53 protein-coding genes and 2 tRNA genes are annotated in these 57671 nt (G+C 58.6%); 13 read left to right on the forward strand and 42 right to left on the reverse strand.

Features of this window, described 5'->3' with window-relative positions; translation table 11 throughout:
• The 4 genes from BUB54_RS08685 to yczE all read right to left on the reverse strand — a co-directional run.
• Positions 1 to 241 (reverse strand): IS630 transposase-related protein (locus tag BUB54_RS08685; RefSeq protein ID WP_139284844.1); only part of this gene is annotated, 241 nt, incomplete at its 3' end.
• 137 nt (positions 242 to 378) lie between these two features.
• Positions 379 to 579: a hypothetical protein gene (locus BUB54_RS08690; RefSeq protein WP_073211484.1), complete on the reverse strand. Its 201-nt coding sequence runs from the start codon at positions 577 to 579 to the stop codon at positions 379 to 381.
• 204 nt (positions 580 to 783) lie between these two features.
• On the reverse strand, positions 784 to 6819 hold the full coding sequence (locus BUB54_RS08695; protein ID WP_048877377.1) for an autotransporter outer membrane beta-barrel domain-containing protein: 6036 nt from the start codon (positions 6817 to 6819) through the stop codon (positions 784 to 786).
• 870 nt (positions 6820 to 7689) lie between these two features.
• Positions 7690 to 8313, reverse strand: coding sequence for a membrane protein YczE (yczE, locus tag BUB54_RS08700; RefSeq protein ID WP_199444644.1), 624 nt, complete (start codon positions 8311 to 8313; stop codon positions 7690 to 7692).
• A gap of 92 nt (positions 8314 to 8405) precedes the next feature.
• On the opposite strand from yczE, the gene yczR reads away from it, so the two are divergent.
• Complete coding sequence (yczR, locus tag BUB54_RS08705; protein ID WP_199444645.1) at positions 8406 to 9833, forward strand: MocR-like transcription factor YczR; 1428 nt, start codon at positions 8406 to 8408, stop codon at positions 9831 to 9833.
• A gap of 215 nt (positions 9834 to 10048) precedes the next feature.
• Here yczR and BUB54_RS08710 read toward each other — a convergent pair whose 3' ends face one another.
• Entirely contained in the window at positions 10049 to 10282 is a 234-nt protein-coding gene (locus BUB54_RS08710) for a hypothetical protein (protein WP_048877379.1), read from the reverse strand.
• Positions 10283 to 10697: 415 nt separating this feature from the next.
• On the opposite strand from BUB54_RS08710, the gene BUB54_RS08715 reads away from it, so the two are divergent.
• Entirely contained in the window at positions 10698 to 11411 is a 714-nt protein-coding gene (locus BUB54_RS08715) for a FadR/GntR family transcriptional regulator (protein ID WP_048877380.1), read from the forward strand.
• On the opposite strand, the gene BUB54_RS08720 is transcribed toward BUB54_RS08715, so the two are convergent.
• The gene (locus BUB54_RS08720) at positions 11383 to 12801 is read right to left on the reverse strand and encodes an aspartate ammonia-lyase (RefSeq protein ID WP_048877440.1); all 1419 of its coding nucleotides are present in this window, start codon (positions 12799 to 12801) and stop codon (positions 11383 to 11385) included. The genes BUB54_RS08715 and BUB54_RS08720 overlap by 29 nt on opposite strands.
• Positions 12802 to 13029: 228 nt before the next feature.
• Between BUB54_RS08720 and BUB54_RS08725 the strand changes: the two genes are divergently transcribed.
• From BUB54_RS08725 to BUB54_RS08735, 3 genes are all read left to right on the forward strand, one after another.
• Positions 13030 to 14499: an amino acid permease gene (locus BUB54_RS08725; RefSeq protein WP_048877381.1), complete on the forward strand. Its 1470-nt coding sequence runs from the start codon at positions 13030 to 13032 to the stop codon at positions 14497 to 14499.
• A complete protein-coding gene (locus BUB54_RS08730) occupies positions 14496 to 15434 on the forward strand; it encodes an asparaginase (protein ID WP_048877382.1) in 939 nt (312 codons plus the stop codon). The genes BUB54_RS08725 and BUB54_RS08730 overlap by 4 nt, the downstream gene beginning before the upstream one ends.
• A 261-nt stretch (positions 15435 to 15695) precedes the next feature.
• Positions 15696 to 17189 carry a hypothetical protein gene (locus BUB54_RS08735; RefSeq protein ID WP_048877383.1) on the forward strand — a complete coding sequence of 498 codons (1494 nt, stop codon included), beginning with the start codon at positions 15696 to 15698 and terminating at the stop codon, positions 17187 to 17189.
• On the opposite strand, the gene BUB54_RS08740 is transcribed toward BUB54_RS08735, so the two are convergent.
• The 18 genes from BUB54_RS08740 to BUB54_RS08825 form a co-directional block, all read right to left on the reverse strand.
• The gene (locus tag BUB54_RS08740; RefSeq protein ID WP_048877384.1) at positions 17180 to 18625 is read right to left on the reverse strand and encodes an efflux transporter outer membrane subunit; all 1446 of its coding nucleotides are present in this window, start codon (positions 18623 to 18625) and stop codon (positions 17180 to 17182) included. The genes BUB54_RS08735 and BUB54_RS08740 overlap by 10 nt on opposite strands.
• Entirely contained in the window at positions 18622 to 21909 is a 3288-nt protein-coding gene (locus BUB54_RS08745; protein ID WP_048877385.1) for an efflux RND transporter permease subunit, read from the reverse strand. Before BUB54_RS08745 ends, BUB54_RS08740 begins: the two co-directional genes overlap by 4 nt.
• Positions 21906 to 24989: a multidrug efflux RND transporter permease subunit gene (locus BUB54_RS08750; protein WP_048877386.1), complete on the reverse strand. Its 3084-nt coding sequence runs from the start codon at positions 24987 to 24989 to the stop codon at positions 21906 to 21908. Before BUB54_RS08750 ends, BUB54_RS08745 begins: the two co-directional genes overlap by 4 nt.
• Complete coding sequence (locus BUB54_RS08755; protein ID WP_241869292.1) at positions 24986 to 26077, reverse strand: efflux RND transporter periplasmic adaptor subunit; 1092 nt, start codon at positions 26075 to 26077, stop codon at positions 24986 to 24988. The genes BUB54_RS08750 and BUB54_RS08755 overlap by 4 nt, the downstream gene beginning before the upstream one ends.
• Before the next feature lie 231 nt (positions 26078 to 26308).
• On the reverse strand, positions 26309 to 26875 hold the full coding sequence (locus tag BUB54_RS08760; RefSeq protein ID WP_048877388.1) for a hypothetical protein: 567 nt from the start codon (positions 26873 to 26875) through the stop codon (positions 26309 to 26311).
• Complete coding sequence (dapE, locus tag BUB54_RS08765; protein ID WP_408735454.1) at positions 26872 to 27921, reverse strand: succinyl-diaminopimelate desuccinylase; 1050 nt, start codon at positions 27919 to 27921, stop codon at positions 26872 to 26874. The genes BUB54_RS08760 and dapE overlap by 4 nt, the downstream gene beginning before the upstream one ends.
• A gap of 44 nt (positions 27922 to 27965) precedes the next feature.
• On the reverse strand, positions 27966 to 28790 hold the full coding sequence (gene dapD / locus BUB54_RS08770; RefSeq protein WP_048877441.1) for a 2,3,4,5-tetrahydropyridine-2,6-dicarboxylate N-succinyltransferase: 825 nt from the start codon (positions 28788 to 28790) through the stop codon (positions 27966 to 27968).
• Between the two features lie 75 nt (positions 28791 to 28865).
• Positions 28866 to 30137: a serine--tRNA ligase gene (serS, locus tag BUB54_RS08775; RefSeq protein WP_048877390.1), complete on the reverse strand. Its 1272-nt coding sequence runs from the start codon at positions 30135 to 30137 to the stop codon at positions 28866 to 28868.
• Entirely contained in the window at positions 30130 to 30954 is an 825-nt protein-coding gene (gene tatC / locus BUB54_RS08780; RefSeq protein ID WP_048877391.1) for a twin-arginine translocase subunit TatC, read from the reverse strand. Before tatC ends, serS begins: the two co-directional genes overlap by 8 nt.
• A 3-nt stretch (positions 30955 to 30957) precedes the next feature.
• Complete coding sequence (tatB, locus tag BUB54_RS08785; protein ID WP_048877392.1) at positions 30958 to 31398, reverse strand: Sec-independent protein translocase protein TatB; 441 nt, start codon at positions 31396 to 31398, stop codon at positions 30958 to 30960.
• A gap of 23 nt (positions 31399 to 31421) precedes the next feature.
• Positions 31422 to 32093: a gamma-glutamylcyclotransferase gene (locus BUB54_RS08790; protein ID WP_048877393.1), complete on the reverse strand. Its 672-nt coding sequence runs from the start codon at positions 32091 to 32093 to the stop codon at positions 31422 to 31424.
• Entirely contained in the window at positions 32090 to 32686 is a 597-nt protein-coding gene (scpB, locus tag BUB54_RS08795) for an SMC-Scp complex subunit ScpB (protein WP_373318325.1), read from the reverse strand. Before scpB ends, BUB54_RS08790 begins: the two co-directional genes overlap by 4 nt.
• Complete coding sequence (locus BUB54_RS08800; protein WP_048877395.1) at positions 32667 to 33425, reverse strand: segregation and condensation protein A; 759 nt, start codon at positions 33423 to 33425, stop codon at positions 32667 to 32669. The genes scpB and BUB54_RS08800 overlap by 20 nt, the downstream gene beginning before the upstream one ends.
• A complete protein-coding gene (locus BUB54_RS08805; RefSeq protein ID WP_048877396.1) occupies positions 33406 to 34110 on the reverse strand; it encodes a site-2 protease family protein in 705 nt (234 codons plus the stop codon). Before BUB54_RS08805 ends, BUB54_RS08800 begins: the two co-directional genes overlap by 20 nt.
• A gap of 3 nt (positions 34111 to 34113) precedes the next feature.
• Positions 34114 to 34923: a glycoside hydrolase family 3 N-terminal domain-containing protein gene (locus tag BUB54_RS08810; protein ID WP_244890760.1), complete on the reverse strand. Its 810-nt coding sequence runs from the start codon at positions 34921 to 34923 to the stop codon at positions 34114 to 34116.
• Between the two features lie 32 nt (positions 34924 to 34955).
• Positions 34956 to 35696 (reverse strand): SPOR domain-containing protein, encoded by a 741-nt coding sequence (locus BUB54_RS08815; protein ID WP_048877398.1) that lies wholly within the window; start codon positions 35694 to 35696, stop codon positions 34956 to 34958.
• 3 nt (positions 35697 to 35699) lie between these two features.
• The gene (gene argS / locus BUB54_RS08820; protein WP_048877399.1) at positions 35700 to 37430 is read right to left on the reverse strand and encodes an arginine--tRNA ligase; all 1731 of its coding nucleotides are present in this window, start codon (positions 37428 to 37430) and stop codon (positions 35700 to 35702) included.
• An 8-nt stretch (positions 37431 to 37438) separates the two neighbouring features.
• Positions 37439 to 38581: a deoxyguanosinetriphosphate triphosphohydrolase gene (locus tag BUB54_RS08825; protein ID WP_048877400.1), complete on the reverse strand. Its 1143-nt coding sequence runs from the start codon at positions 38579 to 38581 to the stop codon at positions 37439 to 37441.
• Positions 38582 to 38642: 61 nt separating this feature from the next.
• Between BUB54_RS08825 and erpA the strand changes: the two genes are divergently transcribed.
• Both erpA and BUB54_RS08835 read left to right on the forward strand, forming a co-directional pair.
• On the forward strand, positions 38643 to 38984 hold the full coding sequence (gene erpA / locus BUB54_RS08830; protein WP_048877442.1) for an iron-sulfur cluster insertion protein ErpA: 342 nt from the start codon (positions 38643 to 38645) through the stop codon (positions 38982 to 38984).
• Positions 38980 to 39753: an exodeoxyribonuclease III gene (locus BUB54_RS08835; RefSeq protein ID WP_048877443.1), complete on the forward strand. Its 774-nt coding sequence runs from the start codon at positions 38980 to 38982 to the stop codon at positions 39751 to 39753. The genes erpA and BUB54_RS08835 overlap by 5 nt, the downstream gene beginning before the upstream one ends.
• 36 nt (positions 39754 to 39789) lie before the next feature.
• On the opposite strand, the gene BUB54_RS08840 is transcribed toward BUB54_RS08835, so the two are convergent.
• The 9 genes from BUB54_RS08840 to BUB54_RS08880 all read right to left on the reverse strand — a co-directional run bounded on the left by BUB54_RS08840 (position 39790) and on the right by BUB54_RS08880 (position 46676).
• Positions 39790 to 40158, reverse strand: a complete 369-nt coding sequence (locus BUB54_RS08840; RefSeq protein WP_048877401.1) for a HesB/IscA family protein — start codon at positions 40156 to 40158, stop codon at positions 39790 to 39792.
• A gap of 9 nt (positions 40159 to 40167) precedes the next feature.
• A complete protein-coding gene (locus BUB54_RS08845; RefSeq protein WP_052948276.1) occupies positions 40168 to 40545 on the reverse strand; it encodes an SUF system Fe-S cluster assembly protein in 378 nt (125 codons plus the stop codon).
• Positions 40538 to 40963, reverse strand: a complete 426-nt coding sequence (gene sufU, locus BUB54_RS08850; RefSeq protein WP_048877402.1) for a Fe-S cluster assembly sulfur transfer protein SufU — start codon at positions 40961 to 40963, stop codon at positions 40538 to 40540. The genes BUB54_RS08845 and sufU overlap by 8 nt, the downstream gene beginning before the upstream one ends.
• The gene (locus tag BUB54_RS08855) at positions 40960 to 42198 is read right to left on the reverse strand and encodes a cysteine desulfurase (RefSeq protein WP_048877403.1); all 1239 of its coding nucleotides are present in this window, start codon (positions 42196 to 42198) and stop codon (positions 40960 to 40962) included. The genes sufU and BUB54_RS08855 overlap by 4 nt, the downstream gene beginning before the upstream one ends.
• Positions 42195 to 43295, reverse strand: coding sequence for a Fe-S cluster assembly protein SufD (gene sufD / locus BUB54_RS08860; protein ID WP_048877404.1), 1101 nt, complete (start codon positions 43293 to 43295; stop codon positions 42195 to 42197). Before sufD ends, BUB54_RS08855 begins: the two co-directional genes overlap by 4 nt.
• Before the next feature lie 2 nt (positions 43296 to 43297).
• Positions 43298 to 44041 (reverse strand): Fe-S cluster assembly ATPase SufC, encoded by a 744-nt coding sequence (gene sufC, locus BUB54_RS08865; RefSeq protein WP_048877405.1) that lies wholly within the window; start codon positions 44039 to 44041, stop codon positions 43298 to 43300.
• A complete protein-coding gene (gene sufB / locus BUB54_RS08870) occupies positions 44041 to 45486 on the reverse strand; it encodes a Fe-S cluster assembly protein SufB (RefSeq protein WP_048877406.1) in 1446 nt (481 codons plus the stop codon). The genes sufC and sufB overlap by 1 nt, the downstream gene beginning before the upstream one ends.
• 3 nt (positions 45487 to 45489) lie before the next feature.
• Positions 45490 to 45942, reverse strand: coding sequence for an RrF2 family transcriptional regulator (locus BUB54_RS08875; RefSeq protein WP_048877407.1), 453 nt, complete (start codon positions 45940 to 45942; stop codon positions 45490 to 45492).
• A 107-nt stretch (positions 45943 to 46049) separates the two neighbouring features.
• Positions 46050 to 46676 (reverse strand): HAD-IA family hydrolase, encoded by a 627-nt coding sequence (locus BUB54_RS08880; protein WP_048877408.1) that lies wholly within the window; start codon positions 46674 to 46676, stop codon positions 46050 to 46052.
• A gap of 94 nt (positions 46677 to 46770) precedes the next feature.
• Here BUB54_RS08880 and glmS point away from each other — a divergent pair, with 94 nt between their 5' ends.
• Positions 46771 to 48588 carry a glutamine--fructose-6-phosphate transaminase (isomerizing) gene (gene glmS, locus BUB54_RS08885; RefSeq protein WP_048877409.1) on the forward strand — a complete coding sequence of 606 codons (1818 nt, stop codon included), beginning with the start codon at positions 46771 to 46773 and terminating at the stop codon, positions 48586 to 48588.
• Positions 48589 to 48787: 199 nt separating this feature from the next.
• Here the strand turns inward: glmS and BUB54_RS20220 are convergent, their stop codons facing one another.
• Both BUB54_RS20220 and BUB54_RS08890 read right to left on the reverse strand, forming a co-directional pair.
• Positions 48788 to 49021, reverse strand: coding sequence for a hypothetical protein (locus BUB54_RS20220; protein ID WP_148359167.1), 234 nt, complete (start codon positions 49019 to 49021; stop codon positions 48788 to 48790).
• 73 nt (positions 49022 to 49094) lie between these two features.
• On the reverse strand, positions 49095 to 49403 hold the full coding sequence (locus BUB54_RS08890) for a hypothetical protein (protein ID WP_048877410.1): 309 nt from the start codon (positions 49401 to 49403) through the stop codon (positions 49095 to 49097).
• A 154-nt stretch (positions 49404 to 49557) separates the two neighbouring features.
• Between BUB54_RS08890 and fdhD the strand changes: the two genes are divergently transcribed.
• The gene (gene fdhD / locus BUB54_RS08895) at positions 49558 to 50358 is read left to right on the forward strand and encodes a formate dehydrogenase accessory sulfurtransferase FdhD (protein WP_048877411.1); all 801 of its coding nucleotides are present in this window, start codon (positions 49558 to 49560) and stop codon (positions 50356 to 50358) included.
• 10 nt (positions 50359 to 50368) lie between these two features.
• On the opposite strand, the gene BUB54_RS08900 is transcribed toward fdhD, so the two are convergent.
• Both BUB54_RS08900 and BUB54_RS08905 read right to left on the reverse strand, forming a co-directional pair.
• Complete coding sequence (locus tag BUB54_RS08900; protein ID WP_048877412.1) at positions 50369 to 52630, reverse strand: FdhF/YdeP family oxidoreductase; 2262 nt, start codon at positions 52628 to 52630, stop codon at positions 50369 to 50371.
• A gap of 192 nt (positions 52631 to 52822) precedes the next feature.
• Positions 52823 to 53188, reverse strand: coding sequence for a hypothetical protein (locus BUB54_RS08905; protein ID WP_139284847.1), 366 nt, complete (start codon positions 53186 to 53188; stop codon positions 52823 to 52825).
• A gap of 252 nt (positions 53189 to 53440) precedes the next feature.
• Here BUB54_RS08905 and BUB54_RS08910 point away from each other — a divergent pair, with 252 nt between their 5' ends.
• A complete protein-coding gene (locus BUB54_RS08910; protein WP_217652469.1) occupies positions 53441 to 53803 on the forward strand; it encodes a DoxX family protein in 363 nt (120 codons plus the stop codon).
• Positions 53804 to 53809: 6 nt separating this feature from the next.
• On the opposite strand, the gene BUB54_RS08915 is transcribed toward BUB54_RS08910, so the two are convergent.
• Positions 53810 to 53896: transfer RNA gene (locus tag BUB54_RS08915), tRNA-Leu, on the reverse strand.
• A 173-nt stretch (positions 53897 to 54069) separates the two neighbouring features.
• Here BUB54_RS08915 and BUB54_RS08920 point away from each other — a divergent pair.
• Positions 54070 to 54145: transfer RNA gene (locus tag BUB54_RS08920), tRNA-Asn, on the forward strand.
• A gap of 38 nt (positions 54146 to 54183) precedes the next feature.
• Here the strand turns inward: BUB54_RS08920 and ureG are convergent.
• The 3 genes from ureG to BUB54_RS08935 form a co-directional block, all read right to left on the reverse strand.
• A complete protein-coding gene (gene ureG / locus BUB54_RS08925) occupies positions 54184 to 54798 on the reverse strand; it encodes an urease accessory protein UreG (RefSeq protein WP_175556489.1) in 615 nt (204 codons plus the stop codon).
• Between the two features lie 64 nt (positions 54799 to 54862).
• On the reverse strand, positions 54863 to 55420 hold the full coding sequence (locus BUB54_RS08930; RefSeq protein ID WP_158320060.1) for a glycosyltransferase: 558 nt from the start codon (positions 55418 to 55420) through the stop codon (positions 54863 to 54865).
• Positions 55365 to 55634 carry a hypothetical protein gene (locus tag BUB54_RS08935; protein ID WP_048877416.1) on the reverse strand — a complete coding sequence of 90 codons (270 nt, stop codon included), beginning with the start codon at positions 55632 to 55634 and terminating at the stop codon, positions 55365 to 55367. The genes BUB54_RS08930 and BUB54_RS08935 overlap by 56 nt, the downstream gene beginning before the upstream one ends.
• Positions 55635 to 56158: 524 nt before the next feature.
• On the opposite strand from BUB54_RS08935, the gene BUB54_RS08940 reads away from it, so the two are divergent.
• Both BUB54_RS08940 and BUB54_RS20735 read left to right on the forward strand, forming a co-directional pair.
• A complete protein-coding gene (locus BUB54_RS08940; protein WP_048877417.1) occupies positions 56159 to 56377 on the forward strand; it encodes a hypothetical protein in 219 nt (72 codons plus the stop codon).
• On the forward strand, positions 56374 to 56538 hold the full coding sequence (locus BUB54_RS20735; protein ID WP_158320061.1) for a hypothetical protein: 165 nt from the start codon (positions 56374 to 56376) through the stop codon (positions 56536 to 56538). Before BUB54_RS08940 ends, BUB54_RS20735 begins: the two co-directional genes overlap by 4 nt.
• Here the strand turns inward: BUB54_RS20735 and BUB54_RS08945 are convergent.
• On the reverse strand, positions 56498 to 57667 hold the full coding sequence (locus BUB54_RS08945; protein ID WP_244890761.1) for a sulfotransferase family protein: 1170 nt from the start codon (positions 57665 to 57667) through the stop codon (positions 56498 to 56500). The two genes, BUB54_RS20735 and BUB54_RS08945, sit on opposite strands and share 41 nt — an antisense overlap.
• Positions 57668 to 57671: the final 4 nt, after the last annotated feature.

A 57671-nucleotide genomic window follows, 5' to 3' on the forward strand; every position in this document is an offset into this window, starting at 1 on the left:
CAAACGCCTCGGCCCGCTCCCTCAGAAGGGCCTCGGGATGTTCGAGAACATGCGCCGCCAGAGCCGCTTTATCGAGCTTACGCCGGCGCTCCTTGGCAGGTCTCGGCGTCAAATCTTCTCTGCAAAGCCAGCGGTGGATGGTCATGCGGCTGACGTCAAAAATCCGCGCAGCCTCGGTGCACCCTCCACCCTGGCGCACGTAATCAACAACACGCTTACGCAAATCAACGCTGTAGCTCATCCGCCGACACCCATTAAAGATGACAGAGTTTAGCGCGTAACGTTGTTAATGGGAATCACTATAGGTTCCGGATTGAGTCCATTGTAGGTCAGCAACTCATCGACGTGCGGTTTGATATTGCTACCGATCCATACCCGTTAACCGCCCGGCAGCTCAATCTCTATGACATCGGCAATGGGAACCGGTGAAAGAGGAGACGGATGCGGCAACGCCGCAGGCGGCTCCCGCTTCACAACCACCGACAAAGCCTGTGGTACCGCCGCATCCGACGCCTCAGCATAGAAATTACGCCACGAAAAAACCTGGTTGGTGTCCACATCATACTGCCGTGCAGCCATCAACACTGAGACGCGGGACAACGCACATACCTCTACAATCTCGCGCTTCAGCGCCTTATGAACCCCAATTTACGTCTGCATCAAAACCACCTGCCCGGCATCAATCCACCTCTTTGGCATCCCAATGGCTCCTGTCTGAACCGGCCCGCTTCAATTCGGCTGGTTTAGAACCGCTTAGGCGAGCCGTCGCGTTTAAGACACTCCTCAAAACCGGTATGTGAGACGGGCGACGCCCTGCTGGGTCGTATAGTTGCTGCCGAACTCGGGATCGTAGGAGAGAACGAGGTCGAAATTAGGTCCGCGGGCTAGGTCGACGCCGATGCCAAACCTTCCATACGCGCCAGGCAACTTGGTCCTGACGGTAAAGAGCGAGGTGCCGTCACCCATGAAGCGGGCCGTACTTTTCCAATCAGCCCCACCCGAGAGTTCGGCTGCGGCGCTGATGAATGGCTTCACCTGCGTGTGCTTGTTAAGATCGATCGTGGTGCCGCACGACGCCCCAAAAGCGCCAGCCATCACCAAGTTGCCCTGGCTCTCCACGCTGAGCGCAAACGCTGAGCTGCTCTGCTCGTTAAAAGCGCTGGAATGGACCTCGCTACCGCGCAATTCGGCAAAGGGTTTCACAAAGCTTCTCGTCCCCAGCGACACACGATAGCTGGTGTACAGGTCGACGCCAACGTTCCACAGCCGAGGCTGAGCGTTCGCCACCGTCGTGTAAGCGCCCGCAACCACCTCGCGATTGGAAGTATACCAGCCATAGCCGCCATCGACCGACCCTACAATGTTGAGCCCGCCGTCGCTGTAGCGGAGACCGAGCGCCTCAAGCACGCTATCGCCGCGGATATGCCCATAACCGTAAGCGTCGCTCAGTTGAGAGTGCTCATAGGCGAGCGCGCCGGTGATGTAGAGCCGACCCGAGATGCGGGTTTGTCCCCCCGTCTCGTACATCTGGTAGGTCGCATCATAGCCGAGCGTGTCTGATGTCTCTCCCTGGCTAGTGCTTCCGCCCTGGATCCGGGCCCAGCCACAGCTGGACCTGCCTCCAGTGTCGCATCCGCCATCGACGTCAGAGACGAACCGGTTAGTCGCCATATATCGCTCGGCCACCACCCCGCCCAGCGCCGGGCCGGTCAGGCTGTAGAGCGTAGCTGCGTAGGCTTGCGGCGAAGCAAGACTGGCGATCGCGGTATAGCCCGCGTCGAATAGCTGGCCAGCGTCGAACATCGTCTGCAGATGTTTGGCAACTGCCTGCTGCGCCTGGCCGAGCCCGCTCGCTGCCTGCGTGAACTGCGCCACAGGCGTGGCATAAAGATTGGTGCCGTCCGAGGTGAAGCGGTAGGTGAATATCTCGGTCGCGCTCGGCGCCGCGACGAGCGCCGGGTCGAGTTTCAGCCCACCAGCCGCCGACGCCAGACGGAGCGTCGTGTTGCGTATCGTCACCGGATCGACCTTGATCTGCCCGGTGAGGTTCGCCTTGCCCGTCACCACCAACGCATCCCCCACGCCATGCGCGAAATCGGCATCGAACACGATCTGGCCGGAGTTCGAAAGGTTGCCGGTCAGGGTGGTGGTGCCGATTGTGCCGGCCCCACCGACATAGAGTTTACCCGCGTTGACGAGGCTGCCATCAGTGCCGAGATTGATTGTCGTTCCTGGATCGAATGTGCCACCTATAGCATTGTCGAATGTGCTTCCGCTGCCGCCGAGGTCAACCGCACCGGTGATCGTGCCGGTGTTGTTAATCTGCACAGCAACGTCAGACAGCACAGCCGTGGGGTTGACGGTTCCGGCGCCTATGATCTTACCGGCGTTAATAATCGTGTCGCCGACACCCTGCTGCATATAGATTGCACCGGCCATCGAGGTTTCGTTGGCATTGTTGATCGTGCCGCCGGTCACGGAACTCCGCGCATCGATGGACACCGTGGCGCCGCCTGCCCCGTTGGTCTGCGTGACGATCCCCGGCGATTGGACGCCTATGGCGCTGATGCTGCTATCAACCAGCGTCACCGAGACATCGCCCCCACTGCCAGATCCCCCCGCCCCGCCGCTGTATAACGTACCATTCTCCGCGACCAGGCCGCCGCCGCCACCAAGCGATTGCGCGTAGATTGCTGGCGCGAACGTGCCCGAAGTCGTTAACATCGTTCCCGTCAGCCCGATGGTGATTTGCCCGCCTGAGCCAGTACCCGCTTGTACGACGTTCGTGCCGCCGGCAAGCTGCTGGACCTTCGATACATTGGCAAGGTCGCCGCCCAGTCCACCCCCGCCGCCAATTGATTGCACCAGAATACCGTAGGCGCCATCACCTGCGGTAGAGATTATAGCACCAGCGGTTGTGTCGACCGTCACTTTGCTGGCATCGCCATTGCTGGTTCCGCCTGTTGGCTGCCCTGCGATGACCTGCCCGCCGATCGCGGCGCCGCCGCCGCCGCCAATCGACTGCTCAACGATTGCGTGCGCGTCGCGGCCGGTGGTCGTGATTAATCCAGCGTCTTTGACCTTCACGGCGCCCGCATTGCCGGTCGTGTTCGAGCTTCCTCTGAATGACAATGACAGACCCTGGACATCGCCAATGCGCCCCTGTGGGTTGTTGGCGACATAAGCGGGGTTGAAAGTTTCGTTTGTTGTCATCGTACGGACAAGCCCGCCACCGCCGCCGATCGACTGGGTGAAGATGCCGATGCCATTCTTCGCTGTGGTGGTGACCGAACCATCATTGGTGACATCCACGTTGCCGCCTGTGCCAAAGGAGCCGTTAGAGCCGCTGATTCCGACCGACAGGCTTGCGAGCGAGCCCGAGACAGTTCCCGCTAGCCCCGCCGAACCGCCGCCACCGCCCACGGACTGGGCGAGAATACCAAATCCGAGCACCCCTTGCGTTTCAATCGACGCGCCGGCTTCGTTGAGGACACTGACATCGCCGCCATTGCCGCCAGCACCGCCGTTGCCCCCGCCACCGACCGCGATCTGCGTCCGAGAATCGTCGCTCGAACTGTCCGTCGAACTCGCGGCCCCTCCCTTGCCACCGCCGCCACCCACAGATTCAGCGAATACAGCGTCAGACTGGGCGCCGAACGTGCTGATCTCGCCGGTATTATCCACCTTTAGCGTACCGCCATTGCCAGCTGCACCGCCTTTTCCACCCACCGAAACCCCGACATCGATACTTGTCGCGTTGCCGATCTCATAGGGCCCGCCAGCCGCCTGGGCCGCGATGCCGTAAAGTTCGTTGGCAGCATCGTAGGCGTTGCTTGCCAGATTGGCGATCGCATAGATGCCGGCGATAGGCTGCGTCACGCTGGCGCCGAGATTGAGCCCCTGGCTCAGAATGGTGGCTAGATTGCCTGCGTTCGATACTTTTGTGACACCACCGGCCGTGGCACCGCCCTTGCCGGCCACGCCACCGCCACCGCCGACGGACTGTGCCAGCAGCCCGTCCGCGTCGGTGCCGCGGGTGACGATGGCGCCTGCGTTGGATGCGGTCACGCTACCGCCGTCGCCTCCCGCACCACCAGAGCCCCCGACACCCACACTGATCGACAGACTGTCGCCATTCGCGGTGGCGGTACCGCCACCGGCAGCACCACCGCCCCCGCCCACCGATTGCGCGAACATGCCATCGGCTCCATCACCAGTGGTAAAAATGCCGCCACTGCTGGCCGCGTCGACCGCGCCGCCAGTGCCTCCGCTGCCGCCGTTGCCCCCCACGCTGATCGCCGCACCAAAGCTCGCATCGGCATTGTTTGCGGTCGCAGTTGCATCGCCAGTGCCACCGGTACCGCCGCCGCCGACACTCTGCGCAAAAGCGCCATAAGCGTCCGCGCCATATGTCAGCAGTAACCCTGTATTATCGAGACCGACTAGGCCGCCAATTGCGCCCTTGCCCCCACCACCGCCGATCGCAGTCGAAAATGAAACGGTGATGTTCGAGGCTGCACCGCCCGAATAGGAGGCCGCAGTCGCATCGCCGCCGGCACCGCCGCCACCGCCGACCGATTGCGCGACGAGTGCGTAAGCGCCCTCGCCGGCCGTGGTGACGATCCCGCTATTGGTCACGCTCGCCGCGCCACCTGTATTACCGGTACCGCCTTGGCCACCAATACCAAGCGCAAAGGATACCGCCGGTACGCTGTCGCCCGGCGCGAGGGAGACCACGCGCGCCGCCGAAGCGCCGCCGCTACCACCGCCGCCGCCAATTGATTGGGCAAGGATGCCGTAGGCGTCGGAGCCGTAGGTGGTCACCTGACCCATATTGGTGATTGTGGCGTCCGCCGCCGCCCCGCCATCGCCACCATTGCCACCGATCGCGATAGAAGCGGTCGGCAAAATTCCTCCAAGGAATGAAACCGCCGCCCCGCCCTTACCGCCGCCGCCGCCAATCGATTGCGCCTGAAGCCCTGCCGCGTGATCGCCATAGCTGGTAACGAGACCATCATTGCTGATCTGCACGTTTTTCGCCAAGCCACCGTTACCGCCTTTGCCGCCAATCGTCAGCGAAATGGCGCCAATGCCCCGCACCACCGCGCTTCCGCCCGTGCCTCCCGCCCCGCCAATCGACTGCGCCAGGACGGTATTGTCGCCCAACGTACTCAGTGAACCAATAATAGCTTTCGCGCCGAGCTGGACCGTAACGTTGCCGCCATTGCCCCCCAAACCTCCATTACCGCCAACCACCAAGGCCGTACCAACGGCAATACCAGTTGCATCACCGCCGATGCCGCCACCGCCGCCAATCGATTGGGCGATTAGCCCGCTCGCCGCAGCGCCGTTTGTGACCAAAGAGCCATTGACGAAATCGGCGCTGACATTGCCGCCAGCCCCTCCTGTTGCTCCTGTGCCGCCATCGGCCAGGAAGTTGCCCACACCACCATTTCCGCCGCCGCCGCCAATGCTCTGTACAACGGCGACGTTGGCGTATTTTCCGCTACTGGTTACCGCCACCATTTGCCCAGACTCACCCAATGTCAACGATGCCGCGTTACCCGCGCCGGCTCGTCCCCCGCCACCGGCGCCGCCCTCTAGCGCATTCGCGGAACCACCAACACCTCCCTGACCACCCGCTGACTCGACGTAGATCGCATGCCCCGGACCCGTACCAGTGCCGATATAGTTGATCGTTCCATCAACCGACGCGCTGGCTGCGCCAGCGCCGCCCCCTTGGCCGCCATCGCCCGAATCCGCGCCGACGCCATCGCCACTGAACCCTCCCGCACCGCCGGTGCCGCCTTCTGAGAGCGCAATTACCGCGGCATTATATGAGTTATAGTTTCCTTCGTTAACCGTAATCGAGCCGCCCGTCATCGAGACCGTGGCGTTGCTACTATTGCCGCCCACCCCCCCGGTGCCACCATAATCCGTATCTCCGTAGGACGCCGCACCACCGGCGCCGCCGACTCCACCGATGGAATATGCGAAGAGACCTATCGATGGCCGGGAGGCTTGTTTGTTCGTCTGAATCGATCCGCTCTGCCAATTAAGCGAGGCTGAGTTCCCATTACCGCCACCCCCGCCATTACCAGCATAGTTGGTCACCAAAACATCGCTCGTACTCACCGAACCGCCCGCACCACCGGCGCCGCCCGCACTTTCGGCGACGACCCCTTCGCTTGCGGCTTGAACCTGACCACTCGCGGTGACCTGAACGGCTGCCGCCCCGCCGCCAACCGCTCCCGCCCCTCCTTGTTTATCGCCGGCACCGAAAGTTCCGGTGCTGCCTCCTGCACCACCAGCGCCACCTTCGCTAAGCGCCGCAAATCCCACAACGATCCCTATCCCCTTGATGGAGCCAGAAAATTCGACCCTGATGGCACCACCGTCACCTCCCGCACCGCCGTTGCCGCCTGTAACTTGATCCGTGAATGCGGGATTGCCCGCATTACCGCCGTTACCGCCGCTGCCGCCAAGCGCCAAAATTACCCCCCCGCCCCCTAAAAAACCCGGTGTGGAGATGTTTACGTTCGAAGCCGTATTGTCGATCCCGCCGGACGCCTGGCCGGGCGAGCCTGGATCACCATTTGTATCAAGACCTCTGGACGCACCGGCACAACCGCTCTCGCCAATATTTACTAATTCATAAGGGGCGGTAAACGTCTGATTGCTGTAGTTAAAGGTTTGCAAGGCCGTCGGCTGCGGAGAATTGCTGCTGTTACATTGCGCGCGGGAAAACCCGGGTGCCGCGAGAATCAGGCTTACAAAACCGAATGCAAACAGCCGCAAAATGCAATGCTGCGCCACCATCTTTATGCTCCCGCCAGCCGACGATGACCATCACCGCTCGTTTATTAAACAAAAGCAATTTTTTTGTAGGCAAAATCAAGAGGGACCACCCTCAATCTTGAGTGCAGTTTTTGACAATTTGTAGCAAATTATGAGACTTATCCCGGAGGTTTCGGTACCAAATGGCACCACACTTTGTTGAATTTACTTTAAATTTACCAAATCCGGCACCAGAAATGCCTTCCAGGGATTACGGCTGAGCCGTGCCGCGTTAACGCGTTTGTGACCACTCGCCTGGGATTCACACCGGCTCAAGTTCAGATTCCAGGCGGGTCGTATAAGTCAACGACCAAGTCCGTGGCGCCGGGGCGTAACTTCGCCGACGGCTTGATGGCATATGAAGACAAGGTGGCCGGGGTGGCGAATCCTTTGTGTCCTTCGACAAGAAAGGGGTCCGTAACTATCGACGCAGGGAACGGCCGTACAATTGTTGGGACATGGAAAAGACCAAGTTTATCGGAAATGGTATGTTTAATGCCATCACAAGAGAGTTATTGTTAAATACCTTGATTCGAAATCAAGCTGGGAAGAGCAAAAATAAAATTCGTTGATATATGATATAATTTAAAAACCAACAGTTAAGCATGACATACTCCACACTATCAACGATATAATCCACGGGGATTAAAGAAACCGTCATTGAGACATATGTCGGTACCATGCCGAGTGATGTGGATCGGACAGCTATTCAGCGTACAAAATTAATTCTGACGCAAATGTGATGGCTCTATTTTTACAGCGAGCCGATCACACGGGCTTCAAGCAGGTCGAGCCGACCGTGCGCGCTTAACAGTCCAATCAAGAGTTCAAGCAATCAATTGACTTTTGAGTTTAGTCCGTAATTGGTGCAAGTTTCCTGGGAACTTTATCAAAGGCCAAGATCGGTAATGCATGGTGGACCACCCACCCGATGCAAATCGCATACAAAACAGTACCAACGCCGACCGTGCCTCCCAGCCCCCAACCGACTGAGAGCACTATAGCTTCTATCCCTGTCCGCACGAGTTTCACGGGCAGGCCTGAGCGTTTACAAATACCCGTCATCAGACCATCACGTGGACCAGGACCGAGCCCCGCCCCCATATACGCTCCCCCTGCTACGCCGTTCAGCAGAATACTAAACCCGAGAAGCGCAAGCCGTGAGCCGTAGGCTTCCGGCGACGGAATTAAAGCGAGGGCGATATCGGCGACTATGCCTATCACAAGAATGTTCAATACCGTGCCTAGTCCTGGACGTTGGCGCAACGGTAGCCACAACAAGAGAACGCCGAGCCCGATTAGATTGACCGTCAGCCCAAAGCTAAGGCCAATCAGTGGAGCAAGCCCTTGGGTCAGTACGTCCCATGGCGCGAGGCCAAGATTGGCCCGGACCATCATGGCTATAGAAATGCCATAAAGACTCAAACCAACCAGGAGTTGAGCAAGACGGACGTGAATACGAATGCGATCGAACATACCACCAAATTGGCGCGAATGGCTCTATTATAAATAGCCACTTTTGCTATAATGGCTATCTCATGAATACAAACACACTTAGGGCTGGCTCTATGTCGCGTCTTCTCGGCAATTGGCGCGGAGATAAAAGTACCGATGCGACATACCGGCTGCTGGCTAGATCACTACGACTGCTAATCTTAGACGGTCGCGTGGGTCTGGGGGTTCGACTTCCGGGAGAACGCGAACTTGCGCAAGCAATCGGCCTAAGCCGCACGACCGTAACAGCCGCTTACAACCAATTGCGAGACGAGGGCTTTCTTTTGAGCCGTCAGGGGTCGGGAAGCGTTACTCATTTACCCGGCGGACCTACCACTGTTGAATTTGGTGATGTTTTTCAGGGCGAACCATTAATAGACTGGACTGCGGCTGCTTTGCCTGCCTCTGCTGGACTTTGGCAGGCTTACGAGGAAGCCCTGCAACGCCTTCCCGGCTACCTCGCGGGAATTGGCTATGAGCCCCTTGGCCTGTCCTGCCTGCGAGAAGCGATTGCGCGTGATTATGAAACGCGCGGCTGTCCTACCCGGCCCAGCCAGATCATCGTGACAAGCGGCGCGCAAAATGGCCTTAGCCTTGTTTTACGTGCGCTGGCGGCGCCAGGTGACCGTATTGCGGTTGACCACCCTACCTACCACAACGCGTTGGGTGCCATCTTACGTCACAACTGTCAGCCGGTGCCCGTAAGTCTCCCAGAGGAAGGTTGGGATATTGCCGGCCTTGACGCAGCGTTTCGACAGACGGGGCCACGTTTTGCTTATCTGATACCCGACTTCCATGTCCCCACTGGGCGGCTGATGGACGATGCCAGCCGACGGGACCTGATAGCAATCGCTTCCCGAACACGCACACCGCTACTGATTGATGAAACCATGGCTGAAACAGGCTTTGGAACCGCCGTTCCTGCGGCGGTCGCATCCCATGATCCAGAAGGTCACCTCGTTATCAGTCTTGGCTCGGCCAGCAAGCGTTATTGGGGAGGTATGCGGATTGGTTGGATTCGCGCCAGCGAACAGCGCATCGCAGCGCTAGGTCGTCTGCGGGCAATTTTCGACATGGCAACGTCAGTGCTGGAACAACTGACCGTCACAGTGATGCTGGAAAAGGGTTGCGGGGCAGGTGGGCATCGTGCCGAAATGGAGATGCGTTGCGACAAACTGATTGCGCTACTTTCCGATCAACTACCTCACTGGCGTACGTCACGGCCCCAGGGCGGATTAGCACTGTGGGCGGAATTACCACGCCCAGAAGCCTCTGCGCTTGCGGCGATGGCCCAAAGCTTTGGCCTGCATGTTGCGCCAGGCCCGCGCTTTGGAGTGGGGGATGCATTCGAGCGTTTCGTGCGCTTGCCCTTTACGTTGCCCGAGGACCATCTCGAGCAGGCAGTTGAACGACTTAACCAAGCTAACACGCATCTTCATCGCCGCGCGCCCCACAGTTTTGAAGATCCATTGCGCGTCATTACGGTTGAACATTTAATCTAATTTTTTAACTTACGGAATTTAGGAGGAAAATTTTATTCCGGAATGGAAGAAGGTCCTATCATCCAGGTTAATCGAGCTTGCTGGCGATGATTGAGGCGATGCGTTTATAGGTGAACGCAATATGCGCGAGGGTACGTGCCGTCACTACCTCGGCGCAGATCTTGTTAAGCTCCTTGAACAACCGCAGGATGCCAAGACATGTCCGCCCCCTGCTCCTAGTGGGAACGGCCGGCCAGAAAAGCGATCATCAGCTCTTCGGTGTTGGGCGCGGCCGAGGCGCCCCAGCGACAGAATCGCTCCGAACTCCATTCCGCATTGACGCACGCCTTCAGATTATCCGGCACCTCCAGCGCCGCGTTGGTCACGTCGTCTGGCAGGGGCCAGGTCAATCCCGTCACCCTGGCGCGCTTCAGATCATCCTGGATCGTGCTCCGCGCCTCACCGAGCATCCGCCCAATCCCCTCGCGCTGATACCCTCACTTGCCAGCCGTAATGTGTATTGCATCTGCCTCATCGTCAGCTCTCTCTTCACCGCCGTCCGCCTCCCCCCGTGATTGCTCACGACGCGCAAATGCCCGAGTTGCTGACCCACCCAAAAACGACGGAAATAGCCTCCCCAGGTGACCAGATTTAAATCGGAGTCCTGACCAGTTTCAATCTGAACCCACACAAATTTTACGAAATTTTAGACATTCTCCGACTAAAGGTACAATAAAGAAACAATATCAACGCTCTCTAAAGAACAAACATGGCATTGCCATTCCGGGACCACCCCTTTAGTCTTTAATGTCAAGAAACTGCCCGCTCAGGCCAATACCTTCCAGATGGCGAGCAGCGCTGCGCGTATTAGTAAAGAGCATTATTATGAATGACGTGACGGCATGGCTGTCGAATGCACATCCTGTTGATAAGAAAAACGCTGCAGAGACTGTTTTTGATGACATACGCTCGGCAATTACCTCCGGGCGCTTGCCCGTGGGTGCGCGCCTGCCCTCAGAACTACAGCTTGCCCGTAGTTATAAGGTTAGCCGCCCCGTCATCCGTGAGGCATTGCGCTCATTGCAGACATTAGGACTGACCCAGACACGTACCGGTAGCGGGACGTTTGTGATTATGGCGTCTCCGGACCCTAAGTTAAGCTACGGAACATATCTGGCCCGTGATCTGGTTGAGGCACGCCCGCACATAGAAGTGCCCGCGGCAGGATGGGCAGCGTTGCGCCGCAGTGAAAGCCAAGCGTTACGGCTTCATACCTTATGTGACAAGATGGAAAAGCAAGACGATCTCAGTGAGTGGGGGACGCTGGATGGAGAGTTTCATAGCCTGATTATTGAGGCTTCAGGAAATGCCGTTTTCACGAAAGTTCTTGGCGATATTCAGAACGCCCTAATGCGTCAATCGGCGTTGCTCAATCTGATGTCGCATCGAAGGGAAGCATCTAATGTTGAGCACCGCCGGATCGCCCAGGCGATCGCGGCGGGATCTGAACAAGAGGCCAAGGCCGCCATGAGCGCGCATCTTGGCCAGGTAAAAACCGTGTTAAGTAAGATTATTGGGCAAGATCAGACTTGTGAGTAATGATTGCCGGCTGATTTAGCAGCCGTTCTGGAGTTAAAATATCCGCCAGTTCGGCGGAAGTTAAAAAGCCGCCTTCAATCGCAACTTCTACAATATTGCGATTTGTCGCCAGCGCCTCCTTGGCGATTTGAGTTGCCGCCTGATAACCTATGAACGGGTTGAGCGCTGTAGCAAGGCCAATGGACTCTTTTACCCGGTGCGCCATAACCTGCTCATGAGCAGTAATGCCGTCAACACAGCGATCTGCCAGGGTTCGGCAAGCAGCAGCAAGCGAGAGAAGGCTATCGAGAAGAGAGCGCGCAATAACGGGCTCGAAGGCGTTAAGCTGAAGCTGCCCACCTTCGGCGGCCATCGTAATTGTCATATCGTTGCCAATGACCACGAAAGCGACTTGATTTACCATCTCGGGAATAACCGGATTGACTTTTCCTGGCATGATGCTCGAGCCAGCCTGCATCGGAGGTAGAGAAATCTCACCCAGGCCAGCGCGGGGGCCAGAGGAAAGCAAACGCAGGTCATTACAGGTTTTTGAAAGCTTAATTGCGATACGCTTGAGAACACCAGAGAGATGAACGAAGGCGCCGGGATCTTGAGTTGCTTCAATGAGATCACTGGCGGTGACAAGTGGACGACCTGTTAGCCTGACGAGATGCGCGCAAGCCCTCTCAGCATAGTTTGTTGGCGCGTTGAGGCCGGTACCGATCGCGGTCGCGCCGAGATTAATTTCATGCAGCAGGGCAGACGATTCGATCAGCCGTGCCCTGTCCTCCCCGAGCATAACCGCAAAAGTGTGGAACTCCTGGCCGAGAGTCATAGGCACAGCGTCTTGCAACTGGGTGCGTCCAATTTTCAGGAAGTCACGAAATGCCTGTGCCTTGCGCTCAAAGGATTGTTGCAGCTCCTCCATTGCCGATTCGAGTTCGTCAGCGGCCTCAATCAACGCGATGTTGAGCGCCGTGGGGTAGGCATCATTGGTCGATTGACTGAGATTGACGTGATCGTTGGCGTTAAGCCGCGCATAATTCCCCTTACGGCTACCCAACAATTCGAGTGCGCGGTTGGCGACCACTTCGTTGGCATTCATGTTCGTCGACGTCCCGGCTCCTCCCTGGATGACGTCAACTACAAACTGTTCGCGCAGCGCGCCGCCCCTGATCTCCTGGCACGCCTGGACGATTGCTGTCAGCCGCTCGGCATCAAGCAGGCCCAATTCGTGGTTAGCGCAAGCGGCAGCCTCCTTGACGAACATTAACCCACGGATAAGGTGGGAATAATGGCCGATTGGAACGCCGGTAACCTGGAAATTCTCCATCGCCCTTGCCGTGTGTACGCCCCAATAGGCGTCTGCCGGAATATCCTTTGTTCCCAGAAGATCATACTCGGTACGCATTTCAACCACGTTCGTTTGCCTTTGTTTGTTAATGGAAAATCTGTCAGGCTGTCCGACTTATTTTGGTTATCCTCCTGAGTTTGGATGGTCAATAGGTATTGCTGTATTGCTGCCTTACAGATATTAGTCACATTAACTGCGCCACTAGCGCGGCTGCCGAACAGTAAACGAGGATGTCGGCGCCTATCGGCGTAGCCCATAAAAACACAACTCTGCGGAGAGGGAATTATGACAGAGAAAACACAGGCTTGGGCGGCAACCGAACGTCAAATCGAAATCTCTGAAGATTCAGGGTACCGAAAAGCCCTTAAACGCCGGCAGATTCAGATGATTGCGGTCGGCGGCTCAATCGGCACTGGGCTCTTTCTCGGTGCCGGCGGACGATTTGCGCTGGCAGGCCCGGCTCTGGTGTTTGTCTATGCACTATGCGGCTTTTTTGCATTTTTGGTAATGCGGGCGCTCGGGGAATTGATCATGTATCGCCCGAGTTCTGGTTCCTTCGTCTCTTATGCTCGTGAATTCTATGGCGAGAAGATGGCGTTCGCTGCAGGGTGGATGTATTGGTTGAACTGGGCCATGACTTCAGTGGCGGATGTGACCGCTGCAGCTCTATATATGAATTTCTTTCAGCAATATGTGACGTGGTTGCAGGGCATTCCGCAATGGATATTCGCGTTGTCAGCGTTATTGCTGGTATTGGTCATGAATCTTCTGTCAGTGAAGGTCTTTGGCGAATTGGAATTTTGGTTCAGCTTGCTCAAGGTTTCGTCACTAGTAGCGTTTTTGTGTATTGGCATCTATTTCGTCGTCACAGGTACGCCCGTGGATGGCCACACACCGGGCTTTAGCCTTATAACGAATCATGGCGGCTTTTTCCCCTATGGCATTTTGCCAGCATTGATCATCGTGCAAGGGGTTGTTTTCGCCTATGCTGGGATCGAAGTAATCGGTACGACGGCGGGTGAAAGCGAAAACGCCATGAAGGTAATGCCTGCTGCCATACGCTCAGTTATTCTGCGCTTGGTCGTGTTTTATGTAGGCTCTGTGCTGCTTTTGGCTGTGCTGCTCCCCTACACCGCGTATAGCGCGAACGAGAGTCCCTTTGTGACGTTTTTTGGCAAACTAGGATACCATGATGCCGCAATCATCATGAATCTGGTGGTTTTGACGGCAGTGCTTTCCTCCCTCAATTCCGGCCTCTATTCCACAGGCCGCATTCTCCATTCAATGGCGGTCTCAGGTTCGGCGCCAGTTGCATTAATGAAAATGAATAAAGCCGGTGTTCCCTATATGGGTGTTGCTGTCACCGCTGTGGTAACCATGATCGGCGTGGGACTCAATGCCATTGTGCCTTCCTCTGCTTTTGAGATCGCGCTTAACGTAGCAGCTTTGGGCATCATTTCCGCTTGGTGCGTCATCATTTTATGCCAACTCAAGCTTTGGCTAAGGGCACGGCGTGGCGAAATTGCCCGTCCAGCGTTTCGTATGATAGGTGCCCCTTATACTGGCATCCTCACGCTCCTCTTTCTGGCGGGCGTTTTGGTGTTGATGGCGTTGGATTACCCAACCGGAACGTGGACAATTGCGTCTCTGATCGTGATCATACCTTTGTTGGTTTCAGGGTGGTATTTTATGCGTAATCGCCGTCAGGAGGCCGTTGATGCACAGACGCTTCAAGCAAACCAGGAGGTCGTGTGAGCCTTAATCATACTAAACCACTGGTGGCAGTTATTGCCACTGGTGGCACTATCGCCAGCCAGCGGGGAGCCAGCGGTGCAAGTGCACCTACGCTGACTGGACAAAACCTTCTGGCGCAAATGCCGCGCGATAAGTGCCAGATCCGCGCCATCGATTTGATGGCAAAGGATTCCGCGAGCTTCACGTTGAATGACATCCAACAAATCAGCGAAGCAGTGAAGATACAATTGTGCGACCCCGAGGTGGCGGGGGTAGTGGTTTTGCATGGCACGGATGCGATGGAGGAAACGGCATTGCTTGTGCATTTACAGTACCAACTTGCCAAGCCGGTCATATTCACGGGGGCACAGTTTACTTCCGACCATATAAAATCAGACGGCCCCGGTAATCTTTCCGGTGCGATCGCAGCGGCTCTTTGTCCTGAACATGCCCGTCGCGGGGTTTTGCTACATTTCGCCTCAAAGCTCCTGCCGGTTTGGGGAACCTATAAATACTCTACTGAAAGGGCCGATGCGTTTCGACAATCCAAGCGAATAGACTCACTATCAAGTCCTCGGCTTGATGGTGATATTAGCAAAATTCGTGTCGACATTGTCGCAGTTTATCCAGGCTGCGACCATACACACATGCAAGCCAGCTTAGCTGCCGGCGCCAATGGTATTGTTTTAGCCGCACTTGGGTCTGGCAATGCCAACCCATGCCTAGTTGAGGCTGTAAAAGATTGTACGGCACTTGATATCCCTGTTGTCGTCTCAAGCCGTGTGCCACATGGGCTGTTGACAAGCGGCTACGGCGGCGGCGGCGGCGGGCATGATCTTGCTGCGGCAGGAGCTATCCACGCGAGGATTTTGAGGCCAGGTCAAGCGCGGATTCTGTTGCTGGCGCTTCTTGCCACAGGTCGGGACAAAGAGGATATACGCGCGGCTTTTAAATAGGCTTTGTTACATACATATGGTTTATGAGTAGGATTCACTAATGGGACCTGAGAGCGTAGCTATCTGTCAGACCCAAGCATGTGAAAACCGAAATATCGTACAGTGAATCGGTGAACACCTGACACTGCTGGTGAGGGGGCTTCCTCGGCCATGGCTAATGGCCGAGCAACAACAAGTCGATGCCCTTCGACAAAACGGCGCTCACGCTGCTATCGAAGCAGAAAGAGACAATGCCGTTGCTGGCATAGAGGAAAGGCCACCTTGACACAACATAGCTTTTTTGACGGCAATGCTGGAAAGCGCCCCTCCAAAGCCATTCATTCGAACTGCGACTCTTCTGCCATTCACAATCGACCCAGGATATGCGGCCGTAAGACCTTCTTTCTAGGCTTCGTGGTAGCAGCGCTTCTCGCCGGCACGCGGCTTGTTTTTTTGTTTGCGCCTGTCAGCACGGACCCCGATGAGGGATGGAATGCCGCTCATGCCGTACTCGCTATTGGCGGCGGCGTGCTCTACCCCCCGTCTGGCGGGCTGACGGGCACAAACTACCCGCCGCTTTCTTTTCTTTTGGCGGGTCTGCTCGGCAGGATAACGGGCGATATGATCTTCGCCGGCCGTTTGCTCGCACTTTTTAGCATCGTCTGTGTCGCGGGGCTGGTCTGGCAGATCAGCTTTAAACTAACCCGGGACCGCCTAGCCTCCGCCTGGCCCCTGCTGCTTTTCATACTCTACAACGCAACCCTTTGCCGTTCTTATCTCGGTATGGATGACCCGCAATGGCTTGGCCAGGCGTTCGCGTTGGCGGGGCTGGCGGTTCTGCTGCCGCGGGATTCTTCCACGCTTCCCGGTGGGTGGCGGATAACCCTCGCCGCGTTTCTGTTCGTGGCAGGCGGGTTTGTGAAACAAAACCTGGTCGGCCTGCCTCTGGCGGTCACGGTCTGGCTAGCCATGGAAAGCCGCCGCGCCTTTGCCGTTTGGCTTGCGGCTGCCATTACCGCTTTGGCTCTGGGCTTTGGTCTTTGCGCGAGTGTCTATGGCACGCCTTTCTTCCAAAACGTGTTTCTTACCCCGCGGCATTACGAGGCATCTCGGGCTTTTCTGAAGTCCCTGCCCTTTCTTCTGGCCCTGTTGCCGATGATCTGGGCATCTTTCTGGCTAGCCCGGTTCAGGCAGGAAGATTCGCGCCTGCGCTTGCTGCTGCTTTGTGCGCTCATGGCGCTTGTCACAGGCGTTGTGGAGCGGGGCGGAATGGGCGTGGATATCAACGCGCATTTTGAAGCCTTGTCCGTCCTTTGTATCCTCTCTGGTCTTGCCCTGGCCCGCGCGCCGGGCGCATGGCGATGGTTTGCAGTTCCCTTTATCGCCCTCGTGCCATTGGGCGCCGTGAAAGGCTGGCATGACGTGACTAGCTACCCTGCCCGGCTGACGGCGTTTCAGGCCATGGAGGCGCAGATTCGCGCCCAGCCCGGCCCCGTTGCGTGTGAGGATCTGGCCTATTGCTACTGGGCTGGCAAAGGCTACCCGCTTGATTTCTTTCTCTATGGGCAGCGCTTTCTCGCCACGCATAAAGACAGCGCTCTGCGCGACGCCATTGCCGATGGCAAGATCAGCGCCGCGCAAATCAACACGCACCACACCCAGCAGTCAGCCTTTAGCGACCCGCTGCCACCACGCTTGCAAAGCTTGAGCACCGGCACACTCTACCAGTCAGGTAGCCAAACCCTTCTTGCCCTGTCTCCGCGCGCTCAGGGTTGAAACGGTAGTTTTTCCTGTATCTTCGCCGCACTGGGCAAATCGCTTTCCTTAAAGCCACCGCCGAGATCCTGGTAGAGGGCGATGCTGGCCAGCAAACGGCTCTGCTGAATTGAGAGCGCCGTCTGCTGATCCGAGAGCAACGTGACCTGGGCACTAACCACTGTGGTATAATCCACCGTTCCGGCACGGTATTCGTTCAGGGCAATCTGCGCGGCGCGAGTGGCGTCTGCCACGGCACGGGCCTGTACCTCGGCCTGGCGGGCATAGATCTGCAGGTTGGAGAGGTCATTCTCCACATCCTGGAAGGCGCTCAGCACGGTCTGCCGGTAGGTTTCCACGCTCTCCATATAGGCCGCCTCCGCCGCCGTCACCGCTTGGCCGCGCGCACCACCTTCAAACAAATTCCCCGTCACGGTCGCGCCTAACGACCAGAGCTCGTTCGAAGCATTAAACAACCCCAAGATCGGGTTGGCCGAGAACCCGCCCAGCGCCGACAGTGACAAAACCGGATAATACGCCGCCTCCGCCACCCCCACCAACGCATTCTGCGCGGCCATCGTGCGCTCGGCAGCGGCAATGTCCGGACGACGCTCCAACAGCGTGCTGGGCACTTGCGGCGGCGCCACCGGCACCGTGGCAATCTGCGGCCCCTCGGGAATGGAAAGCTGCGCTGGCGCCTCGCCCATCAGCACGGCGATGGCATGCTCATATTGTGCCCGGGCCACATGCTCAGCGATGAGGCTGGAGCGCGCGCCCTCCAGTTCAGTCTGCGCCGTGATCACGTCGGACTGCGACACTGTGCCCGCCGCATATTTATTCCGCGCGATCCGCAGACTCTCCTGGTACGCCGCCACGGTTTGCCGCAACAGCGCGATATTCGCATCGGCCGAGCGCAGATACACGTAATCAGACGCCAACTGCGCCTGGGCACTCAGCGTGGCATTGGCCAGATCCGCCGCGCTCACCTGGGCGCTAGCCACATCGCTTTGAACCTGGCGGCGGATTTTGCCCCAGATATCCGGGCTCCAACTCGCCTGCCCCTCAAAGCTGCCGGAGGTGGTGGGGCCGCCATGGGTTACGGCGCTGGCTGTAGTTTCACCCGCGCGCGTGGCCGAGCCGGTCAGCCCCAGCGTCGGGAACAAGCCGCCCCGGGCCTCCTGCGCCAGCGCCACGGCCTGCTTGTAGGCGTAATAATCCGCCGCAAGCGTGGCATTGTTCACGGCAACCTTGGCTTCCAGCCGGTTCAACTCCGAACTCTGGAAATTCTCCCACCATTGGCCCTTGGGGGAGGCATCGGCCGGCTCAGCCTTTACCCAGCCGGGCGCGGCCTTGTAGGCGACGGGCACAGCGAGATGCGGCTTTTGATAATCCGGCCCCACCATGCAGCTTGAAAGACTCAACAAGCCCAGCAGCCCAGTCCACGCGATGCGCCTCATGGCACCTCCACAATACTTCCTGAGCGCGGCGCGGCATTATCCCGCCCGCCGCGCAACTTCGTGGCAAGCCGCTCCAGCCAGAGATACAGAACGGGCGTCGTGTACAGCGTCAACGCTTGGCTCACCAGCAGCCCGCCAATGATGGTCAACCCCAGCGGTTGGCGCAACGCCGCCCCCTGGCCAATGCCAATCGCCAACGGCAACGCCCCCAGTACGGCGGCGAAGGTGGTCATTAAAATCGGCCGCAGGCGCAGACTCGCGGCCCGGAAGATCGCATCCTCCGGTGCCAGGCCCTCGCCTCGCTGCAAGGCCAACGCGAAATCGATCATCAAAATGGCGTTTTTCTTCACGATGCCAATCAGAAGAATCACTCCGATCAGCGCAATAATCGTCAGCGGTGTGTCCAGCATTAGCAAGAACAGCGTCGCCCCCACCCCCGCCGAGGGAATGGTGGAGAGAATGGTCAACGGGTGGATCGTGCTCTCATACAAAATCCCCAGTACGATATAGACCGCCGCGAGCGCCGCCAGAATAATCAGTGGTTCGGAGGCTTGAGAGGATTCAAACACCGCCGCCGTGCCCGCAAAGCCGCCTTTAATGGTCAGCGGTACGTGGAGATCGTTCATGGTTTCTTGAATCAGCGCTGCCGCCGTGCCCAACGCCACGCCAGGCGGCAAAGAGAAGGAGATCGTCGCCGCAATCTGCCCGCCCTGGTGGTTCACCGTAATCGGGGTCGTGCCGGGGGAGATGGTGGCAAAGGCCGAAAGTGGCACCATCGTCTCTTTATTGGTGCTGACCGCCGCGCCGGAGGAGGCATTCTTGATGCCAGTGATGGAATTGATAGCGGCGTTGGTGACGCTGTCCTCGGCAATGACGGTGGTCGCAGCCGTGGCGCTGGTGCTACCAGTGGAGACCGACCCGGCGGCAAGCTGGGTCGAAGCCGTGCCGCTGGCGGTACCACCCGTGGTGCTGACATAAATGCGTGCAAGATCCGCCGGCGTCTGCTGGTAACGCGGCGCGAACTCCATCACCACCTCATACTGGTTCAGCTCATTATAGATGGTAGACACAGTGCGCTGGCCAAATGCATCGTACAAGGTGGCGTCAATCTGCTCCGGCGTGATGCCAAAACGCGCGGCTTGCGCGCGGTTGATCCTGATATCCGTCTCCAGCCCCGCAGATTGCAGGTCGGAATTCACATCCACCAGCGCCTTGTTCTGCTTCAGCGCCGCGACAATCTTCGGCACCCATCGCTTCAGGCTCCCCAGGCTGTCGCTGGTCAGAGTGTATTGATATTCGGCATTGCTCTGCCGCCCGCCCGCGCGCAAGTCCTGGGCTGGAACCAGAAACGTCCGCGCCCCCGCAATCCGGGACAACGGCCCCCGTAAACGCGCCACAACCTTCGCCGCGGAGGCAAGCCGGGCGCTCCGAGGCTTTAGGGTGACGAAGACAAAGGCGGAATTGGTTGAACGCCCACCGGTAAAGCCGGAGACTGATTCTACAGCCGGATCTTCCTCGATGATCGCTTGTGCCTTAGCCATTTTTTCCTTCATCGCGGCGAAGGAGATGGATTGATCCGCCTGCATGTTGCCAATCAACAGCCCGGTATCCTGCTGCGGGAAAAACCCTTTCGGCACCACCACAAACAAAGCGATATTCAGAATGATGGTGAGCAGAAAACCAAATCCGACCAGCTTGGAGTGACGCAGCGCCCAGCGCAAGGATTGTTCATATCCGCCCCGCATCCGGCTGAAGCCGCGTTCCATGGCATCTAGCAACCGGTGCGGCTTGCGCTCATCATGCCGGATCGGGCGCAACAGCAAGGCGCAGAGCATGGGCGTGGTGGTCAACGAGACCAGCAGCGAGATCAGGATGGTGATGCACAGCGTCTCCGCAAACTCACGGAACAACATGCCAACCAAGCCGGGCAGCAACAAAATCGGCACAAACACCGCAATCAGCGACAGGCTCATCGACAGCACGGTGAACCCCACCTCAGCCCCGCCGCGCAGCGCCGCCTCCACGGGGGCCATCCCGGCTTCCAGATGGCGCATGGTATTTTCCGTCACCACCACCGCATCATCCACGACGAACCCCGTGGCAATGGTCAGCGCCATCAGCGAAAGATTATCGATCGAGAACCCCAGCAGATACATCGGCCCGAATGCACCAATAATCGAAACCGGCACGGCCAGTCCGGGGATCAGCGTGGCACGCTGTGAGCGCAGAAACACAAACACCACCCCCACCACCAGCAGCACGGCGATGAATAGCGTGCGCTCAGTATCATCCACCGCGGCGCGGATGGACTGGCTGCGGTCCATCGCGACAGCCACATGGATGGCGGGCGGCAAGGCGGCTTTAAGTTCCGGCAGTAGTGCCTTAATGGCGTCCACTGTCTTGATAATATTGGCGTCCGGCGTCCCGTGAATAATCACCAGCACCGCCGACTTGCCGTTATAAAGCCCAGCATTCTGAGTGTTTTCGACCGAGTTTTCGACCTTCGCGACATCAGACAGCTTCACTGCTTCGCCATTGCGATAAGCCACAACCAAACCCCGGTATTGCGACGCCCTCGTCGCCTGGTCGTTGGTGTAAAGCTGGTAACGCGTGGGGCCTACATCGAAATAACCCTTGGGCGAATTGGCATTCGCCGCCGCCAGCGCGGCTCGCACGTCCTCAAGCCCGATGCCATATTGCGCTAGCTTTCCCGGCTGCAACTCCACCCGTACAGCCGGCAGAGCAGAGCCGCCTAGCTCCACCTCACCTACGCCGGTAACCTGCGAAAATTTCTGTCCCAGCACCGTATCAGCTGAATCATAAAGCTGGGCCGGTGTCATCGTGCCCGATGTCAGCGACAGAATCATAATCGGCGCATCGGCGGGGTTGAATTCATGATAGGTCGGATTAGCCCGCAAACTAGTCGGCAAATCTGCGCGCGCCGCCTGAATAGCCGCCTCCACATCACGCGCGGCGCCATTGATATCCCGGCTCAACCGAAATTGCAGCACAATGCGCGTGGACCCGATCCCCGATTGCGAGGTCATCTCAGTCACGCCGGAAATGGCCCCCAAATGCCGTTCTAGCGGTGCGGCCACCGTCGAGGCCATTGTCTCCGGGCTGGCACCCGCCATCTGGGCCATGACCTGAATCGTCGGGAAAGCTATTTTCGGCAGCGGTGCCACCGGCATACGAGTAAATGCCAATATGCCAGAGAGCGCGATGCCAATGGTCAGCAAAATGGTTGCGACCGGCCGACGAATAAAGATCGCCGGTATATTCACGCGTGTTGCCCCCTTACCCGCCGCGCCAGCGCGTCGAAGGCGAGATAGATCACGGGTGTTGTAAACAGCGTCAGCACCTGGCTGACGAGCAAGCCACCTACGATGGCGATGCCGAGCGGCGCGCGCAGTTCAGCCCCCATGCCGCCGCCGAAGATCAACGGCAGGCCGGCGATCATGGCCGCGAGCGTGGTCATCAGGATGGGGCGGAAGCGCAGCAGCGCCGCCTCATAAATCGCCTCGCGGGGGGGCTTTTGCTCGCCGCGCTCAGCCTGCAACGCGAAGTCGATCATCATGATCGCGTTTTTCTTCACGATCCCGATCAGCAGTACGATACCGATAATGCCGATTACCCCCAGCCCGTCGCCCGCCAGCCACAGAAACACCAGCGCTCCTATGCCCGCCGATGGCAAGGTGGACAAAATCGTCACCGGATGCACGAAACTCTCATACAATACGCCCAGCACGATATAGACCGCGATGATGGCCGCGATGAGCAGATAAATTTCACTGCTCAGCGAGGTCTGGAACTGCGCCGCCGCACCCTGGAAAGAGGTTTGCATCGCCTTTGGCAGGTTCACGGCTTTTTCCACCCGTTCGATCGCATTCACCGCCTGCCCTAGCGTCGCCCCTGGCGCCAGATTGAAGGAGATGGTGGTCGCCGGAAACTGGCCGAGATGCTGAATCACCAGCGGCGCCTTCTCCACCTTAAAAGTGGCGATGGCCGATAATGGCACCTGCCCACCGGAGGATGAGGAAGACGGCAGATAAATATTCCCCAGTGAGGTCACTGAGGTCATCTTATCCGCCGGCACTCCCATGATAACCCTGAACTGATCGCTCTGGGTGAAAATGGTGGAAATGATGCGCTGACCAAACGCATCGTACAGCGCGTTATCCACGGTGGCAGGGGTAATGCCAAAGCGCGCCGCGTTGGTACGATTGATGTCGATATAAACCGAATCACCCTGCGCCTGCAGGCCGCTCGCCACGTCGGTGATTTGCGGCAGAGTCTGGAGTTTTTTCATCAGCTTCGGCACATAGCTGGTAAAATCGGCGGAATCCGGATCTTCAAGCACGAACTGATATTGGGTGGGCGATATCATCGTATCCAGCGTCAGGCTCTGCACCGGCTGCAAATAAAGCGAGATACCGGGAATATCCGCCACCGCCTTGTTCAACCGGGGGATCAGCCGCGCGGCGCTGAGACGGCGCTCTGATTTCGGCTTCAGATTGATCAGAAACCGCCCCTGGTTCAGCGTAGTGTTGGTGCCGTCCACACCGATATAAGAGGTCAGGCTGACCACATCCGGGTCTTTCAGCAAGGCATCGGCTAGCTGTTGCTGATGCTGGGCCATGGCCGCGTAGGATGTACTTTGCGCCCCCTGGCTGATGCCCTGAATCTGCCCAGTATCCTGCACCGGGAAAAATCCTTTCGGGATAAAGGCATAAAGCAAAACCGCCAGGAAAAAACTTCCAACCGCCACACCAAGCGTGAGGCGGGTATGCTCCAGCACCCAGCGTAACCCGCGTCCATATGCCGCCACCACACGCGCAAAATAAGCCTCCGCCACCCGCGCGATATGGCCCGGATGCTCCTCCGACGCCGGGTGCAGCACGCGCGCACACAGCATCGGCACCAATGTCAGCGACACCACGGCGGAGATAACGATTGTCACCGCCAATGTCACCGCGAACTCAGAAAAGAGTCGCCCCACCACATTTCCCATGAACAAAAGCGGGATCAGCACGGCGATCAGCGAGACAGTGAGCGAAATGATGGTGAATCCCATCTGTCCCGCCCCTTTCAACGCCGCCTGCAACGGGCTCTCGCCCATCTTCAGATAACGGGAGATATTCTCAATCATCACAATCGAATCATCCACCACGAACCCAGTCGCAACGATCAGCGCCATCAGTGAAAGATTATTGAGTGAGAACCCTGCCAGATACATAAAAGCCAGCGTGCCGATCAACGAAACCGGCACCGAGATGGACGGAATAATGGTCGCACGCAGGCTGCCGAGGAACAGATAAATCACCACCACGACAAGAAAGATGCTAAGCAGCAGCTCAAACTCCGCCTCCTGCACAGAAGCGCGAATAGCGGTTGTACCATCGCTCATCACCGCGATCTGCAACGCCGCGGGCAGCCCCGTGGTCAGGCGCGGCAACGCTTTTTTTATGTCATCAACCGTCTGGATGACATTAGCGTTGGGCTGTCGCTGGATGTTCAAAATAATAGCAGGCGTTCGGTTGGCCCAGGCACCCAGTTCCGCATTCTCCGGCGCGGCGATCACCTTTGCCACATTCTTCAAAAAAACTGGCGTGCCGTCTTTATACGCAATAACGAGGTTTTCATATTGCGAGGGTTCGCTGATCTGATCGTTATCATTGATCGTATAATTTTGCTGCGGCCCAGAAAAACTGCCCTTAGGCGAATTCACATTGAGATTGGCAATGTCCGTGCGGATATTGTCGATAGAAATGCCATAAGCTGCCAGCGCCTGCGGGTTTACCTCAATCCTGACCGCAGGCTTATGCCCACCGGAAACAGACACCAGCCCCACGCCTGGAATTTCTGAAATCTTCGAAGCCAAGCGCGCATTCACGATCTGCTGAACATCGGTCAGCCGCAAGGTCTTGGAGGTGATCGCCAATGTCATGATCGGCGCGTCGGCCGGGTTCACCTTGTTATAAATCGGCGGCGCCGGAAGATCCGACGGCAGCAAATTACCCGCCGCGTTAATGGCTGCCTGCACTTCCTGTTCCGCGACATCCATGCTCAGCGAAAGATCGAATTGCAACGTGATAACCGACGCCCCGGCCGAACTTTGGCTGGACATCTGCTGCAACCCGGCCATCTCACCCAATTGGCGCTCCAATGGCGCGGTAATCGCAGTGCTGACCACATCCGGCGATGCGCCCGGATAGAATGTCTCAACCTGAATTGTCGGATAATTCACTTCCGGCAGCGCCGCGACCGGCAGAAATTTCAGCGCCACCAAGCCGACCAGCACAAACGCAATCATCAAAAGCGATGTCGCGACCGGCCGGAGAATAAAAAGCCGAGATGGATTCACGGGCCAGCCTTCGTGTTCTGGCCTTTATGAGAGGAGGCAACAGGCGTCAGGGTTTCCTGGGTGCCGTTGGTCGTCACCGTCTCACGGCCCGTGACCATGACCTTGCTACCATCCGCCAGCCGGTCCACGCCATCCACCACCACCACCTCACCCGGCTTCAGCCCTTTGGTGATGACAGTGTTAATGCCATCCGTCGGCCCCATGATCACGGGTTGCACCTTTACCTTATCGTCCGGCTGCAACACATACACATAGGTGCCTGGTGCGCCTTCCTGCACCGCGGGGCTAGGAACCAGCGTGGCGTTCTCCAGCGTCTTCACCAACAGATGCACATTCACAAACTGATTCGGAAACAGCTTATTGTCCCTGTTGGGAAAGTCCGCGCGCAGCTTCACCATGCCAGTGGAGGTGTTCACCTGATTATCCACTGCGGTCAGCGTACCTTCCTCCAGCTTGGTCACGTCATCACTGCCATAGGCGCTAGCGGTCAACGTCTTACCGGCTTCAATCTGTTCCAGAACAGGTGTGAGATTTTGCTGCGCGACCGAGAAAATCACCGTAGTGGGATTCGTGGTCGTCACCACCGCAATGCCGGTGGAGGAGCTTGAAGTAATATAATTCCCCGGATCCACCAGCCGCAGGCCAATCCGCCCCGTCACTGGCGAGGTGATATGGCAATAAACCAGATCCAGCTTGGCGGAATCGATATTTGCACGGTCCCCCTTCACCGCCGCCGCATCCTGCGCCACCGTAAATTCTTGGTCAGATACGGTCTGGGCGGAAATACTGTCCTGCGCCGCCAGCTTCCTGTACCGTGCCAGATCCGACCTCGCCTGGGCCAGACTGGCTATATCCTTCGCCAGGGCCGCCTGATATTGCGCAAGCTGGATCTCATAGGTCCGCGGGTCGATCTGCGCCAGGAACTGCCCCTTTTGCACCATCTGCCCCTGCTTGAAGCCCACCTTGGTCAGATACCCGCTAATCTGCGGCATAATGGTCACCGTGTCCGTCGGGGTCACCGTGCCCAGCTCATCCAGCACCACCTTCATCGGCCCGCTGGTGACCGTCGCCACCCCAACAGCTGGCACGCTCTGCCCCGCAAAAGCCTTTCTGTGCCCCGTGTGACGCCACCAAACAAAAGCTACAAGCAACACAAAAGCGCCGAATAAAGCCCAACGCCCCCGACCGCCAAAATGGCCAGAACTAGATCCAAACAACAAACCCAGCTCCCGTGATTATACTACATGGGATGCTATACTGGTCCTGACCTGTTTTGTCCTTGTCACCAGAAAAACAGTGAATGACAAAAGGTAACTTGTTTAGGGGAGCGGCGCGTTTTCCAAGCTAGGCAACGGCAGTCCCGCGATCCAGGGCACCAAAGCATACAGCAATGTCAGCACCAGGCTGGCCGCCAGCATTAAAAACGCACGCCAACCCGTGATCTGCAAGCCAGATTTGAACACAAACCAACGGTTCCAGAGCAGATACAGGCCAATAAGCCCCACAATCCCGATTTCCACCTGGTTCATGGGCAAGCCAAACTGCACAATGATGGATCCAAGCAGCGCCGCCAAAAAGAGCAAGGGCAAAACCAGCCAGAAGCACCAGTTAAGGGCCGTAGCTGTACGTAGCCATGCGTCCCGGCGGCCAAACAGCCGGGAAAACTCAAAGGTCAGTACCGGCAAGGTGAGCACAGCGCATAACCGCGACATCAGCCCCACAAGACCCGCCCTCCAATCTCCGCCAACGGCCGTAATAAACGCCCCCACCAAAGGAAACGCTATAAGCGGTGCCAGCGAGGCGGAAAAAGCTTCCAGCGTGCCGGAAAACTCCTCTATCCCCTTGGCGTTGCCGCGCGCCAGCATCAGAAGCCCTTGCAGGATCATAGGCAGAACTCCTTGATCAAGGCCTCATAAATATCCGCGAGCTGCTCAAGCTCCGCTATCGGAACGGCCTCATTGACCTTATGCATGGTGGTCCCCACCAGCCCGAACTCCGCGACTGGGCAGTAGCGGGAGATAAACCGTGCGTCGGACGTGCCGCCACCGGTATTGCGGTCTGGCGCGCGCTTTGTCACCGTTTCAATGGCCCGGACTAGAGCGCCGATTTCATCGCCCGGCTGCGTCAGGAATGATTCGCCCGAAACCTTAACGGCAAGCGTTACATCCGGCGCGTACCGGGCCAGCACATCCTTGATCCAGGCGGTCAGGGACGCGCCACTATGCAGGTCATTGAAGCGGATATTCAACTTTGCCACCGCTTCCCCGGGAATCACATTGGACGCCTTGTTACCGACATCCACGGTCGTGACCTGCAAGCTCGAAGGTTCAAAAAACTCAGACCCTTCATCCAGCCGTCGCTCGGTGAGCTCGGTCAAAACAGGAATCAGCTTGTGCACGGCATTATCAGCCAAATGCGGATAAGCGGCATGGCCCTGACGGCCCGGCATGGTGATGGTGGCGTTCAGGCTGCCGCGCCGTCCCACCTTCACCACATCCCCCAGGCAGGTCTTGCAGGTTGGCTCCCCTACCACACAGAAATCCGGAATTTTACGGTGGGCCTGCATCCATTCCAGAACACGCACGGTACCATCCACCGCGTCGCCTTCCTCATCCCCGGTGATCAGCAGCGAGACATGCCCGGGCACGCGCGACAAGGCGGCCACAAAGGCGGCGATACCGCCTTTCATGTCCACCGCCCCGCGCCCATACAGCAGGCCGCTCTGCTCTTCAGCCGCGAAAGGCGGATGAGACCAGCCCTCACCCGGTGGGACCACATCCGTATGTCCCGCGAAACAAAGATGCCGCCCCGGCCCTTTGCGTTCAGCGAAAAAATTCTCGATCTCGCCGAATTTCAGCCTCGCGACCTCAAACCCTAGCCCCTCCAGCGCGGAAATCAGCACACCCTGCGCCCCGGCGTCGGCAGGGGTCACAGACGGGCAGCGCAGCAAATCGCGCAGAAGGACGGGCGCGGAAATCACGCGCGCAACAGCTCGTTGATGGAGGTCTTGGACCGCGTCTGCGCATCCACACGCTTCACGATCACCGCGCAGGCCAAGCTGGGCGAAGTCGGCGTCTTGCCCGGCAGCGCGCCCGGTACCACCACGGAATAAGGCGGTACCTTGCCGTAGAACACCTCACCCGTCTCACGGTCCACAATCTTGGTAGAAGCCCCCAGGAACACGCCCATGGACAGCACCGCTCCCTGCCCGACAATCACACCTTCAGCGACTTCGGAACGCGCGCCGATAAAGCAGCCAGCTTCGATGATTACCGGATTGGCCTGCAACGGCTCCAGCACGCCGCCAATGCCAACACCGCCGGAGATATGGCAGTCCTTGCCGATCTGCGCGCAGGACCCCACGGTCGCCCAGGTGTCGATCATAGTGTTCTCGCCCACATAGGCGCCGACATTGGTGAAGCTCGGCATCAGCACCACGCCGGGCGCGATGTAGGCAGAACGGCGCACCACTGCCCCCGGTACGGCGCGCATACCGGCGGCGGCAAAGCGCGCCTCGTCCCATCCGGCGAATTTCACCGATACCTTATCGTAAACCGGCGCGCCACCGGCGCCGCCCTGAATCACATTCGGGTACAGCCGGAAAGACAGCAACACTGCTTGCTTCAGCCACTGGTTGACCACCCAGCCTTCCGCCCCCGGCTCCGCAACGCGTGCCTTGCCCGAATCGAGCAGCTCCAGCGCCGCCTCAATCGCCTCACGCACCGCACCCTGCGTGGCGGGCGAGATATCGCCACGGTTTTCCCAGGCTGCTTCAATGGCGGCTTTCAGATCGGTGCTCATTTCGTCTTTCCCCAAAAATACGCGGCGGACCATGCGAAGAGTCCGCCGCCCCTGTCAACGAAACCGCCTGCTGGTTCAGGCGGCGGTAATGCGTTCCAGCCCACCCATATAAGACCGCAGCTTCTCGGGAACGGTAATGGAGCCGTCTTCGTTCTGGTAATTTTCCATCACGGCGATCAGCGCACGCCCCACGGCAACACCGGACCCATTGAGCGTATGCACGAAATCCGGCTTACCCTCACCCGCGCGGTAGCGGGCATTCATCCGTCGCGCCTGGAAGGCCAGCGTGTTGGAACAGGAAGAAATCTCCCGATACGTACCCAGCCCCGGCATCCAGACCTCCAGATCATAGGTCTTGGCTGCGGAGAACCCGGTATCGCCCGCACAGAGCAGCATACGGCGATAAGGCAAGCCCAAACGCTCCAGCACTGTTTCAGCGGCACGGGTCATACGCTCATGCTCGTCCCAGCTTTGCTCCGGCGTCGTGACGCTCACCAACTCCACCTTGCTGAACTGGTGCTGACGCAACATGCCGCGCACATCTCGCCCGGCCGAGCCAGCCTCCGAACGGAAGCAATAAGAGAGCGCGGTCATGCGCAGCGGCAATTTCGTCGCCGGGGTAATCTCCACCGCCGCCAGATTGGTAAGCGGCACCTCAGCCGTGGGAATCAGCCAGCGGCCATCAGTCGTGGCAAACAAATCCTCCGCGAATTTCGGCAACTGGCCGGTGCCATACATGGTGGCGTCATTCACCAGCAGCGGCACCACGGTCTCAGAATAGCCAAACTCGCCAGTATGAGTGTCTAGCATGAACTGGCCAAGGGCACGCTCCAGCCGGGCCAGCGCGCCTTTCAGCACGGTAAAACGCGACCCGGCCAGCTTGGCGGCTCCAGCGAAATCCATCAGCCCCAGCGCCTCACCCAGCTCAAAATGCTGCTTCGACGCGAAGGCAAATTCACGCGGCGTGCCCCACAGCTTCTCCTGCTTGTTCTGCGTCTCATCCCGCCCCTCCGGCACAGAAGCATCGAGCAGGTTAGGGATTTTCGCTAGCGTATCGCGCAGCAGCCCGTCCAGACGCGGGCCTTCAGCGTCCAGCGCCTCGATCTCCGCGCGTATCCGAGCCCCCTGTGCTTCCAGGTCCGCGCTGTCCTGCTTGTTGCGCTTTGCCTCGCCAATCTTCTTAGAAACCGCGTTGCGCTCCGCCTGCAACTCCTGCAGCTTGGCCAGAGCAGCGCGGCGCTGCTCATCCAACTCCAAAATCTCGCAGGAGAGCGGCAGAATCCCGCGGCGGGCCAACCCCGCATCAAAACCGGCAGCATCCTCGCGGATCATCTTGATGTCATGCATTTTCGGGGTCTTTTTCTTGCTCTGTTTCGCTTTCGGCCGTCTCTTCGGCCTCTTCCTCATATTTGGGCTCGACCATCCGCACGAAGAACAAAGACACCTCGAACAGGAAGATCAGCAGCCCGGCCATGATGCATTGGCTCGGCACATCAGGTGGCGCCATCACCGCCGCCAGCACAAAGCAGCCCACATAGGCATAGCGGCGGTATTTCTTTAGCGCGGCGTGGTTTACAATCCCCACCTTTCCCAACAACGTCAGCAACACCGGCAGTTCAAAGCTGAGTCCAAAGGCGAAGATCAGCTTCATCACGATGTTCAGATAGTCGGACACTTTCGCCATCAGCGAAATATCCACCCCGCCCGAATTCTCCTGGAATGACAGAAAGAATTTCCACGCAACCGGGAAGAACACATAATAAGCCAGCGCCCCGCCCGCGAAGAACAAAATCGGCGTGACGACCAGAAACGGCATCAAGGCCCGCTTCTCGCGCTTATACAAACCCGGCGCGACAAACAGCCAGATTTGCGCCGCCACCACGGGGAAGGAGATAAACGCCGCCCCGAACACAGCCACCTTCACATAGGTAAAAAATGCCTCATACAACGCGGTATAGATCAGCTCCGGCCGTTCACCCCGGGCCTCCAGCGCGTGGGCTAAAGGGGCAGCCAGGAATTCGTAGATCTGCTGTGCGAAATGGTAGCAAACCAGAAACGCGATCAGAAACGCAGCGGCGGACCAGATCAACCGGCGCCGAAGCTCCGAAAGATGCTCCAGCAGCGGCATTTCCTTGTCGTTGATTTCATTATCATCGGCGGCCATGCGTTAAAAACCCCAGCGCCTGGTGCCAGGCGGAATAAAGGCGGGAACCGGCGCTTTACGCACCGTGTCGGGGGGAATCATCGCGGGGGCGTTGGGCGGTTCTTCCTCAACTGGGGCGGGTGGCGTGTAAGAGGCAGCGGTGGCGGAAACGCCGTCATTCACCTCCTGCACGCTGGCGCGCAAAGACCCGTCCGGGTCTATCGTCTCCTCGGCTGCGGCACGGAAATCAAAGCGCCGGAGCTTGTCGATTTCGCCTTTTACGTCCGAGAGATTCGCCTCGCGCATCATCTCGTCGATATGGCCCTGGAACTCCGCCGCCATACCCCTGGCCTTCTTGATAAGCCCGGTGACGGTACGGATGGCGACAGGCAAATCCTTTGGTCCGATGGCAATTAGTGCCACCGCCATGATCAGCCCGATCTCTCCCCATGAAAATCCAAACATCGTGCAGGCTTGCTAGCAGCCCCTCACGCTGTTGGCAAAGACGCGGCGATCCGCATAAGCGCCGCATCCCTCACCCCAAGCTCTCGCAGATGCGACACTGTATTTTCGAAATATTCGCGGCACGTCCCCAAATCCCCCCGGCCGGAGGCAATCAAGGACGCTGTCTGCTCAATGGAAAGCTGTTTGATATAGCGCGGATGGCGCCGGTTGATCACGAATGTCACGGCTCGCACCCGATTGCCGCCCGCCTCCAGCCAGACCCAGCGGACATTATAAGCGCCGCCATACATCTCGCGCTGCCAGAGCAGCCACAGTTCCTCACGGATTTGCTCGGCCCCGATTCGGAAAGCCACCCCCCGGCACGCGCCGCCATGGTCCAGCGCCAGCATAACACCCGGCGTTTCCGGCGTTCCACGCCCAATCATAAGCTTCAGGCAAAACCGCCGGTGCCAGCCGCGCAGCAGGGCGCAACGCTGTTCCTTGAAATGAAACGCCGGATTCCAGATGAGCGAGCCATAGCCAAACACCCACAAATCCTCATCCGCCGGATGCGCGGCCAAGGTTTGTTCAAAGATTTCGGCCATTTCAGTATCGCTGCGCCAACGCATATCCGGGTGCCTCTGGGCGTATTCGCGCTGGCGCGCGCGTAACGTGCCATCCTTCAGCGTCTCTCGGGTAATGCGCAGCTGGGTCATTCCTGCTCGGCCTCCTGGGCTGGGGCTGCTGTGGGTGCTGGCGCGGCGGCAAGTGCCGGGCCAGGGGGGTCGATCAGTAATTCCTCACGCTTGGGCAGTTCCCGCAGATCATTCAGCCCAAACTGTGCCAGGAATGCCGGCGTGGTACCCCACAGCGTGGGTCGGCCAGGGGTTTCCTTGCGGCCCTTGGGCGTGATCAGGCCATTCTCCAGCAGCAGATCCAGCGTGTTCTGCGACAACGCCGCGCCGCGAATCTCCTCAATCTCGGTACGGGTGCAGGGCTGGTGATAAGCAATAATCGCCAAACATTCCATAGCCACACGCGGCAGGCGGCGCGGCAGCTCAACCACCTTGCGCAAAGCCGGGGCAAGGTCCGGCGCGGTGCGGAATTGCCAGCCCCCGCCAACCGTTACAATGTTCACCCCGCGCGGCTCATAGGCCGCAGCAAGAGCCGCCATAACCGCCTCCACGTCCACATACTCGGGCAGCAGCTTGGCGAGCATCCGCGTGGTCACCGGCTGTGTCGCGGCAAAAATCGCCGCTTCGGCCAACCGCATTTCTGGCGTGAAGCCCTCAACCATCAAAACCGTCACGCTCCTCTTTCCTACGCATGAAGATAGGTCCGAATTTTTCATCCTGTTTCAAGTCTAGCTGCCCATGCTTGGCCATTTCCAGCCCCGCGATCAGCGTTGAAGATATGGCGGCACGGAGCGGAACGCCATCCTGCAACCCTTCAGGCAGAAACTGCTCAAGACTTGCCCAGTCCGGCAAAGACCCGAGCAATCTCCCCACGCGTTGCAACGCATCCTGAACAGAGAAGTACACCATCGGCTTGGGACGGTAGCGCTGCTTCGCCCCCGCCCGGCGCCTTGCGGCCAGATAGGCTGAGAGCAGCCCGGTCATATCCAGCTTCAGTTTGGAGCGGTCGAGTTCGGTCAGATCCTCCGGCAGCCCGCGCTCGAATACATCCCAGTTGAGTTGCGGCTGCGCGCCCAGCCATTTCGCGGCTTCGCGCATAGTTTGCAGCTCAATCAACCGGGATTGTAGGATTTCAGCCGCAACTTCGGCGTCCTCCGGCTCGCCAAGCTGAGGCACCAGCAGGCGGGATTTCAGCCAAGTCAGCCAAGCCGCCATCACCAGCCAGTCCGCTGCCAGCTCCAGCCTCACCCGCCGGGCACCATCAATGACAGACAAAAACTGCTCAACCAGCTGCAAAATGGAGATCTTGGCCAGATCCACTTTCTGCGCACGGGCCAGCTCCAACAGCAGGTCTAGAGGGCCTTCAAATCCCTCCAGCTTAAGAACAAGCGATTCAGTAGTATCCAACGCCATTCCCCGTCAGGGTCAGCACAACGCGCTCTGCGGCGGGAAGCAGCAGCCCCATTACCTCACGAAACGGGTCAAAATGCACCCCTACCTGTTCCAACGCCAAGGGCAGCACAAATAGTACGATCAGCACGGCGGCAATGCCAAATTTTTCCGCCTGCGCCAGTTTGATCGCCAACGATAACGGCAGCACTCCCACCGCGATCCGCCCGCCATCCATCGGCGGCAGCGGGATCAGGTTGAACAGCCCCAGTACCAGATTGATTTGAATGAAATAAGCCAAAAATGTCAAAATCTGGGCGGAATGCAGCGCCACCGCCGCATGGACGGCAAGTCCGCCGGCCAATGCCAGACAAAAATTCATCGCCGGGCCAGCAACGGCCACAATCGCCATCAGCCTGCGTGCATTGCGGTAATGGCCAATCCGCAAATTGACTGGATTGACTGGAACAGGCTTCGCCCAGCCATATAAAAACGCAATTCGCCCTAGCGTGAGAAGCTGCCCCAACGCCAGCACCAGCGGCACCACAATGGTGCCGGTCTGATCGATATGCTTCGCCGGGTTAAGCGTCAGCCGCCCGGCCCAGCGCGCTGTATGATCGCCCAACCAATACGCCACCACGCCATGCGCCAACTCGTGCATGATAATGGCGATGGCCAGGGCCACGATAATAAGCAGGATATGTGTCATCGCTTACAGCGCCTCCAGCACGGCGCGGTTGTCCTCGAAATCACCGGGGCAGTACAGCGCGATGTCGCACCCTGCCTCCAGGGCACGCACGGCGCGTTCCGCCGGGGTGCCGCTCAGCGCGCCCATGGCAAGGTCGTCAGACACCAGAACACCTTTGAACCCGATCCGTTCACGGATAAGATGTTGTATGACGATTAGCGATAAAGTCCCTGGATTTAAAGGATCATATTGCTCGTACACTACATGAGCCGTCATCGCCCAGGGCAGCTTGTTATTGGCGATGAAGGGCAACAAATCATCGTCGGTCAACACAGCCACGGACGGCAAGGCCACATGCGAGTCAACCAGCGCTCGCCCATGCCCAGGCAGATGCTTCATCACTGGCAACACGTCTTCAGCCATGATCCCACGGGCGATTTCACCACCCAGGTGCGCCACGGCCGCAGCATCGCCAGTTATGGCTCTGTCCCCCACCACATCGGAAGCGCCGGGTACACGAATATCAAGCACCGGGGCGGCGGTGCAGTTAAAGCCCGCCTGACGGACCATTTGGCCCAGCGCACGACCATGGGCAAAAGCCTCCTCAGCCGTGCGCAGACTACCCGCAGGCTGCAAAGCTGGCCAATGCGGCGGTTTAAGGCGCGCAACCCGTCCGCCTTCCTGGTCCACCATCAATACCGCTCCAGGCGACAAAATAGCTTTCAATTCAGCTATAAGATCAGATAGCTGGGAAGGATCCTTAATATTCCGCGCGAATAAAATAACCCCACGAGGCGGCAGGTCGCGGAACAAATCCCGCTCCTGCGCCGTCATGGACGTGCCAGAAATCCCAAGGATTGCAGGTTTCAAAATGCCGCCACGGTGCAATCCGCACCCTTAGAGTTGAGCTGGTAACAAAAATCCTTTGCCGCCTCTGCCGAGGCAAAACCGCCCAGGCGAAGGCGCCAAAAGCTCCGGCCATTGACGATGGCCGGGATAATCTCCGGCTGCCGCCCTTTCATGAGATCCGGGAATTTCTGCTGCAACTTCACCCATACCCCCAGCACGCCATCCTCTGTGCTGGTAGCCGCGAGCTGTACGGAGGACAGCCCCTCAGCCTCCGCCGCGCTGGTGGCCGTGGAGCCGGGGCGCGGCGTTTGCGACGCGGCGGGGACTACGTTTTTCGGCTTATCCGTGGGTGACGGTGAAGGCGCTTGCACGGCGGCCATCTGCTCGGCCGGTGCGGAAGCGGCGGATTTCGTTAGCCCCGCCGCCTGATCCAACGCCGCGATATCCGGCGCCTGCCCAGCGGGCGCCAGATGCGGCGTCCCGTTATTCATTTCACCGGACATGATGGGAATATTAGCCCCTGGCACCACCAGCCCGCCAGGGTCGGCGGGCACAACACGCAACGGCGTGTCGGGGGGGCTGATCACCGGAGGAGGGCCAAAGCTGTATGGGTGGATGCCGCTCCACGTCCAGGCGATGATGATAACCAGCACCGATACACCGCCCGCCGCGATCGCCATGCGCTTGATGGCTGGGTCCACCCGCTGCCCTTTGGCGCGGTGCGGACGATACAGGAAATCGTCATCTTCCTCCTGCAAGCCTTACCTCATTTCCTCAACCGGATTGACGCCCAGCACGGCAAGGCCAGAGCGAAGCACGATGGCGGTAGCCGCGACAAGCCCGATACGCGCCGCAGTTTCAACCGGCTTGTCCTCTTGCAGGAAGCGCAGTGCAGTATTGTCGCGGCCCGCATTCCACAAGGCGTGGAAGTCCGAGGCGAGATCGTACAGGAAGAACGCCACGCGGTGCGGCTCACGCGCCTCGGCGGCCTGTTCCACCAAGCGTGGCCAAGTGATGAGGCGGCGAATCATCGCCACCTCCTCCGGCGCGGTAAGAGACGAGAAATCAACCTCCCCCGAGGGCGCCTGCGCCGCACGCAGCACGGAGCGGCAGCGCGCATGAGCGTATTGCACATAGAACACCGGGTTCTCACGAGTCTGCGCCACGGCGGCGTTAAGGTCGAAATCCATCTGCGCGTCAGCCTTGCGCATAAGCATCAGAAAACGCACGGCATCCGGCCCAACCTCGTCGATCAGGTCCCGGAGCTCGACAAAGGTGCCGGCGCGCTTGGACATTTTGACCGGTTCACCATTCTTCATCACCTTGACGATTTGGCAGAGAATCACATCCAGCCGCCCGCCGGAGAGCGCCTTCACCGCCGCCTGCATCCGCTTGACGTAACCGCCGTGGTCGGCGCCCAGAACGTCGATCAGATCCGGGCAGCCGCGCCCCACCTTGTCCGCATGGTAGGCGATGTCGTTGGCGAAATAGGTGTAAGAACCGTCAGACTTGGCGATGGGGCGGTCCACATCGTCGCCAAAGTCTGATGAGCGGAACAGCTCCTGCTCACGCGGCTCCCAATCCTCAGGCTTCTTGCCCTTAGGCGGTTCCAATATGCCGCGATAGATCAAACCTTTGTCACGCAGCACCTGCAGACCGCGCTCCACCCCGCCATTCTCGACCAGGGCGCGCTCGGAGGAGAACACGTCATGACGCACGCCCAGCGCGGCAAGGTCATCACGAATCATGTCCATCATGCGGCTGACCGCGAAGGTGCGGAATTCATCCAGCCAGATATCTTCCGGCTGGCCCGCGAATTTATCGCCGTGCCGTGCCGCTAGCGCCTCCCCTATAGGGACAAGATAGCCGCCGCCATACTGCATACCGCCGGGCACAGTGGCGATATAGGCCTCCGTTGGCAGCTTCAATGCCTCCAGATAACGGACATAAACGGACCGCGCGAGGGCCAGAACCTGGGCCCCGGCATCGTTGACATAATATTCCTTGGTGACGTCGTAACCAGCCTTGGACAGCAGGTTGGCCAGCGAATCACCCACCACCGCGCCCCGGCAATGGCCCACATGCAGCGGGCCTGTGGGGTTGGCGGAGACGTACTCGACATTGATCTTACGGCTCTTGGATACACCTTGGCCATAAGCTTCTTGCGCGTTCAGAATTAGAGGAATTTGCGCCAGCAGCAAAGCGGGTGAGAGCGTCAGATTCACAAAGCCCGGCCCTGCCGCCTCAGCCTTGGCAATGCTGGAATGGGTGGAGAGTTTTTCCACCAGCCCTGCGGCCAGTTCACGCGGATTTTTGCTCGCAGGCTTCGCGGCGATCATGGCGGCGTTGGTGGCCATGTCACCATGGGCCGGGTCCTTGGTGGGGGTCACTTCCACGCGCGCCAGTACGTCCGGCGCCAAGCCGGGGGCTAGGGCTTCAAGGGCGATCAGAACCTCGCCACGCAGGGCGGCAAACAGATTTTCGTCTTGCATCTTGTCTCTCAAGCGGGGACGGAAGGGTCCGTCAAACGGGAAAACTCATCCTGGGCGTAGCGGTCGGTCATACCGGCCACATAGTCACGGACAGTGGCGGCGGCCTGGGCAGTTTCAGCCTGTCCTGCACGCTCACGCCAATCATCGGGAAGCAAATCCGGGCGGCGTAACAGCAAGCCGCCCAACGTACGGGTGACGTGAACGCATTTATATGTCATCCTGTTCAGCTTCCAGTGGCGGTACATACGCGCCATCAAAAAGCGCTTCAGCTCGATATTGGCGACCTTGATTTCCTCGGAGAAGCCGATCACCTGCTTGGTGGCGGCGCGGATATCCTCAACCGAGCGCGGAGCCAGATGATCGATCCGGCGAGCGCTTTCAGCCAGCGTGTCATGCACCAGGCAGTTGATCACGCGCCGGCTCAGCTCCGCGCGGATCCGGTTATTTTCACGCGTGAGCTTTTGCGCGTCGCGGAGCAGATCACCGATTACCGGCAGGGCCAGAATATCCTCAAACCCAAACAACCCGGCGCGCAGGCCGTCATCAAGGTCGTGGGTATTATAGGCAATATCGTCCGAGAAGGCGGCGGTCTGCGCCTCGGCAGAGGTCTGGCGGCCTAAATCAAGGTCACACAGCGTGTTAAAGGCGGCGATGGTGGGCGGCGGGTTCTTCAGGGGGCCGTTATGCTTGGCCAGCCCTTCCAGCGTTTCCCAGCTCAGATTCAGCCCGTCAAACGCCGCATAGCGGCGTTCAAGCTGGGTGACGACGCGGAAACTCTGGTCGTTATGGTCAAACCCGCCAAATTCTACCAGCGCCTCGTCCAGCCCTGTTTCCCCGGCATGGCCGAACGGCGGATGGCCAAGGTCATGCGCCAAGGCCAGACATTCAGTCAGGTCTTCGTCAAGATTCAAGGCTCGGGCGATGGCACGGGCGATCTGCGCCACTTCCAGGCTGTGGGTTAAGCGGGTTCGGTAGAAATCGCCTTCACGGTTGATGAATACCTGAGTCTTGTATTGCAGTTTGCGAAAGGCGGAGCTGTGCACTACGCGGTCGCGATCACGCTGATAGGGGCTACGGTCATCCGAGCGGGTTTGCTCGTAAACGCGCCCGCGTGAGTTGTTTTCCTGCACGGCATAGGGGGCTTTCATCATGGCCAGGGCTTTAGAGCACCCTGGCCTTACCACCAAGGCCCCCACGCGCTATATGTGTTGTATGAATGATATAACTGCCTCTTTCGACATTTCTGCCGCCGCTGCTGCCCGCGTGGCGGAGATTTTGGCTGATGACCCCAGCGCAAAGGCCCTGAGGGTGGAAGTGCTGGCAGGCGGGTGTTCTGGCCTGCAATATAAATTCGACCTGACGGACGCACGGACCGAGGAAGATCTGGTGCTGGAGCGTGACGGGGCAACCGTTTTTGTGGACCCGGTGAGCCTAGATTTTCTGGCCGGCGCAGAACTGGACTTTAAAGACAGCCTGATGGGCGCGCATTTTCTGGTGAAAAACCCGAATGCAACCGCCTCCTGCGGTTGCGGGACGTCATTTTCCATTGATTAAGGTTACCACCTGGAACGTAAACTCTGTCCGCACGCGCGAGGCGCATGTGGCAGATTTTCTGGCGCGCGAGCAGCCGGATTTCCTGCTGTTGCAGGAGATTAAATGTGAAGCGCACCAATTCCCAGCCATGGCGTTTTCCGCGCTGGGGTATGAGGCGGAAATTGTCGGGCAAAAATCTTATAATGGCGTTGCCATTCTGCATAAGGGCGGCGCGAAGGTGACGCATAAGCGCTTGCCCGGCATGTATGAAGAAGATTCTCATGCGCGCTTCGTGGAGGTGCGGGCGCACGGGATGAGAATTGGCGGGCTGTATCTGCCTAACGGCAATTCCGGCGGGGATGTAGGCTACCAATATAAACTGCACTGGATGGCCGCATTGCGCGAACATGCGGCGGCAATGATGGAGGGCGATGAGGATTTCATCCTGGCCGGGGATTATAACGTCTGCCCGACCGACGCAGACTACGCCCCCCGCGCTCTGCGCGCGAATGACGCGCTGGTCCGCCCGGAAACCAGAGCGGCGTTTCATGCGCTGCTGCATACCGGGCTGACGGAGGCCGTGCGAGCGCTGCACCCGCGCGAGACACTTTACACCTTCTGGGATTATCAGGGCGGGGCTTGGGACCGCAATATCGGCCTGCGGATTGACCATGCTCTGCTGTCTCCACGCCTTGCGGAGCGGCTGGTGTCTGTGACCATCCATAAAGATGAACGCGCCAAGGCCCAGCCCTCGGACCATGTACCCGTCTCGGTTACGCTAACCGCCTAAAGGGCAAAACAAGTTTAAGCCGCTTCAGAGGGCGGCTTAAACGTGGAAGCTCTCACCGCAGCCGCAACGGCCCTTCTCATTCGGGTTCTCGAAAGTAAAGCCGCGCGTCAACTTGTCCTCCCGGTAGTCCATCACCGTGCCGATAAGGAACAGCGTGGCCTTGCGGTCCACCAGAACGGTGAGTTCCTGGGACTTCACTACCTCATCAGACGCACCGGGTGCTTCCACCCAGCTCATCTCGTATGACATCCCAGAACACCCTTTAGTGCCAACAGAAATGCGCAGCAACTTACCCTTTTCGCCCCCCTCATAGAGCTTGCGCAGGCGCGTGGCCGCGGCATCCGTCAGGGTCATCAGCGGCGGGAGTTCGCGCTTCTTGGGTGCGGCGGTGTGCATAACGTCCATGTCTTTACCTCAAAACATATTCAGCATGAGGCGGGCTTCCTCGCTCATGCGGCTCTGATCCCAAGGCGGGTCCCAGACGGTTTCGACGGTTATGTCGCCCACGCCATCAATCTGCACGATGGCGTTGCGGACCATTTCCGGCAGTTCCTGCGCTGAGGGGCAGCCGGGGGCGGTGAGTGTCATTTCAACCTTCACATCGCCATTTTCAGCCAGTTCTATCGCGTAGATCAGGCCGAGTTCATAAATATTGACCGGAATTTCCGGATCATAAACCGTGCAGATGGCACCGATCACTGCTTCCTCGGTCACGCGGGGGGCGGTTTCGCCATCGGGCGTCCAGCTTGTCACCGGCTGCATCTGGTCCGGTTCGGGTTTTGTGTCAGCCATTGGCGGTATCTCCTGCACTTCCGCCTTTGGCAATGGCGTCTCGAAGGGCACTCCAGGGGAGCGTCGCGCACCGAAGGCGGGAAGGATATTGCGCAATGCCTGCAAGCGCATTCAAGTCTCCCAATTCCGGGTTTTCCTGCCCGGTTTTCACGAGATGTTCGAACCTGTCACTCAATATGGCGATCTCACCGTCAGTTTTGCCGGTGGCTGCCTCGCACATCAGCTCCGCGCTGGCGACAAGGATGGCACATCCATCGGCCTCATGGCGCACATCAGCACCACTGAGAAAAACGCTCACCATATCACCGCACATGCGGTTCTCACTTTTTCCCTCAACGTCAAACACAGCCGGACGGCCTGCATGATGCGGGTGGCGGCTGCGGTCGAGCACGATGGATTGGTAAAGCGCCTCACTCATGCGAAGATCTTTCTTACCCTCTCCAGGCCGGTTGCCAGGGCGTCAATTTCCTCGGGCAGCGTATAGAGGCCAAAAGTGGCCCGCGCGGTGCTGGAAACACCAAGGCGGCCCATCAAAGGTTCGGCGCAATGATGTCCGGCGCGCACAGCAATGCCCTGGCGGTCCAGCAACGTGGCAATGTCGTGCGCATGAGCGTCCTTCATCACGAAGGAGATCACGCCGCCGCGGTCCTGCGCGGAACCCAGGATACGCAGCCCTTCGATCCGGCTGAGTGTCGCCAGCGCGTGCTCGGTCAAATACTGCTCATGCGCGGCGATTGCATCAAAGCCGATGGCGCGGACATAATCGATGGCGGCGCCAAGCCCGATGGTTTCGATGATGGCGGGGGTGCCGGCCTCAAAACGATGAGGCGGCTTGGCCCAAACGGATTTTTCGTAGGAAACGGAGGCAATCATGTCGCCGCCTCCCATGAAAGGCGGCATCGCCCCCAGAATTTCGGCCTTGGCGTAAAGCACGCCGACGCCGGTGGGGCCGTAGAGCTTATGGCCGGAGAAAACGTAGAAATCTGCGTCGATGGCCTGCACATCCACGGCCCTGTGGACGATGGCCTGTGCGCCATCCAGCAGGATCTTCGCCCCATGTTCATGCGCGAATTTCGCCAGCCGCTCGACCGGGGTATAGGAGCCGAGCACGTTGGACATATGGGTGAGCGCTAGCAACTTCACCTTGCCATCGGCAAAGACGTCCTCAAGAGAGTTCCAGTTCAGCTCACCGGAGTCAGTGATTTTGATAATCCGCAGCTCGGTACCGTGGGCGTCACGCAGCATTTGCCAGGGCACGAGATTAGCGTGGTGCTCCATCTCGGAAACCGCAACAGCATCACCCGGCTTCAGCACGGTGCGGCCCCAGCTGTAAGCAACAAGGTTGATGCTTTCCGTCGCGTTGCGGGTGAAAACAATTTCCTCGCGCGAGGCGGCGTTGAGAAGCTCCGCCACCTTGTCGCGTACATTCTCATACGCGTCCGACGCTTTCTCGGACATATAATGCAAACCGCGATGGACGTTTGCATATTGCTCCTCCATCACGAAGCGCATGGCCTCAATCACCTGTTTCGGCTTCTGCGCGGAGGCGCCGGAATCCAGGAAAACGAAGGGCTTTCCATGCACTTTCTGCGACAGGATCGGAAAATCCTGACGGAAGCCATGTACGTCCAGCGCAGGCAAAGTGATGCTCATTGCTTAGTCCACCAGCTTTCCAGAACCTCCTCGAACAACGCCTTGGAGGCGTCATGCGTGACAGGTTCCAGCGCTTCCTCAAGAAAGGCACGGATGAGGATTTGCCTTGCCTCCGCCTCGGGAATGCCGCGCGAGCGCAGGTAAAACACCTGCTCCTCATCCAGGGCGCCGATGGTCGCGCCGTGGGAGCATTTCACGTCATCCGCGAAAATCTGCAGCTCAGGCTTGATGTCCATTTCCGTCTCGGGGGAGAGCAGAAGCGCTTGGCTCATCTGGTAGCCATCTGTCTTCTGGGCGATCTGGTCCACCTCGATCTTGCCCTGGAACACAGCATGCGCCTTGCCCGCAAGAACCGACTTAACCGTCTGGCGCGAGGGGCAATTGGGCGCCTTGTGGCGGATGATGGTGGTGAAATCGCCGTGCTGCGTGCCACCCAAAAGCTGCGCGGCATTCAGATGCGCTAGCGCGTTCTGGCCCAGCAGATTGGCCTCGATCTCCGTGCGGGAAATCCTGGCGCCCAGCGTCAGGGTGAAATGCTCATAAGAGCCTTGGCCTTCGATATCGGCATAGATGGTGGTGGTGTTGAAGGCTTCAACGCTTTCCTCCTGCAGGCGGAAATGCTGGAACTTCGCGCCTTCAGCGACCTCGACCTCGAACACGGCGTTCTGCCAATATGTGCCCTCGCCCTGGTTCAGCTCAATCAGCGCGAATTTCGCCCCCTGCCCCAGCTTGACGCGATGGCGCGGGTGAAAGGCAAAGGGTGTGATGCCGTCAGACTGCGAGATCAGCAGCAGCTCTCCGGCATCCTGCCCGGCGGGGATTTCGATATTGATGCCGTCCTGGGCGTAATCGGCATTGATCAGCGCCATCGGCTGGGTGCCCTGCCCCTCAACCGGGACAAACGGCTTGGCATACGCGAAACCGCTGGACAGCGCCGCATTCAGCACACCATTCAGAAACACGAAACGCGGGAACGGCAGGTCTGGCAGGTCCGGCGTGGCTGCTGCGGCAGGCGGTGCGCCGAAGGTGACGGCCGAAAGCGGGCGCAGATCAGTATAGCGCCAGGCTTCCAGCTTTTTGGTGGGCAGAGCGACCATGATCAGGCGACTTCCAGCCCTGCATAGCCGCTAGCTTCCAGCTCCAGAGCCAAGGAGGCGGGGCCGGAACGGACAATCTTTCCACCCGCCAGCACATGCACCACGTCCGGCACAATATGGTCCAGCAGGCGCTGGTAATGAGTGATCACCAAGGCGGAGAATTTCTCATCGCGTAGGGCGTTCACACCTTCCGCCACTATCTTCAGCGCGTCGATATCCAGGCCGGAATCCGTCTCGTCCAGAATGGCGAGGTGCGGCTTTAGAATGGCCATCTGCAGCATTTCATTGCGCTTCTTCTCACCACCGGAAAAGCCGACATTCACGTTGCGCTTCAGGAAATCCTCCTTCATCGCCAGTTGCCTCACAGCGGCGCGGGCCAGTTTCAGGAAAGCGACGGCGTCCAGTTCCTCCTCACCGCGCTTACGGCGGATGGCATTCAGCGAAGTACGCAAGAAATTGGCATTGCCAACACCCGGCAGCTCCACCGGATACTGGAACGCCAGGAAAAGCCCGGCGGCGGCACGGTCTTCCGGCTCCATCTCCAGAATGTTCTCGCCGTTGAAAATCACTTCGCCTTTGGTCACCTCATAGCCCTCGCGGCCAGAGAGAACGTAAGACAGCGTGGATTTGCCAGCGCCGTTGGGGCCCATGATGGCATGGATTTCACCATCGGGGATGGTGAGCGTCACACCCTTCAGGATTTCCGCATCGCCAATACGCGCATGCAAATTCTTGATCTCGAGCATCAGCCCACCGAACCTTCCAGAGAAACAGCTAATAGTTTTTGTGCCTCAACGGCGAATTCCATCGGCAATTCTTTCAGCACGTCCTTGCAGAAGCCATTGACGATGAGGCCCACCGAATCCTCTTCCGAGAGACCACGGGAGCGGCAATAGAACAGTTGATCCTCGGCGATTTTAGAGGTGGTGGCCTCATGCTCCACCTTGGCCGAGGAATTGCGGTTTTCAATATACGGCACTGTATGCGCACCGCACTGATCGCCGATCAGCAACGAATCGCACTGGGTGAAATTACGCGCGCCGGAAGCGCCGGGCATGATCTTCACCAAGCCGCGATAGGTGTTGTTGGACTTACCGGCGGAGATACCTTTGGAGATGATGGTGCTCGTGGTGTTCCTGCCGACATGGATCATCTTGGTGCCGGTATCGGCCTGCTGATGACTGTTGGTGACAGCGACCGAGTAAAACTCGCCCACCGAGCCCTCACCCTGCAGGATGCAGGAGGGATATTTCCAGGTAATCGCAGAGCCAGTTTCCACCTGCGTCCAGGATATCTTTGAATTCCGTCCCCGGCAGGCGCCGCGCTTGGTGACGAAGTTATAAATCCCGCCCTTCCCGTCCGCATCGCCAGGATACCAGTTCTGCACGGTGGAATATTTGATCTTGGCGTCATCAAACGCCACTAGTTCAACCACGGCGGCGTGGAGTTGGTTTTCATCGCGCATCGGCGCGGTACAGCCTTCGAGATAGGAAACGGAAGCACCTTCCTCCGCCACGATCAGCGTGCGCTCAAACTGCCCGGTATTGCGGGCGTTGATACGGAAATAGGTGGACAACTCCATCGGACATTTCACGCCCTTGGGAATAAAGACGAAGCTGCCGTCCGAGAACACGGCGGAGTTTAGGGCGGCAAAGTAATTATCGCCCGCCGGGACCACAGAGCCCAGATATTTGCGCACCAGTTCGGGGTGTTCTTTCACCGCCTCGGAAATGGAGCAGAAGATCACGCCCGCCTTGGCCAGCGTCTCCCGGAAGGTGGTGGCGACGGAGACAGAATCGAACACCGCATCCACGGCCACACCCGCCAGCGCCGCGCGTTCATTCAGCGGGATGCCTAGCTTCTCATAGGTTTTCAGCAGCTCAGGATCGACCTCATCAAGCGATTTCGGCGCGGCCTTGGCTGGCGCGGCGTAATAATAGAGGGCTTGATAATCGATCGGTGGATGATGAACCCGCGCCCAATGCGGCTCCTCCATCTTCAGCCACGCCTCATAAGCCTTTAGGCGCCAAGCCAGCAGCCATTCCGGCTCACCCTTTTTGGCGGAAATGAGACGCACAATGTCCGTCGAGAGCCCCTTGGGGAACTCTTCCATTTCGATATCGGTGGTGAACCCGTACTTATATTTCTGGGCCGCCAGTTCCTGGATTGTGGCTTCTGTGGTCATGGACATAGTTCAGGCAACCTCGTTGATCGTCGGGGCCGGGATACGGAATGCGGGCGGAATTGACGCCGCCGCCATATCGGCCAGGGAAATATGAGAGAGCGCGTTACGGATGGCCTCGTTCACCGGGTCCCATCGCCCGGCAACGGGGCAAAGAGAGTGGCTCTCACAGGTCGCGGCCGCCCCTTCCACGCAGGAGGTCAGTGCAATGGGACCATCAATGGCGACAATCACATCCGACACCGGAATATCGGCCAAAGATTTACTTAGCCGGTAGCCGCCGCGCGCGCCGCGTGTGGAAATAACCAACCCATGCCCGGCCAATGCTTTCATGACCTTGGCAACAGTGGGTTCCGGCACGCCGATTCCGGCTGCGATACCGGGCGACGTTTCAACGCCCTCAGCCGTGCCCAGGCGGACAAGGGCGGCCACCGCATAATCGGTCAGGCGTGAGAGTTTCAGCATAACGACCCCATTAAACGGACCTAATTAGTCCTGTTTCCAAAATGGGCTATCAAGGCCGGATCGTCAAGCGCGCGTTACACAATGTTGCGCGGCATATAAAGGCCGGTTCAGCCGAGTCTGGTGATGAGACCGGGCAGCTCAGCGGGATGCTCGGCGCGGGCCTCGCCTTTGCCCTCACCATAGCCCCAGGTACAGAATATGGCGGGCAACCCCAACCCGGCGGCGGCGTTCATATCGTTGGCGTGGTCACCGACCATAATCGCATCGGTCACTTCAAGCCCGGCCAGCGCGGCGGCTAGGTGGCGCGGATCGGGTTTACGGTAGGGCGTCGAATCCCCACCGACCACGGCGCCAAAAAACCGTGCAAGATCCAGCGCCGCCAGCACTTCTTGGGTCGCGCGCATGGGCTTGTTGGTGCAGATGCCAAGCGGCCGTCCCTCATCCCGCAGCGTCTCCAGAGCCGGAATGATGCCCTCGTAAATCACTGTCTCAATCACCGGGTTTTCGGCATAGATGGTCATGAACCGTTCAAAATTCTGGGCCTGCGCCTGCGTGCCGCGCGCGGCAAAAGCGCGTTCCACCAGCACCTTGGCGCCATCCCCAATCATACTGCGGACCTCATTCAGAGTCAGCGGGGCGTGGCCGTCTGCTGCTAACACCTGATTCAGCTTCGAGGTGATATCTAGCGCGGCGTCGATCAAGGTGCCATCCAAATCGAAAATCACCGCGCGCATGAAATACTCCGTCGTACAATTTGAATCTCCTCTCCTTTGACACAGAGCGTGCGGCAGGGCTACCGCAAAGCCGTTACCATGGAGAGTAAGTCTGATGTGCGGAATCGTTGGGGTCGTGGGCCATTCGGAAGCGGCGCCGCTGCTGCTCGGCGGGCTGCGGCGGCTGGAATATCGGGGTTATGATTCCGCGGGCATCGCGACGCTGATTAACGGCCATATCGGGCGCCGTCGCGCGGAAGGAAAGCTGAAAAACTTGGCCGCTGTGCTGAAGGCTGATCCGCTAGCGGGCACCACGGGCATTGGCCATACACGCTGGGCGACACATGGTGCCCCCACAGTGGACAATGCCCACCCGCACGCGACCTCCCGCGTGGCGGTGGTGCATAACGGCATCATTGAGAATCATCTGACCCTGCGCGCCGAGCTTGAGGCCAAAGGCCAAAGCTTCTCGACCGAGACCGATACCGAAGTTGTGGCGCAACTTGTCGATTATTTGTTGCAGCAGGGCATGGCGCCCATTGAAGCCGCGTCTCAGGCCTTTACCCGCTTGGAAGGGGCATATGCGCTGGCGCTAATCTTTGCAGGGCATCAGGACCTAGTGATTGGTGCGCAGAGCGGCGCGCCCTTGGCCGTTGGGTATGGGGCAGAGGAAATGTATCTTGGTTCCGACGCGCTGGCCTTGGCCCCGCTAACCCGCGAAATCGCCTATCTCGAGGACGGCGACTGGGTGGTGGTGACCAGCAAGGGCGCGGTTTTTCATAACCGCACCGGCGCCGAGGTCACCCGCCAGAAAAAACTGACCGCGCTTACCGGGGCGGCGATCGGTAAAGGGAATTTCCGGCACTTCATGGAAAAAGAGCTGCACGAGCACCCGGTGGTGATCGGGGATGTTCTGCACAGGATGCTGGAAGCCGAAACGCCCCGTTTGCCTGCCCTGCCCTTTGATCTGGCGGGCATTCAACGGATTACGATGAGCGCCTGCGGCTCGGCTTTCTATGCCGGGCTGACCGCCAAATTCTGGCTGGAAAATCTGGCCCGCGTGCCGGTGGAGGCGGATGTGGCCAGTGAGTTCCGCTATCGGGCGCCGCCTTTGGATGCGGGCGGGCTGGGGCTGCTAGTCAGCCAGAGCGGCGAGACCGCCGATACGCTGGCCGCCTTGCGGTACATGAAAGCCGAGGGGCAGAAAATCCTCTCCGTGCTGAATGTGCCGGAAAGCACTATGGCACGTGAAAGCCATGCCATTCTGGAAACCATCGCCGGGCCTGAAATTGGCGTTGCCAGCACCAAGGCCTTTACCGCGCAGCTTACGGTCCTCGCGGTTTTCGCTTTGGCCTTGGCGCAGGCCAAAGGCCAGCAAAGCCCGGCGGAGATTAGCCGCTTGGCCGCAAGCCTGCTGGAAGTGCCCGCCAGGGCAGCAGAAATTCTAGGCAACGACGCACCTATCCGCAGGCTGGCGGAGCGGATCGCCGAGGCGCGGGACGTGCTATATCTGGGGCGCGGCGGCTGCTTCCCCATCGCCATGGAAGGCGCGCTGAAGCTGAAGGAAATTTCTTATATCCACGCCGAGGGCTATGCGGCGGGCGAAATGAAGCATGGGCCTATCGCGCTGATTGATAAAAGCGTGCCGGTTATCGCGATTTGCCCCTCCGGCCCGCTCTTCGAGAAAACAGCCTCCAATCTGCAGGAAGCCGCCGCGCGGGGCGGGCAGATTGTGGTGTTCTCTGACGAGGAAGGCGCATCCAAGCTGGCGCCGATCGCCGCCGAGACCATTTTGCTGCCCAGCATCGACCCATTCGCTGCGCCAATCCTGCTCGCCATCCCAGTGCAAATGCTGGCCTATCATGTGGCAGTGCTGAAAGGCACGGATGTAGACCAGCCACGCAACCTCGCCAAATCTGTCACGGTGGAGTAAAATTTTTCACGCACCGCAGCAAATGCCCGAAAGGCGTTTCACAACCGTCTCTTCGTGGCACTTGCGGGAAACTCTTCAACGAATCACTCTGAATTTCGAGACAAAGTGCTGATTTACTTGACCAAACACCGTTGTCCGCGCTGAACATAAAATTTGGCAAGATTATGTTTTAAAGTTTGTAAAACCGTGGCGATTGCCGCTATGCTCCCTTCCGTCCGAGAAAAAAGGGGTGGAAACGATGCGCCAATTCCATACACTCACGAACGGTTCCCGGATTGTCTCGTTGAAGAAAACTTTTCTCCGGAGCAGCGACCCCGCGCAGGAAAGATTTATTGTTGAGGATGGATGGGTGTTCCGTGAGCATCACGGAAAATATGTCGAATGTATTTGCCGCAGCGATGATATCGCGCACCTGCCCGATGGTCCGAACCATGCTTATTCAGGCCATCGATAACCGCCTGCTTTACAGCTAAAGTAAGGCCCGCATTCGCGGGCCGTACGTTTGTTTATTTTCCCTTAACCGATTTTGTCGTGCCACCCGCCCCCGAGATCGGCACGCCGGACCCGATGGTTGGTGAAGGCTGCACCGCGATTTGAGGCAGCGTTGGATCATTGGGCAAGGTCGCGCTTCTTCCGGCCGGTTTTTTCGAAGGCGTTTTCTCCTCATGCCCGGATGGCGGCTTGGCTATGCCGGGCTGCACGACTGAGCCATTCGGATTGCCAGTAATCTGCGTGCTGCCTGAGACACTTGCCTGGGCCCACGCCATACCCCCGGGGGCCAGCACCACCGCTAAAGCCAAACCCAAACGCCGCATTGCCCTTGCTCCTGTTCGTTAGGGACCCGTTACGTAATATATATATATGGACGCAGGGGCATAAAATTGGAATGGGCGATTATCCTGACGGCACAGCATTAAACGCAATGCTTCATGCCCTTGCCTTTTAATGCCGCTGACCTAGCTTCACCTCATGCCCGATGTGCCGCTCATCAACTGGCCTGCGACCCGCCTTGGCGAAACAGCCCAACCGGAATCCCGTACTCTGGCCTTGGCTGAGGAAACGCCGGTCAATCTGCGGTACAATACGATGCAATATGCCGTCATGATTGCAACCGCGCGTGACATTGAAGATTTTTGCGTGGGGTTTTCAATAACCGAAGGCATAGTCGCCCATGCAGATGAGATTAAATCCATCACCCTCGAAGACGGGGATGGCTTTATCACCGCTGATCTGCGGATTCCGGCCGAGCCGTTTCATCGGCTGATGCAGGCCTCACGACGGATGGTGGTGGGACGGACCGGCTGCGGGGTATGCGGCACGGAAGAGGCTGGGCAGGTTCTGCGCCCCCTGCCCGCTTTACCGCCTGGCCCGCCAACGTCGCTGGCCGCCATCCGGCGTGGCTTGGCGGATTTGTCGGACCATCAGACACTGAACAAACAGGCCAGAATGCTGCATGGCGCGGCTTGGTGCGGGCTGGAGGGGGAGATCCGGCTGGTTCGTGAGGATGTGGGACGGCATAATGCGTTGGATAAACTCATCGGCGCCGGATTACGGGCCGGGCAAAATCTCTCTGAGGGGTTTTGCCTGCTGACCTCGCGCTGTTCTTACGAAATGGTCCAGAAATCCATCATTGCGGGGTTTCGGACCATTGTCGCCATTTCCGCCCCTACCGGTCTGGCGCTGCGGGTCGCACAACAGGCCGGGCTGACGGTTGTGGCCATCGCCCGGTCTGATTCGCAAATGCTGTTTACCGGAAAGCTCTCAGACTAAACCGCTCGCTTCACACGACGATCCTGACGGGGATCGACTTCGCCGCCGGGGTGCCGGAAATTTCATCGTGATGCCCAAGCGGCAGAAGCCGGTTCAGCTCAGGGTAATAGCCCGCCAAGCTGCCACGTGGCATCTGGTAAGGATAGACCGTCAGCCCTTCCACCCGGCGCGCCATACCGTCATTCGCGATGGTTTCCAGCGCCACCAGAGCCCGTGACGCGATATTGCACGCGCGCATATCGTCCTCGTTCATGAACAGCACCATGCGCCCATCATAAACACCGCGATAACGGTCCGAGTTGGAATAGATGGTGGTATTGTATTGGTCGTGTGAGCGCACGGTGGAAAGCCGGAACATTTCCGCGCCGCCAACCGGCTTGTTCTCATCCAGCCCCGGGAACAGCAGGAAGTTGGCGCGGCCGGTTTCCGTGTTCCATTTGCGCTCACGCGGCGGGTTGGAAAGGTGAAACCCTCCCGGCGCCTTGATCCGCTCATTAAACCCACTGAACAGATCTGGATAAACGGCGGCGATTTTATCGCGGATCAGATTGTAATCAGCGATGAAGCTGTCCCACGGCACAACGCTCTCCGGTAACGTGGCGCGTGCCATGCCACAGACAATCTCGATTTCTGAACGCAGGTCCGGGCTAGCAGGTTCCAGAACACCGCGAGAGGCGGTGACGTTGGACATCGCATCCTCGATGGTCACGAACTGCTCCCCGCTGGCCTGCCGGTCGATCTCAGACCGCGCGATTACCGGCAAGATCAGCGCTTGTTTGCCATGCACCAGATGGCCGCGATTGAGCTTGGTAGCGATGCCCACGGTCAGGTTCAACCGGCTCATCGCCTCGTACGCTGCTTTGGTGTCGGGAATGGCATGGATGAAATTGCCACCCATGCCGATGAACACCTTGGCCGTGCCATCGATCATCGCGCGCACGCTTTCCACCACATGATGCCCGTGCCGGCGCGGCGGCTTGAAGCCGAATACATTTTCAAGCTGGTCGAGATAAGCCTCGCTCGGCTTCTCATCGATCCCCACAGTGCGATCACCCTGCACGTTGGAATGGCCGCGCACAGGGCAGATGCCTGCTCCGGGCTTGCCGAAATTGCCACGAAGTAAAAGCAGATTGACGATCTGCTGAATCACCCTGGCGCCCTGCTGGTGCTGGGTGACGCCCATGCCGAAGCAAATGATCGTCGCGTTGGACGCGATATAAACATCAGCACAGCGACGAATCTGCTCTTCCGCGATACCTGAGACGCGGATGATATCGTCCCACGCCGTATTTTCGATATCCGCCTTCAGCGCCTCGAAGCCGTGCGTATGGTCACGGATGAAGGCTTCATCCAGCACGACCTCACCAACGGCGTGGCGCTCGAACAGCACCTTCATGATGCCTTTCAGGAACGCAGCGTCACCGCCGATTTTAACATGCACAAATTCGTTGGAGATAGGCGTGGAACCGAAGGTGGCCATCTCCAACACATCCTGCGGCTCTGTGAAGCGGATCAACGCGCGTTCAGGCATCGGGTTCACGGCGACGATGGGCGCGTTTCGTTTGCGGGCATTCACCAACTCGCTCATCATACGCGGGCTGTTGGTGCCGGTGTTCTGGCCGATAATGAAAATGGCTTCCGCCTTGGCGAAATCACCAATAACCACCGTTCCCTTGCCGATTCCGATGGACATGGGCAGGCCACGGCTGGTGGGCTCATGGCACATATTGGAGCAGTCTGGGAAATTATTGGTGCCAAATTCCCGCACGAACACGGAATATAAAAAAGCGGCCTCGTTGGAGGTACGGCCGGAGGTATAAAATTCCGCCTGATCCGGACTTTCCAGCGCATTCAGTTCAGCGGCGATCAGCTTATAGGCATCGCCCCAGGAGACAGGCACATAATGGTCCGTGGCGGGGTCGTAGCGCATTGGCTCGGTCAGGCGGCCCTGCTCTTCCAGCCAGTAATCGCTCTGCGTCATCAGCTCAGAAACGCTGTACTGGGCAAAGAATGCCCGCGATGCCCGCTTACGGGTAGCTTCAACCGCCAGGGCCTTCGCGCCGTTTTCGCAGAATTCCAGCTTCTTCTCGCGGTCGGGGTTTGGCCAGGCGCAGCTAGGGCATTTAAAACCGTCCGGGTGGTTCATCTTGAGCAGTGCTTGGCTACCTTTTACGGCGACACTCTGCTCCAGCAGGATTTTCGCCGTGGCTTTTGCCGCGCCCCAACCACCCGCTGGCGCCTCATACGTCTCAAAGCGAAGTTTTTCAGACATTCAAAAACACTCCTGACGAAGAACAGCTATCGTTATCATTCATTTATCCGCGGGCTAGGCGAGGTGTGCCGCTCATGCGCATCAAGCCATGTAATCACACGCTCAGCCAGGAACTGACAGCTTATGCCAACAAGCCCACCAAGCAGCACTTCTACACCCCGCCACAATCCCGTTTACAAAATCGATTGTTGGTCAGGCCGTGTGAGCAAAACAATCGGCGCTGTCCACATCGATACACGCAGATCTGGCCAGAGGCGCATCAGCAACGTGTAAAACGCAACCGCCCCGACAAGCAGAAACGGAATCAAGCATAAAAAGCCAGCAGCGTACCGCCAAGATCACCGCCGAGATCACACTCACAACCGTGCCCGTTAACTGCCAGAGCGTGACGCGGTTTGTGTCGTTCAGCTCTTCCTGCGAGACGATAATGCCACACATGGTGGCCCACACAGGATGTGGCAACCCACCGCGCCCGCTAGCAAAAACGCCAACGCGGCAGCACTGGAGCAACGCGATAGAGGCTTTTGTAGTATTATCCGCAAGGTTGTTTGCGGTCATTCGCAGGGACATGTGCAACGCCTTGGTTGGTGTTCAGTTTCCAGTGACTGTTCGCCCCATAAATGGGCTGCTTTTGTAGCGCCTCAAGGTGTTTTTTGTGGCTGCTCAAACCATTGAGGGGCATATATGGAAAGTGCCGCAAAAGCGGGAATTCACCTTCAACTAAATCTCCGCGGGCGCTTTACGGGCATGATGAAATTTGGTTCCGGGCGCTGTCCTGACGGCGCGGCTCTACTCGCTCGCCTTCTTCTCATGCTGCTTTTCGTCATTTTCGGCTGGCTAAAACTTGCAAATTTCAGCGGTACGATTGAGCAATATGGCCCATGTTGGTGCGACGTTGCCGATTCTGGCCCCGCTGATCGCCGTGGTTATGGAGTTTTTGTCGGTATCGCCCTGGTTCTTGGCATCGCCACTCGGCCCTTGGCGATTTTGATGTTGGTTTACACGCTGGGTACCGCGCTGATCGGGCATCATTTCTGGACCATGACTGACATGGCGCGGTTTGAGGCGATGATCAATTTTTGCAAAAATATCAGCATCAGGGGCGGACTATTGCTGCTGTACGTCACCGGGGCTGGCAAGTTCTCACTGGACCGCGTGCTGGGTTGGAATTGAGAAAAATGGTGCGGGTGGTCGGAATCGAACCGACACTCCATTGCTGGAACCGGATTTTGAGTCCGGCGCGTCTACCAGTTCCACCACACCCGCCCGGTGAGCGCCTGTTTAAGTGAGGCTCGTACCGAAATCAACTGGATACCGCAAATCTGTTTTGAGCCTCCGCGCCCGAAGGCTCAAATTCATGAAATCAGTACCGGGTGAATTTTTCTTCCCCGGCTCCACTTGCCAGCCTGATTTGGTTTGTTTATAGAGCCGCCCACCGGTCCCGAATAGCTCAGTTGGTAGAGCAAGCGACTGTTAATCGCTCGGTCGTAGGTTCGAGTCCTACTTCGGGAGCCAGGTTTTTCTTTAAAAATCAAGGCTTTTCAAAGATTCCCTTAGGCGGGCTGCGTAAACAGCACGGCCTCGGCAATTGCGTCCGCCAACGCCTCAACCCCCTCACCGCCGCGCGCATTTGTGGCGATGAGCGGCTTGCCCGAGCGGGCTTCACGCGCTTCCTCAAGCATCTTCTCCAGATCCACCCCCACATGCGGCGCGAGATCCGTCTTGTTGATGATCAGCAGGTCACAGCGCAGCACACCCGGCCCGCGTTTACGGGGAATGTCGTCACCACCCGCCACATCGATGACGAAAATCCACCAATCGACGAGGTCGAGCGAAAAAGTGGATGCCAGATTATCGCCGCCCGATTCGTAGATGATCAATTCCAGCCCTGGGATCGACGCCTCCATGCGATCACCCGCCAGCATGTTCAGGGTCGGGTCTTCACGGATGACCGTATGCGGGCAGGCCCCCGCCTCCACCGCGCCCACTCTGGCCGGGTCAATCAACCCGGACCTGCGCAAACGCTCCGCGTCCTCGGCCGTCACCAGATCATTCGTGATCACGGCAAAATTGATACGCCGGCGCTGCAAAACCGGGATCAGCGCCTCAATTAACGCGGTTTTTCCTGAGCCAACTGGCCCGCCAATTCCGATTCGTGCAGCCGTCATGGAAACTCTGTTCTCCATCAAATGATAAGTCAGAGAGCAGCAAACACCGCGAATCGGACGGCGTCTACCCTGATGGTTTTAGACGGGCGCGGTGCTGCTCGCGGCCAATGCAGCGCGCATGGTTTCTACGCCTAAGCGAGCCTATGCATGAATACGGGCGCCCCCCAAGTTCAGCCCGCAATGCTTTATCGTCGCCCAACCGCGCCAGCCACTCGGCCGCATGGCTGATCCGGGTCCGCCCATTTAGCCCCCTGCATGGGCGCGTAAATGGCGCTTCATCCATAACAAGTACAAGCCGATACCCCACCAGTGCGGCGCTGCTCGCATCCACAAAGGCCAGACCGCCTGACCGCCAAGTTGCGACCACGGGTTTACCGCGCAACATCGCCTCCGCCAGCACCAGCCAGAATTCTTCCGCCCGATGCAGACTGAGCAGAATATCAGCCGGCGCCATCAACCCCGCCATCTGTGCCGATACCCAGACATTGTTGAAGATTTTGATATTTAGCCCGGCCTCAGGCTCCTGCCTTGCGGCTTCACGCGGGTAACCCCTGGCACCTTGCAGCTTAATGACTAATAATCTGGTCCAGCCGGTCTCGAAACGCTTTCCAGAGCGCGGCAATCCCGGCCAGAGGATCTTTGCGTATCAGGTAGACCACTAAAGACACAACCATCAGCGCGACCACCACCGGGTCCGCTAACGCCAGCCCGGTTAGTGCCTCAGCTTGCGGCAAGAGGCATAGAGCCAGCGGATGCGGCACCATTCTCACCCTGCCTGGCAGAAGCGGCGCCAAGGCCTGCGCCACAACATCCAACGGCTCCCACACCTCATGCACATAACGTCTGCCTGCTTTCCAGACGGGCAGCGCAATGGGCAGCTCCTAGGCCCAAAGGCGGTGTCACGCGGCGGCGTTTCTGCCCGACACCCAACCGTATTCCATGGCCGCCACCCCCCATTTGCCCAGCGGCTTGCGCCAGAATACGCGCAGCCAGACCCTAGCCCGGTGGGGCTGGCGATCTCCCCGGCTACAGACACGTCATGCGCGGCAGGGGGGCTTGGGATCAGCGTGTGGCGCCAAAGCCGCCGCCACGCCATTCAGCCCCGCCCGTGGCGCACCAGCCGATAATAGCCGCCAGAAACGATGAGCCATTGATAAATGCTCAAACATCACCAGCCGCGCCGTTCCGCACCTATTGTGCAAAACCATGACTCGCGTAAGTTTCGATTTCATTTCTCCTAACGTTTCTTTAAGAATTTCCCATGTCTCACCCCACCCTGCTGCCTGCGCGCTAGGTCGAAACCCCTTTTGTTCATGGTACAATGCCTGCATGACGGGGCGCTTGCTTTGTGCCACGCGTTATGCTCGCGCTCGGCGCGAGTTCACGTTTGCGCGTCGCGCAATATGTGCCGTTTCTGCGTAAGGCGGGATTGGATATCGCGCTTCGCCCTTTTTTGGATAATGCTTACCTCGCCGCCCTTTATGCCGGGCAGTCACGTCGCGGCGCGGCTCTGGCCGCTTATGGGAGAGCCTTTTCCCTGCTGTCGGAAATTGAGCGGAAACGGAGGAGGATTGGGTGACTCATCTACGCACATTACGCGACGCGCCGTACCTTACCGCCGCCATGGGCATGGCCGCACGGCGGCGGGTGGAGCAGAATTACAGTCTGAACGTCACCGTGCCGATTCTTGCCGAGATAATCAACGAACTGCTTGGCAGTATTGTTGCACATAAGGCATGAACCCCGCCTGCAGTGCCGAAGCGTTGAGCTTAAACGCCTCCAGCCGATAAGGCGCGTGACGCCCATAGCCACCGCGCGGCTTGGCTTCAATCTGCCGTATCATGGCCTGGGTAGCCTGCTCTGTCAGCTCTTCCCCGAAATGCGCGTAAATGCGTTGAATCGCGACGAGCGGCGCCGCCGTAAATTCCTCGTACTTCATGTGAAATTTGCGTGACGCGGGAACATCCGCCCGGCGGTCAAAATCCAGCAGTAAATTAGCACCTTGCGTCCAGCGCGCGGCCACTTGCGCACCAATCTCGGCCGCGTTGATCCCGCGCAGAAACGGCCGTCTTAATACTTGCGTGAGATGCGCCACGGACCCCAGCACCGCGATCGGGTCGCGATGCAAAACAACAAAGCGCGCGTCAGGATAAACACGCAAAATTGCATCCAGCGTGAATGTATGATCAGGGCACTTCAGCACCCAGCGGGCGGGCTTGCCATCTTGCAGGAACTGCAAAAATTTCTTGTGGAACAGAAATGCGTCGTCATGCCCATGCTTTTCCAGCCATTGAAAATAAGACGGCACGCGGTGGGTGGAATCAAACCGCAGGCTCTGGAACACATGCGCAGTGATCTCGCTGCATTCCTGCGGGCTGTCCGCATAGATCGGGTGCAGTTCCCTGAAACCGGGCGCGAGACCATTGAAAAGATCAAGCTGCTTATCCACCCGGACAATCCGCCTATCCCCCGCCGAATTAAAACCAGCCGGGCGGGGCGCTGGGTAAATCATTTGCCAGTTACGCGGCACTTGATTACCAGGATCCTGCGCCATCAAGTCATGCAGGAAGGTCGTGCCTGAACGCGGCAAGCCCAAAATAAATAAAGGAGCCTTGATTGGCGCTGCCGTGAGGGATGGTGAAGCAGCATGCGAATCTTCAATAAGCTGGGCATTGCGCAGCAGGCGGACAAAATCCCATTTCAGGGACACGCGGCCGAACAGGCTGAGCTCCGACTCAGCCTTAATCGATGCCAACAGCCGCTCAAGCCCTTCAACCGCATCTGGCGAGGGGGCAACCTTGGCGGCACGGAGCAATGCCAACGCATCCCCAACCGCAAAGGCCGAATCAGGCACAATCCGATCAGCCACTCTG

The organism is Acidocella aminolytica 101 = DSM 11237 (assembly GCF_900129125.1).
Taxonomy (GTDB): Bacteria; Pseudomonadota; Alphaproteobacteria; order Acetobacterales; family Acetobacteraceae; genus Acidocella; species Acidocella aminolytica.

Bases quoted from the DNA above. Each gene is read 5' to 3' on its own strand.
- BUB54_RS08690 (WP_073211484.1), bottom strand. From the start codon at position 579: ATGGCTGCACGGCAGTATGATGTGGACACCAACCAGGTTTTTTCGTGG.
- BUB54_RS08695 (WP_048877377.1), bottom strand. From the start codon at position 6,819: ATGGTGGCGCAGCATTGCATTTTGCGGCTGTTTGCATTCGGTTTTGTA.
- yczE (WP_199444644.1), bottom strand. From the start codon at position 8,313: ATGTTCGATCGCATTCGTATTCACGTCCGTCTTGCTCAACTCCTGGTT.
- yczR (WP_199444645.1), top strand. From the start codon at position 8,406: ATGTCGCGTCTTCTCGGCAATTGGCGCGGAGATAAAAGTACCGATGCG.
- BUB54_RS08710 (WP_048877379.1), bottom strand. From the start codon at position 10,282: ATGCTCGGTGAGGCGCGGAGCACGATCCAGGATGATCTGAAGCGCGCC.
- BUB54_RS08715 (WP_048877380.1), top strand. From the start codon at position 10,698: ATGAATGACGTGACGGCATGGCTGTCGAATGCACATCCTGTTGATAAG.
- BUB54_RS08720 (WP_048877440.1), bottom strand. From the start codon at position 12,801: ATGCGTACCGAGTATGATCTTCTGGGAACAAAGGATATTCCGGCAGAC.
- BUB54_RS08725 (WP_048877381.1), top strand. From the start codon at position 13,030: ATGACAGAGAAAACACAGGCTTGGGCGGCAACCGAACGTCAAATCGAA.
- BUB54_RS08740 (WP_048877384.1), bottom strand. From the start codon at position 18,625: ATGAGGCGCATCGCGTGGACTGGGCTGCTGGGCTTGTTGAGTCTTTCA.
- BUB54_RS08760 (WP_048877388.1), bottom strand. From the start codon at position 26,875: ATGATCCTGCAAGGGCTTCTGATGCTGGCGCGCGGCAACGCCAAGGGG.
- dapD (WP_048877441.1), bottom strand. From the start codon at position 28,790: ATGAGCACCGATCTGAAAGCCGCCATTGAAGCAGCCTGGGAAAACCGT.
- serS (WP_048877390.1), bottom strand. From the start codon at position 30,137: ATGCATGACATCAAGATGATCCGCGAGGATGCTGCCGGTTTTGATGCG.
- tatC (WP_048877391.1), bottom strand. From the start codon at position 30,954: ATGGCCGCCGATGATAATGAAATCAACGACAAGGAAATGCCGCTGCTG.
- tatB (WP_048877392.1), bottom strand. From the start codon at position 31,398: ATGTTTGGATTTTCATGGGGAGAGATCGGGCTGATCATGGCGGTGGCA.
- BUB54_RS08790 (WP_048877393.1), bottom strand. From the start codon at position 32,093: ATGACCCAGCTGCGCATTACCCGAGAGACGCTGAAGGATGGCACGTTA.
- BUB54_RS08800 (WP_048877395.1), bottom strand. From the start codon at position 33,425: ATGGCGTTGGATACTACTGAATCGCTTGTTCTTAAGCTGGAGGGATTT.
- BUB54_RS08805 (WP_048877396.1), bottom strand. From the start codon at position 34,110: ATGACACATATCCTGCTTATTATCGTGGCCCTGGCCATCGCCATTATC.
- BUB54_RS08810 (WP_244890760.1), bottom strand. From the start codon at position 34,923: ATGACGGCGCAGGAGCGGGATTTGTTCCGCGACCTGCCGCCTCGTGGG.
- argS (WP_048877399.1), bottom strand. From the start codon at position 37,430: ATGCAAGACGAAAATCTGTTTGCCGCCCTGCGTGGCGAGGTTCTGATC.
- BUB54_RS08825 (WP_048877400.1), bottom strand. From the start codon at position 38,581: ATGATGAAAGCCCCCTATGCCGTGCAGGAAAACAACTCACGCGGGCGC.
- erpA (WP_048877442.1), top strand. From the start codon at position 38,643: ATGAATGATATAACTGCCTCTTTCGACATTTCTGCCGCCGCTGCTGCC.
- BUB54_RS08840 (WP_048877401.1), bottom strand. From the start codon at position 40,158: ATGGACGTTATGCACACCGCCGCACCCAAGAAGCGCGAACTCCCGCCG.
- BUB54_RS08845 (WP_052948276.1), bottom strand. From the start codon at position 40,545: ATGGCTGACACAAAACCCGAACCGGACCAGATGCAGCCGGTGACAAGC.
- sufU (WP_048877402.1), bottom strand. From the start codon at position 40,963: ATGAGTGAGGCGCTTTACCAATCCATCGTGCTCGACCGCAGCCGCCAC.
- BUB54_RS08855 (WP_048877403.1), bottom strand. From the start codon at position 42,198: ATGAGCATCACTTTGCCTGCGCTGGACGTACATGGCTTCCGTCAGGAT.
- sufD (WP_048877404.1), bottom strand. From the start codon at position 43,295: ATGGTCGCTCTGCCCACCAAAAAGCTGGAAGCCTGGCGCTATACTGAT.
- sufC (WP_048877405.1), bottom strand. From the start codon at position 44,041: ATGCTCGAGATCAAGAATTTGCATGCGCGTATTGGCGATGCGGAAATC.
- sufB (WP_048877406.1), bottom strand. From the start codon at position 45,486: ATGTCCATGACCACAGAAGCCACAATCCAGGAACTGGCGGCCCAGAAA.
- BUB54_RS08875 (WP_048877407.1), bottom strand. From the start codon at position 45,942: ATGCTGAAACTCTCACGCCTGACCGATTATGCGGTGGCCGCCCTTGTC.
- BUB54_RS08880 (WP_048877408.1), bottom strand. From the start codon at position 46,676: ATGCGCGCGGTGATTTTCGATTTGGATGGCACCTTGATCGACGCCGCG.
- glmS (WP_048877409.1), top strand. From the start codon at position 46,771: ATGTGCGGAATCGTTGGGGTCGTGGGCCATTCGGAAGCGGCGCCGCTG.
- BUB54_RS20220 (WP_148359167.1), bottom strand. From the start codon at position 49,021: ATGGTTCGGACCATCGGGCAGGTGCGCGATATCATCGCTGCGGCAAAT.
- BUB54_RS08890 (WP_048877410.1), bottom strand. From the start codon at position 49,403: ATGCGGCGTTTGGGTTTGGCTTTAGCGGTGGTGCTGGCCCCCGGGGGT.
- fdhD (WP_048877411.1), top strand. From the start codon at position 49,558: ATGCCCGATGTGCCGCTCATCAACTGGCCTGCGACCCGCCTTGGCGAA.
- BUB54_RS08900 (WP_048877412.1), bottom strand. From the start codon at position 52,630: ATGTCTGAAAAACTTCGCTTTGAGACGTATGAGGCGCCAGCGGGTGGT.
- BUB54_RS08905 (WP_139284847.1), bottom strand. From the start codon at position 53,188: ATGACCGCAAACAACCTTGCGGATAATACTACAAAAGCCTCTATCGCG.
- BUB54_RS08910 (WP_217652469.1), top strand. From the start codon at position 53,441: ATGCTGCTTTTCGTCATTTTCGGCTGGCTAAAACTTGCAAATTTCAGC.
- ureG (WP_175556489.1), bottom strand. From the start codon at position 54,798: ATGACGGCTGCACGAATCGGAATTGGCGGGCCAGTTGGCTCAGGAAAA.
- BUB54_RS08940 (WP_048877417.1), top strand. From the start codon at position 56,159: ATGCTCGCGCTCGGCGCGAGTTCACGTTTGCGCGTCGCGCAATATGTG.